This window comes from Pseudomonas sp., from assembly GCF_046581935.1.
GTDB lineage: Bacteria > Pseudomonadota > Gammaproteobacteria > Pseudomonadales > Pseudomonadaceae > Aquipseudomonas.
The window spans coordinates 1-56,528 of the sequence record NZ_JAYGFK010000017.1; the positions used below are offsets into that span (position 1 = coordinate 1).

The 56,528-nt window shown below is 59.6% G+C and carries 50 protein-coding genes and 1 other RNA gene (1 of these 51 running past the window's edge); 31 read left to right on the forward strand and 20 right to left on the reverse strand.

Translation table 11 applies throughout. The annotated features are described in order from the left end of the window. The first annotated feature begins 45 nt into the window (after positions 1-45). The gene (putA, locus tag VCA57_RS15240; RefSeq protein WP_411185922.1) at positions 46-3,987 is read left to right on the forward strand and encodes a trifunctional transcriptional regulator/proline dehydrogenase/L-glutamate gamma-semialdehyde dehydrogenase; all 3,942 of its coding nucleotides are present in this window, start codon (positions 46-48) and stop codon (positions 3,985-3,987) included. 30 nt (positions 3,988-4,017) lie between these two features. Beyond that, positions 4,018-4,179, forward strand: a complete 162-nt coding sequence (locus VCA57_RS15245) for a hypothetical protein (protein ID WP_411185923.1) — start codon at positions 4,018-4,020, stop codon at positions 4,177-4,179. Positions 4,180-4,296: 117 nt separating this feature from the next. On the opposite strand, the gene VCA57_RS15250 is transcribed toward VCA57_RS15245, so the two are convergent. The 3 genes from VCA57_RS15250 to VCA57_RS15260 form a co-directional block, all read right to left on the reverse strand. After that, complete coding sequence (locus VCA57_RS15250; RefSeq protein WP_411185924.1) at positions 4,297-4,686, reverse strand: hypothetical protein; 390 nt, start codon at positions 4,684-4,686, stop codon at positions 4,297-4,299. A 68-nt stretch (positions 4,687-4,754) separates the two neighbouring features. Beyond that, positions 4,755-5,489 (reverse strand): phosphatase PAP2 family protein, encoded by a 735-nt coding sequence (locus VCA57_RS15255; protein WP_411185925.1) that lies wholly within the window; start codon positions 5,487-5,489, stop codon positions 4,755-4,757. A 41-nt stretch (positions 5,490-5,530) separates the two neighbouring features. Then, positions 5,531-7,489 (reverse strand): LTA synthase family protein, encoded by a 1,959-nt coding sequence (locus VCA57_RS15260; RefSeq protein ID WP_411185926.1) that lies wholly within the window; start codon positions 7,487-7,489, stop codon positions 5,531-5,533. 109 nt (positions 7,490-7,598) lie between these two features. Here VCA57_RS15260 and VCA57_RS15265 point away from each other — a divergent pair, with 109 nt between their 5' ends. Both VCA57_RS15265 and VCA57_RS15270 read left to right on the forward strand, forming a co-directional pair. After that, positions 7,599-8,282, forward strand: a complete 684-nt coding sequence (locus VCA57_RS15265) for a response regulator transcription factor (protein ID WP_411185927.1) — start codon at positions 7,599-7,601, stop codon at positions 8,280-8,282. Beyond that, positions 8,272-9,561, forward strand: coding sequence for a sensor histidine kinase (locus VCA57_RS15270; RefSeq protein ID WP_411185928.1), 1,290 nt, complete (start codon positions 8,272-8,274; stop codon positions 9,559-9,561). Before VCA57_RS15265 ends, VCA57_RS15270 begins: the two co-directional genes overlap by 11 nt. 74 nt (positions 9,562-9,635) lie before the next feature. On the opposite strand, the gene VCA57_RS15275 is transcribed toward VCA57_RS15270, so the two are convergent. Further along, entirely contained in the window at positions 9,636-10,670 is a 1,035-nt protein-coding gene (locus tag VCA57_RS15275; RefSeq protein WP_411185929.1) for a zinc-dependent alcohol dehydrogenase, read from the reverse strand. Between the two features lie 37 nt (positions 10,671-10,707). Then, positions 10,708-12,090: an NAD-dependent succinate-semialdehyde dehydrogenase gene (locus VCA57_RS15280; RefSeq protein ID WP_411185930.1), complete on the reverse strand. Its 1,383-nt coding sequence runs from the start codon at positions 12,088-12,090 to the stop codon at positions 10,708-10,710. A gap of 687 nt (positions 12,091-12,777) precedes the next feature. On the opposite strand from VCA57_RS15280, the gene VCA57_RS15285 reads away from it, so the two are divergent. The 6 genes from VCA57_RS15285 (at position 12,778) to VCA57_RS15310 (ending at position 19,456) form a co-directional block, all read left to right on the forward strand. Continuing rightward, positions 12,778-13,251 (forward strand): helix-turn-helix domain-containing protein, encoded by a 474-nt coding sequence (locus VCA57_RS15285; protein ID WP_411185931.1) that lies wholly within the window; start codon positions 12,778-12,780, stop codon positions 13,249-13,251. Between the two features lie 741 nt (positions 13,252-13,992). Next, positions 13,993-15,318, forward strand: a complete 1,326-nt coding sequence (locus tag VCA57_RS15290) for a hypothetical protein (RefSeq protein WP_411185932.1) — start codon at positions 13,993-13,995, stop codon at positions 15,316-15,318. 61 nt (positions 15,319-15,379) lie between these two features. Further along, positions 15,380-16,465 (forward strand): TMAO reductase system periplasmic protein TorT, encoded by a 1,086-nt coding sequence (gene torT, locus VCA57_RS15295; protein ID WP_411185933.1) that lies wholly within the window; start codon positions 15,380-15,382, stop codon positions 16,463-16,465. Continuing rightward, a complete protein-coding gene (locus VCA57_RS15300) occupies positions 16,465-18,087 on the forward strand; it encodes a sugar ABC transporter ATP-binding protein (RefSeq protein ID WP_411185934.1) in 1,623 nt (540 codons plus the stop codon). Before torT ends, VCA57_RS15300 begins: the two co-directional genes overlap by 1 nt. Continuing rightward, positions 18,084-19,118 carry an ABC transporter permease gene (locus VCA57_RS15305; protein ID WP_411185935.1) on the forward strand — a complete coding sequence of 345 codons (1,035 nt, stop codon included), beginning with the start codon at positions 18,084-18,086 and terminating at the stop codon, positions 19,116-19,118. The genes VCA57_RS15300 and VCA57_RS15305 overlap by 4 nt, the downstream gene beginning before the upstream one ends. Before the next feature lie 59 nt (positions 19,119-19,177). Beyond that, entirely contained in the window at positions 19,178-19,456 is a 279-nt protein-coding gene (locus tag VCA57_RS15310) for a hypothetical protein (protein WP_411185936.1), read from the forward strand. A gap of 41 nt (positions 19,457-19,497) precedes the next feature. Here VCA57_RS15310 and VCA57_RS15315 read toward each other — a convergent pair whose 3' ends face one another. Together VCA57_RS15315 and VCA57_RS15320 are read right to left on the reverse strand one after the other, a co-directional pair. Then, positions 19,498-20,784 (reverse strand): NAD(P)/FAD-dependent oxidoreductase, encoded by a 1,287-nt coding sequence (locus VCA57_RS15315; protein ID WP_411185937.1) that lies wholly within the window; start codon positions 20,782-20,784, stop codon positions 19,498-19,500. Positions 20,785-20,847: 63 nt separating this feature from the next. Beyond that, entirely contained in the window at positions 20,848-21,990 is a 1,143-nt protein-coding gene (locus tag VCA57_RS15320; RefSeq protein ID WP_411185938.1) for an aromatic ring-hydroxylating oxygenase subunit alpha, read from the reverse strand. Positions 21,991-22,160: 170 nt separating this feature from the next. On the opposite strand from VCA57_RS15320, the gene VCA57_RS15325 reads away from it, so the two are divergent. The 6 genes from VCA57_RS15325 to VCA57_RS15350 all read left to right on the forward strand — a co-directional run bounded on the left by VCA57_RS15325 (position 22,161) and on the right by VCA57_RS15350 (position 28,379). After that, positions 22,161-23,525, forward strand: a complete 1,365-nt coding sequence (locus VCA57_RS15325) for an NAD(P)/FAD-dependent oxidoreductase (protein ID WP_411185939.1) — start codon at positions 22,161-22,163, stop codon at positions 23,523-23,525. A 56-nt stretch (positions 23,526-23,581) separates the two neighbouring features. Continuing rightward, a complete protein-coding gene (locus tag VCA57_RS15330; protein ID WP_411185940.1) occupies positions 23,582-24,745 on the forward strand; it encodes a hypothetical protein in 1,164 nt (387 codons plus the stop codon). Positions 24,746-24,895: 150 nt separating this feature from the next. Beyond that, complete coding sequence (locus tag VCA57_RS15335) at positions 24,896-26,392, forward strand: aldehyde dehydrogenase family protein (protein WP_411185941.1); 1,497 nt, start codon at positions 24,896-24,898, stop codon at positions 26,390-26,392. 3 nt (positions 26,393-26,395) lie between these two features. After that, positions 26,396-26,788, forward strand: a complete 393-nt coding sequence (locus tag VCA57_RS15340) for a 5-carboxymethyl-2-hydroxymuconate isomerase (RefSeq protein WP_411185942.1) — start codon at positions 26,396-26,398, stop codon at positions 26,786-26,788. Positions 26,789-26,804: 16 nt separating this feature from the next. Beyond that, positions 26,805-27,782: a fumarylacetoacetate hydrolase family protein gene (locus VCA57_RS15345; protein WP_411185943.1), complete on the forward strand. Its 978-nt coding sequence runs from the start codon at positions 26,805-26,807 to the stop codon at positions 27,780-27,782. A gap of 48 nt (positions 27,783-27,830) precedes the next feature. After that, positions 27,831-28,379 (forward strand): VOC family protein, encoded by a 549-nt coding sequence (locus tag VCA57_RS15350; RefSeq protein ID WP_411185944.1) that lies wholly within the window; start codon positions 27,831-27,833, stop codon positions 28,377-28,379. A 153-nt stretch (positions 28,380-28,532) separates the two neighbouring features. On the opposite strand, the gene VCA57_RS15355 is transcribed toward VCA57_RS15350, so the two are convergent. Beyond that, entirely contained in the window at positions 28,533-29,591 is a 1,059-nt protein-coding gene (locus VCA57_RS15355) for an extracellular solute-binding protein (RefSeq protein ID WP_411185945.1), read from the reverse strand. Between the two features lie 215 nt (positions 29,592-29,806). Between VCA57_RS15355 and VCA57_RS15360 the strand changes: the two genes are divergently transcribed. From VCA57_RS15360 to VCA57_RS15380, 5 genes are all read left to right on the forward strand, one after another. Beyond that, entirely contained in the window at positions 29,807-30,967 is a 1,161-nt protein-coding gene (locus tag VCA57_RS15360; RefSeq protein ID WP_411185946.1) for an aromatic ring-hydroxylating oxygenase subunit alpha, read from the forward strand. 157 nt (positions 30,968-31,124) lie between these two features. Beyond that, positions 31,125-32,489: an aminotransferase class III-fold pyridoxal phosphate-dependent enzyme gene (locus VCA57_RS15365; RefSeq protein ID WP_411185947.1), complete on the forward strand. Its 1,365-nt coding sequence runs from the start codon at positions 31,125-31,127 to the stop codon at positions 32,487-32,489. A 174-nt stretch (positions 32,490-32,663) separates the two neighbouring features. After that, positions 32,664-33,251 (forward strand): malonic semialdehyde reductase, encoded by a 588-nt coding sequence (locus VCA57_RS15370; RefSeq protein ID WP_411186103.1) that lies wholly within the window; start codon positions 32,664-32,666, stop codon positions 33,249-33,251. 16 nt (positions 33,252-33,267) lie between these two features. Further along, entirely contained in the window at positions 33,268-33,969 is a 702-nt protein-coding gene (locus VCA57_RS15375; protein WP_411185948.1) for a CoA transferase subunit A, read from the forward strand. Positions 33,970-33,971: 2 nt separating this feature from the next. Beyond that, positions 33,972-34,613 carry a 3-oxoacid CoA-transferase subunit B gene (locus VCA57_RS15380; RefSeq protein WP_411185949.1) on the forward strand — a complete coding sequence of 214 codons (642 nt, stop codon included), beginning with the start codon at positions 33,972-33,974 and terminating at the stop codon, positions 34,611-34,613. Positions 34,614-34,746: 133 nt separating this feature from the next. Here VCA57_RS15380 and VCA57_RS15385 read toward each other — a convergent pair whose 3' ends face one another. Then, entirely contained in the window at positions 34,747-35,913 is a 1,167-nt protein-coding gene (locus VCA57_RS15385) for an aromatic ring-hydroxylating oxygenase subunit alpha (RefSeq protein WP_411185950.1), read from the reverse strand. Positions 35,914-36,156: 243 nt separating this feature from the next. On the opposite strand from VCA57_RS15385, the gene VCA57_RS15390 reads away from it, so the two are divergent. From VCA57_RS15390 to VCA57_RS15400, 3 genes are all read left to right on the forward strand, one after another. Then, the gene (locus tag VCA57_RS15390) at positions 36,157-37,272 is read left to right on the forward strand and encodes a class II histone deacetylase (protein ID WP_411185951.1); all 1,116 of its coding nucleotides are present in this window, start codon (positions 36,157-36,159) and stop codon (positions 37,270-37,272) included. A 13-nt stretch (positions 37,273-37,285) separates the two neighbouring features. Beyond that, entirely contained in the window at positions 37,286-37,591 is a 306-nt protein-coding gene (locus VCA57_RS15395; protein WP_411185952.1) for a DUF2218 domain-containing protein, read from the forward strand. 294 nt (positions 37,592-37,885) lie between these two features. After that, entirely contained in the window at positions 37,886-38,164 is a 279-nt protein-coding gene (locus VCA57_RS15400) for a DUF2218 domain-containing protein (protein ID WP_411185953.1), read from the forward strand. A 48-nt stretch (positions 38,165-38,212) separates the two neighbouring features. Here VCA57_RS15400 and VCA57_RS15405 read toward each other — a convergent pair whose 3' ends face one another. From VCA57_RS15405 to VCA57_RS15415, 3 genes are all read right to left on the reverse strand, one after another. Then, positions 38,213-39,031 carry a helix-turn-helix transcriptional regulator gene (locus VCA57_RS15405; protein ID WP_411185954.1) on the reverse strand — a complete coding sequence of 273 codons (819 nt, stop codon included), beginning with the start codon at positions 39,029-39,031 and terminating at the stop codon, positions 38,213-38,215. 426 nt (positions 39,032-39,457) lie between these two features. Then, on the reverse strand, positions 39,458-39,838 hold the full coding sequence (locus VCA57_RS15410) for a RidA family protein (RefSeq protein ID WP_411185955.1): 381 nt from the start codon (positions 39,836-39,838) through the stop codon (positions 39,458-39,460). 681 nt (positions 39,839-40,519) lie between these two features. Then, positions 40,520-41,725, reverse strand: coding sequence for a tyrosine-type recombinase/integrase (locus VCA57_RS15415; RefSeq protein WP_411185956.1), 1,206 nt, complete (start codon positions 41,723-41,725; stop codon positions 40,520-40,522). A 348-nt stretch (positions 41,726-42,073) separates the two neighbouring features. Between VCA57_RS15415 and VCA57_RS15420 the strand changes: the two genes are divergently transcribed. After that, positions 42,074-42,763, forward strand: a complete 690-nt coding sequence (locus VCA57_RS15420; protein ID WP_411185957.1) for a hypothetical protein — start codon at positions 42,074-42,076, stop codon at positions 42,761-42,763. Positions 42,764-42,995: 232 nt separating this feature from the next. On the opposite strand, the gene VCA57_RS15425 is transcribed toward VCA57_RS15420, so the two are convergent. The 3 genes from VCA57_RS15425 to VCA57_RS15435 form a co-directional block, all read right to left on the reverse strand. Next, entirely contained in the window at positions 42,996-44,171 is a 1,176-nt protein-coding gene (locus VCA57_RS15425) for a tyrosine-type recombinase/integrase (RefSeq protein ID WP_411185958.1), read from the reverse strand. 161 nt (positions 44,172-44,332) lie between these two features. Then, positions 44,333-44,476 carry a hypothetical protein gene (locus VCA57_RS15430; RefSeq protein WP_411185959.1) on the reverse strand — a complete coding sequence of 48 codons (144 nt, stop codon included), beginning with the start codon at positions 44,474-44,476 and terminating at the stop codon, positions 44,333-44,335. A gap of 181 nt (positions 44,477-44,657) precedes the next feature. Next, entirely contained in the window at positions 44,658-45,023 is a 366-nt protein-coding gene (locus VCA57_RS15435; RefSeq protein WP_411185961.1) for a hypothetical protein, read from the reverse strand. Between the two features lie 142 nt (positions 45,024-45,165). Here VCA57_RS15435 and VCA57_RS15440 point away from each other — a divergent pair, with 142 nt between their 5' ends. Both VCA57_RS15440 and VCA57_RS15445 read left to right on the forward strand, forming a co-directional pair. Further along, positions 45,166-45,999, forward strand: coding sequence for a hypothetical protein (locus VCA57_RS15440; RefSeq protein WP_411185962.1), 834 nt, complete (start codon positions 45,166-45,168; stop codon positions 45,997-45,999). A gap of 168 nt (positions 46,000-46,167) precedes the next feature. Continuing rightward, entirely contained in the window at positions 46,168-46,782 is a 615-nt protein-coding gene (locus VCA57_RS15445; RefSeq protein ID WP_411185963.1) for a recombinase family protein, read from the forward strand. Positions 46,783-46,785: 3 nt separating this feature from the next. Here the strand turns inward: VCA57_RS15445 and VCA57_RS15450 are convergent, their stop codons facing one another. Beyond that, positions 46,786-47,763, reverse strand: a complete 978-nt coding sequence (locus VCA57_RS15450) for a hypothetical protein (RefSeq protein WP_411185964.1) — start codon at positions 47,761-47,763, stop codon at positions 46,786-46,788. A gap of 174 nt (positions 47,764-47,937) precedes the next feature. Further along, complete coding sequence (locus VCA57_RS15455) at positions 47,938-48,282, reverse strand: hypothetical protein (RefSeq protein ID WP_411185965.1); 345 nt, start codon at positions 48,280-48,282, stop codon at positions 47,938-47,940. A 1,000-nt stretch (positions 48,283-49,282) separates the two neighbouring features. Here VCA57_RS15455 and VCA57_RS15460 point away from each other — a divergent pair. The 3 genes from VCA57_RS15460 (at position 49,283) to VCA57_RS15470 (ending at position 51,560) form a co-directional block, all read left to right on the forward strand. Next, complete coding sequence (locus VCA57_RS15460) at positions 49,283-50,131, forward strand: hypothetical protein (protein WP_411185966.1); 849 nt, start codon at positions 49,283-49,285, stop codon at positions 50,129-50,131. 124 nt (positions 50,132-50,255) lie between these two features. Then, positions 50,256-51,191: a hypothetical protein gene (locus tag VCA57_RS15465; protein ID WP_411185967.1), complete on the forward strand. Its 936-nt coding sequence runs from the start codon at positions 50,256-50,258 to the stop codon at positions 51,189-51,191. Between the two features lie 57 nt (positions 51,192-51,248). Next, positions 51,249-51,560 carry a hypothetical protein gene (locus tag VCA57_RS15470; RefSeq protein ID WP_411185968.1) on the forward strand — a complete coding sequence of 104 codons (312 nt, stop codon included), beginning with the start codon at positions 51,249-51,251 and terminating at the stop codon, positions 51,558-51,560. Between the two features lie 213 nt (positions 51,561-51,773). Here VCA57_RS15470 and VCA57_RS15475 read toward each other — a convergent pair whose 3' ends face one another. From VCA57_RS15475 to ssrA, 3 genes are all read right to left on the reverse strand, one after another. Further along, positions 51,774-53,162, reverse strand: a complete 1,389-nt coding sequence (locus VCA57_RS15475) for a YfjI family protein (protein WP_411185969.1) — start codon at positions 53,160-53,162, stop codon at positions 51,774-51,776. Between the two features lie 113 nt (positions 53,163-53,275). Next, positions 53,276-53,524 (reverse strand): helix-turn-helix transcriptional regulator, encoded by a 249-nt coding sequence (locus tag VCA57_RS15480; protein WP_411185970.1) that lies wholly within the window; start codon positions 53,522-53,524, stop codon positions 53,276-53,278. A gap of 242 nt (positions 53,525-53,766) precedes the next feature. Then, positions 53,767-54,158, reverse strand: a transfer-messenger RNA (tmRNA) gene (gene ssrA / locus VCA57_RS15485). Positions 54,159-54,301: 143 nt separating this feature from the next. Between ssrA and VCA57_RS15490 the strand changes: the two genes are divergently transcribed. Next, on the forward strand, positions 54,302-56,528 hold the 5' portion of the coding sequence (locus tag VCA57_RS15490) for an ATP-binding protein (RefSeq protein WP_411185971.1). Its footprint extends 689 nt past the window's final position; the window shows 2,227 of its 2,916 coding nt (coding positions 1-2,227); the start codon lies at positions 54,302-54,304; the stop codon falls past the right edge of the window.

Sequence of the window (56,528 nt, forward strand, 5' to 3'; positions counted from 1 at the left end):
TCCCGGCGATTATTTGCCGTGCTCCAGCTCATACAGGACAAACCAATGGCTACCACTACCCTTGGCGTAAAGCTCGATGATGCAACCCGTGATCGCCTCAAGCAGGCTGCGCAGTCGATTGACCGCACGCCGCATTGGTTGATCAAGCAGGCAATCTTCAATTATCTGGAGCAGATCGAGGGTGGTTTGACCCCGGCTGAGCATTCCGGCCTGGCGGCTGTCGCCGGCGAAGAGTCGGTTGAAAGCCTGACCGAGCAAGGCCTGCAGGTGTTTCTCGATTTCGCCGAAAGCATCCTCCCGCAATCGGTGCTGCGTGCCGCGATTACCGCTGCCTACCGCCGCCCGGAAACCGAGGCCGTGCCAATGCTGCTGGAGCAGGCGCGCCTGCCCAAGGATATGGCCGAGGCCAGCAACAAACTGGCCATGCGCATTGCCGAGAAGCTGCGCAGCCAGAAGAACGCCGGCGGCCGTCAGGGCCTGGTGCAGGGGTTGCTGCAGGAGTTCTCGCTGTCGTCGCAGGAAGGTGTGGCGCTGATGTGCTTGGCCGAAGCGCTGCTGCGTATTCCGGACAAGGCCACGCGCGACGCACTGATCCGCGACAAGATCAGCAACGGTAACTGGAGCCAGCACCTGGGCAACAGCCCGTCGATGTTCGTCAACGCCGCCTCCTGGGGCCTGCTGATCACCGGCAAACTGGTCTCTACGCACAACGAAGCGGGCATGGTTACCTCGCTTAATCGCATCATCGGCAAAGGCGGTGAGCCGCTGATCCGTAAGGGGGTGGACATGTCCATGCGTCTGATGGGCGAGCAGTTTGTCACCGGTGAAACCATCGCCGAAGCCTTGGCCAATGCCACCAATATGGAAAGCAAAGGCTTCCGTTATTCCTACGACATGCTCGGTGAAGCCGCGCTGACCGACGAAGATGCCAAGCGCTACCTGGCGTCTTACGAGCAGGCCATCCATGCCATTGGCAAGGCCTCTCACGGCCGTGGCATCTACGAAGGTCCGGGTATCTCGATCAAACTGTCAGCGCTGCACCCGCGTTACAGTCGCGCGCAGTACGAGCGCGTGATGGACGAGCTGTACCCGATCCTGCTTGGCCTGACCAAGCTGGCCAAGCAGTACGACATCGGCCTGAACATCGACGCCGAAGAAGCCGACCGCCTGGAAATCTCCCTCGATCTGCTTGAGCGTCTGTGCTTCGATCCGGCCCTAACCGGCTGGAACGGCATCGGCTTTGTGATTCAGGCCTACCAGAAGCGCTGCCCTTATGTGATCGACTACGTGATCGACTTGGCTAAGCGCAGCCGTCACCGCCTGATGATTCGCCTGGTGAAAGGTGCGTACTGGGACAGCGAGATCAAGCGCGCCCAAGTCGAAGGCCTGGAAGGCTACCCGGTGTATACCCGCAAGACTTACACCGACGTTTCTTACATCGCCTGTGCGCGCAAGCTGCTGGCCGTGCCGGAAGCCATCTACCCGCAGTTCGCTACCCACAACGCCCACTCGTTGTCGGCGATCTACCAACTGGCTGGGCAGAACTACTACCCAGGCCAGTACGAATTCCAGTGCCTGCACGGCATGGGTGAGCCGCTGTATGAGCAAGTGGTGGGCAAGGTTGCCGATGGCAAGCTGAACCGTCCGTGCCGTATTTATGCGCCGGTGGGCAGCCATGAAACCCTGCTGGCTTACCTGGTGCGTCGTCTGTTGGAAAACGGCGCGAACACCTCGTTCGTTAACCGCATCGCCGACCACAGCATCTCGATCAAGGAGCTGGTGCTCGATCCGGTGCAGCAAATTGAGCAGATGGCTGCGCAGGAAGGTGGGATCGGCCTACCGCACCCGCGCATTGCCCTGCCGCGCGCCCTGTATGGCGATGCGCGCTTGAACTCCGAAGGCATCGACCTGGCCAACGAACACCGTCTGGGCTCGCTGTCCTCGGCGCTGCTGAGCACCGTCAATACCGCTTACAAGGCCATGCCACTGCTCGGCTGCGACACGCCTGAACTGGGTGAGGCGCAGCCGGTACGCAACCCGGCGGATCATCGTGACATCGTCGGCCACGTGCATGAGGCCAGCGAGCAGGATGTAAAAAACGCCGTGCTTTGTGCAGTGTCCAGCGGGCAAATCTGGCAGTCGACCCTGCCGGCCGAGCGCGCCGCTGTACTGGATCGCGCCGCAGACCAGATGGAAGCGGAAATCCAGCAACTGATGGGCCTGCTGGTGCGCGAGTCCGGTAAGACGTTTGCCAATGCCATCGCCGAAGTGCGCGAGGCGGTGGACTTCCTGCGCTACTACGCAGCGCAGGCGCGCAATCATTTCAGCAATGACAGCCATCGCCCGCTGGGCCCGGTGGTGTGCATCAGCCCGTGGAACTTCCCGCTGGCGATTTTCAGTGGTCAAGTGGCCGCTGCGCTGGCAGCCGGCAACACCGTGCTGGCAAAACCCGCTGAGCAAACCCCGCTAATCGCTGCACAAGCGGTACGTATTCTGCTGGAAGCCGGCGTGCCTGCCGGTGCTGTGCAGCTGCTACCGGGCCGTGGCGAAACCGTGGGTGCCGGCCTGATCGGCAGCGAGCGCGTGCGTGGGGTGATGTTTACCGGTTCCACCGAAGTGGCTGGAATCATCCAGCGCAACCTCGCTGGTCGCCTGGATGCCCAGGGTCGCACCATTCCGCTGATCGCCGAAACCGGCGGCCTCAATAGCATGATCGTAGACTCCTCGGCACTCACCGAGCAGGTGGTGGTTGATGTGGTGGCCTCGGCCTTCGACAGCGCGGGTCAGCGTTGCTCGGCCCTGCGCGTACTGTGTGTGCAGGAAGATGTAGCGGATCGGGTGATCAACATGCTCAAAGGCGCCATGGCTGAGTACAGCATGGGCAACCCGGAGCGCTTGAACACCGATATCGGCCCGGTGATTGATGCCGAAGCCAAGGACAATATCGACCAGCACATCGCAAAAATGCGCGAGAAGGGCCGCAAGATTTTCCAGGCGGCGCGCAGCAATGGTGATGACATCAAGCGCGGCACCTTTGTCACGCCGACGCTGATCGAGCTGGACAGTTTCGATGAAATGACTCGTGAGATCTTCGGCCCGGTACTGCACGTGGTGCGTTATGCCCGTGCGGACCTCGGCAAGCTGCTGCAGCAGATCAACGACAGCGGTTATGGCCTGACCCTGGGCGTGCACACACGCATCGACGAAACCATCGCCCAGGTGGTTAACAGCGCCAAAGTCGGCAACCTCTACGTCAACCGCAACATGGTTGGTGCCGTGGTGGGTGTGCAGCCGTTTGGTGGTGAAGGCCTCTCTGGTACCGGCCCGAAAGCCGGTGGGCCGCTGTACATGTACCGCCTGCTGGCAACCCGTCCGCAGGACGCAGTGGCCAAGCAGCTGCAGCAGGAAAACGGCGACATCACTCGTCCGGCTGCGCAGGCCAAGGTGACTCAGGCGCTGCAAGAGTGGGCAGCAGCGCACGAGCCAAGCCTGTCGGCGCTGAGCACGCAGTATGTCGAGCTGGCACAGAGCGGCACCGTGCAGCTACTGACCGGCCCGACCGGTGAGCGCAACAGCTACAGCCTGCTGCCGCGTGAGCACGTGCTGTGTCTGGCCGATGAGCGCAGCGATCTGTTGGCGCAACTGGCTGCCGTGCTGGCTGTGGGTTGCCAGGTATTGTGGCAGGAAAGCACGCTGACTCAGGAGCTGTTTGCCACGTTGCCCAAGGCTGTGCAGCAGCGGATTACCGTGCTCAACCAATGGAGCAGCAGCGAGAAGGTGTTCGACGCCATCCTGCACCACGGCGACTCCGACCAGCTGCGTGAAGTCTGCCAACTGGCCGCTCAGCGTCCTGGCGCAATCATCGGTGTGCATGGTTTGCACAAAGGCGAGACGGATATTCCGCTGGAGCGCCTGCTGATCGAACACGCCCTGAGCATCAACACCGCAGCGGCCGGCGGTAACGCCAGCCTGATGACCATCGGTTAAATCGCGGTTTGTGTGACTGCAGCGGCAGCGATGCTGTCTGGTAGTCGCAGTATTGAGCAATACACCCCGGCAAGCCTGCTTGCTGGGGTTATACGCAACAGCGGCTTACCGCCGCGACCAGGCATGTGGCTCAAGTGTCTGCAGCTGTACACGGCAATCACCGTGCTGCAGCGCACGTCGAACACCCGCTAAGAGGGCTATCCGCCCAGTTCGATGTATTTCTTCCTTTCTGGCATTTCGATGCACTGCGCCCGCCTACCCGGCGGGTGCTGGATCGGTGCTGCCCGCTGCCCGCCAGTTATCGCCTGCTTATGGCCGGTCTTGGTGCTCACGCAGGGCATTGGCCATGCTCTGGTTCACATGGCTTCGCCAGTCATCGTCGTGGTGGTCTTGTTCGTGCCATTGGCGTTGCAGGTCACTTTCCACTTCGGCTTTGCATTGGCGGAAACCATCGTCCCAGCCCGTGGCGTATTCCGGCTGCTGCAGGTAACGCGGCACATCCTTGCGGAACGTCTGCAAGGCGCCAGCAGCCTGTCGGCCACTGCTGCAACCGGCCTCGAAACCATCGATAAACGGTGCGGGATAGCCTTGCGCCGTTAGTTGTTCGCGGGTGCTCTGGCAGCCGAGTAACAGGCTGGCGAACAGGCTGACGAGCGATAGCCGCAGGATGATTCGTTCATGCTTCTGTGCAGGGTGCATGGCTTACCTCGCGGTCACGGGCGTGATCAGCAGCAGGTGTTGGCGCAGATAAAGCAGTGGCCGTTGCATCAAGGCTGGCCTTGGCTCAGCTGGGCGTTAAGTTCCGTGGTTTCTGCGAGCGGTTCTGGGCGGTACAGCAGCCAGCGATAACAGAGCGCGCAGATCATCCAGTCAAACAACAGCGTCCATATGTTGTGTGAGAGAAAGTGCGCGCCTTGCATCATGCGCCCGACGGAAAACACCGTGCCCAGCGCCAGCGCGAAAACCAGCGCCGCCCGGGCCAGGCGTGGGCGACGGTCACGCAGGGCAAAGAACAGCGCGATCAGGGCGAACCCGGAGGTGGCATGGCCGCCCGGCCAGCAGCGGCCTGGATGCTCGGTGGGTGCGCGTGCGCTGAGCAGCGGGGTAAAGGTTTCTGTGCCGCCGAATTCGCTCAGGCTCCACGGGCAATGCATGCCGGTTAGATCTTTCAGTGGTGTGACGATGCTGGTCGACAAGGCCAGGGCCAGCACCAAGTAGCCGAGCGTGGCTCGCCAGGCTTTCCATCTGGGAAGCAGGCTGAGCAGAAAACCGGCGATGGACAGGGCGCCCAAGACAATCACCGCCTGTTTGGCGCGGTCATGCAGGATGTCTTCCAGCCAGAAACTGTGGCGACCGATAAACCCCTCGCCCGGCACGTAAAACAGGTGCGCCAGGGCAAAGTCCACTCCGCTGGGGTCGACCAGCAGAAGCAATGCCATCAAGGCCAAGGGGATGCCCAAGGCCAGGCGAAAATTGAAATAGCGTGAACGAACTTGAGCCATCTCTGGACTCCTATAAAGGTACCGCCTGTGCGGCAGCTGATTTAGCGTTTGCTGAACTGCTCAGCGGGATGTATGGCCGGCTGCCAGGCAATCAGGCGCTGCTGAAAGGCATGGCTGGCGCCCTGGTAGTAGGCGATGTCGCGCCGGAGCAGGGGCGCTTCGATAGTGCTGGCCGACTCACGGCTCATACCGAGTGCGTCGTCGTGCAGGCGCATACCGCGACGCGGGCTGAGAATGGCCAAATCTTTGCCGTCGAACAGCCCCAGGTGCTGATAGTTGCCGATCAAGGCGCGGCCTGGTGCGTGGTCAGCGAGCAGCACGTTGCGGCCGAAGAAGGTCGAGGTGTAATCGATATTCAGCAACCCGAGCAGGGTGGGGGCGACGTCGATCTGGCTGGCCACTTCGCGGTATTCCTGAGGTTTGATCAGGTCCGGCGCGTAGATAAATAGCGGGATGTGGTAGTTGGCCACCGGTAGGTCTTCTTTGCCGGCACTGCCTGCGGTGTGGTCGGCGACAAAAACGAAGACCGTTTGCTTGAACCAGGGTTTGTCACGGGCCTGCTTGAGGAACTGGCCAATGGCGTAGTCGGTGTATTTCACCGCGCCTTCACGGCCTTGGCCCGAGGGCAGGTCGATGCGGCCTTCCGGGTAGCTGTAGGGCCGGTGGTTGGAAGTGGTCATCAGTTGCAGGAAGAACGGCTTGCCGGCGGCATAGTCGCTGTCGGCAACGTTGAGGGTCTGCGTATACAGGTCTTCATCGGACATGCCCCAGGCGTTCTGGAACACCATATCCGCTTCGGCCACGCTGCTCTGGTCAACAATGCGATAGCCATTGCCGCCAAAGAAGGCATTCATGTTGTCGAAGTAACCACGGCCGCCGTAAAGAAACACGCTGTCGTAACCGATGCTGCTGAACTGCTGGCCCAGGCTGGCGTAACCGCTTTCACGGCCGATGCGTTTAACGATGGAGCGCCCCGGAGTTGGCGGCATCGACAGGGTAATGGCCTCCAGGCCGCGATCAGTGCGGGTGCCCGTGGCGTAGAAATTAGTGAAGGCAAGGCTCTGTTGGCGCAGTTGATCAAGGTTGGGGGTTAAGCCACGGCTATCGCCGAAACTGCCCAGGTACTTTGCGCTCAGGCTTTCGATGGTCACTAGCACCACGTTCAGGTGCTTGGCCTGGCCGGGGTTATCGATCAGCCGGCGAATATCCTGCGGGTCGCTGCCGATAAAGCGTGCGTTTGGCTCGCTGACTTCGTCGCGCAGCAGGTTGGCGATGGTTGCGTCAGGCAGGGTGCGATAGAACTGCTGGTAGTCCAGCTCGTTGTTGCGAAAGGCCGCGAAGAACTGGAAGGGACCATTGCTGGCGAGTTCGCGTTGATAGGTGTTGCCGCCCATGCCGCGTGGCGCATCTTGGCTGATGCTCAGGCTGCTTAGGGTCACCATCAGCAGCAAGCCTGCCAGGCTGGCGAAGGCCTGCCGAGTTGGCAGCAAGGGTGCATCCAGTGCGGCTTGTACGGGTTTGCGCAAGGCGATGCTGACGGCTGTGGCGATCAGCGCGAGCAGGGCCAGCAGCGGGTAGATCGGGTAAGACTCAAGGATGTTGTTGATCACCTCTTCGGAATACACCAGGTAATCCACGGCGATAAAGTTGAAGCGCACGCCGAACTCATCCCAGAACAGCCATTCAGCGACGGCGGTAAACAGCATGACGAACAGGCTGAGCGCCACCAAGCCGCGCAACAGCCGTTGGTGCCAACGGCGTCGCCAGAGCTTGGCCGGGCAGAGGAGCAGGTACAGGGCCAGGGGCAAAGTGGCATAGAGTAGGAAGCCTAGGTCGTAGACCAGGCCAATGGCATACACTCCACCCAATTGCAGCAAGTTGCTTTGGGCATCACCCAGGTGGCTGACGAGCAGTACGCTACGGGTCAGAAAAAACACCAGCAGCCACGACAACACAATGATCGAGAGAAAGCGCAGCTGGGCGTAATGGAACTGAGGCATCGTATGACCCTGGTTGGATGTACGTGCCGAAGTCTGTTGCCGACGCTGTGAGGCGGGTGTCAACGCCGTGTGAAAAAAACGTTAAACCTTGATTTAAGAGAGCAAAACGATGCGAATTCTGGTCATCGAAGACAACCGCGACATCCTGGCTAATGTGCTCGATTACCTACAGCTCAAGGGCTTTACCGTCGATTGCGCGCAAGACGGTTTGGGTGGCCTGCATCTGGCGACCACTGGGCATTACGACTTGATTGTGCTCGACATCATGTTGCCCGGCATGGACGGCTACCAGGTCTGCCGACGCCTGCGCGAAGACGGCCACAACGATGTCCCGATCTTGATGCTGACCGCCCGTGATGCGCTGGATGACCGGCTCAAAGGCCTGCAGGTTGGTGCCGACGATTACCTGATCAAACCCTTTGCCTTGTCCGAACTGGTCGCGCGGATTGAAGCCATCCTGCGGCGCAGCCAGGGCAACCGTAAACGCCAGCTGCAAGTGGCGGATTTGCTCTATGACCTCGACACCCTGCATGTCAGCCGTGCCGGCCAGGCCCTCAAGTTAAACCCGTTGGCCCTCAAGTTATTGGCCGTGTTGATGCAGAAAAGCCCCGCCGTGGTACGCCGCGAAGTGCTTGAGGAAGCCCTGTGGGGCGACGACACCCCAGACAGCGACAGCCTGCGCAGCCATATTCATCAACTGCGCCAGGTGCTCGACAAACCCTTTGCCACGCAGCTTTTGCATACCCAGCACGGCGTTGGTTATCGTCTGGCAGGGCAGAACAATGGCCTCTAAACACCCCTTTGCCCGGCGCATCCTGATTGCATTCGTACTCATGACCACACTGGTCAGTGGGCTGTTTTCCATGAGTATCGTGGCGGTTGTGCACTTCATTGAAGAGCACTTGGTGTCGCAGGAGCTAAGCAACGAGTTAGATGAGGTGCTGCATGTCGACATTCGCAATGGCAAGCCGCCACGGCTGGATTCGAGCACGCGCTTCTTTGCCTCGGACATTGCCAAATATGCCATCCCTGAGCAGTTTGTCGGGCTGCCGCAAGGCTTCAGCGAGGCGACAGACGATGGCGAGGCCTTCTACGTCTATACCCATGAAATCAACGGCAATACCTATGTGCTGGTGCAACAGCAGCAAGAATTCGAGACGCGTGAGCAGGCCTTGTTTGATGTGGTGCTCGCCGGCTTTCTTCTCACGGTGATCATGGCCTGGGGCTTAGGCGTGATCATGGCGCGTAAGGTTATGGAGCCGATCTCACGTTTAGCACAGCAGGTGCGCCATCGTGATCAACTCAACCCCTTGGCACCGCCGTTGGCCCCGGAATATCCGGACGATGAAGTGGGCCAACTGGCCGATGCGTTCGATAGCACCCTGGGGCAGCTGCGCCAGTCGCTGGAGCGGGAGCGGTTATTTACCAGTGATGTCAGCCATGAGCTGCGCACCCCGTTGATGGTCATCGCCAGCTCCTGCGAGCTGCTCGAAGAAAGCCCTCTGCCGCCACGCGAGCGTGAGCAGCTGCAACGCATCAACCGCGCCAGTGAGGAGATGCGTGAGCTGGTACAGACCTTTCTGCAGCTGGCGCGCGACAAAGCCAATGAAGGCGCGCCTACGGTCAACATCAGCCTGGCGGCCGTCGCCAGCGACCAGTCCAGCCGCTGGGGGGCCTTGCTCAAGGAAAAGGGCCTGTATTTCCAGTGCCTTAGCGAAGCAGAAGATAGTGGGCTGTATAACCCCACGTTGCTCAGCGCGGTAATGGGCAACTTGCTGCGTAATGCCCTGCACTACACCGAACATGGCTTTGTGCGCCTGGTGCTTGAGGCTGGTGCTTTTCGCGTTGAGGACAGCGGTTCAGGGATTCCGCTGGAACAGCACGAAAGCATTTTCCAACCCTTTGTGCGCGGCACTCACGCCCGTGGCGAGGGGCTGGGGTTGGGGCTTTCTCTGGTCAAACGCATCTGCACCAAAAATGGTTGGAACATTACCCTTAGCAACCTGCCGACTGGCGGCACCTGTTTCCGGGTGGTTTTCCAGCCTGGTGTTGAGTCAGTGCAACTGTCTTAGCCATCGCCATGGCGTAACGTGCGGCTGGCCAAGCATTGCGCTGGCCAGCCGTGTCAGGGGTTTAACCCGCCGCGCTATTGCGCGGCAAAGTCGATGACCACACGCGAAGGCACCTCGCCGGCATTCAAGCGCCGGAATACCTCATTGATCGCCGACAGCGGCTGCAACTCGATGTCCGCCTTGACCTTGCCGTCGGCCGCAAAGGCCAGCGCTTCGGCCATATCGCGCCGGCTGCCGACGAAGGAGCCGCGAATGGTGATGCAGTTGGCCACCACATCAAACAGCGGCGTGGGGAATTCACCCGGCGGGATGCCCACCAGCACGCAGGTGCCGTGCTTGCGCGTCATGCCGATACCTTGTTTGAAGGCCGGCAGCGAGGGCGCGGTGATCAGCACGCCATGTGCGCCACCCCCTGTGGCCTCAATCACGGCCGCCACCGGATCATCCTGTTTGGCATTGACCACCGCATCGGCACCCAGGCGCGTGGCATGTGCCAGCTTGCCGTCGTCGATATCCACCGCGCATACATGCAAGCCCATGGCTTTGGCGTACTGCACGGCCAGGTGACCCAAGCCGCCGATGCCCGAGATCACCACCCATTCACCCGGCCGGGCTTGAGTTTCCTTGATGCCTTTGTACGACGTAACGCCGGCGCAGATCAGCGGTGCCGCATCGCACGCGGACAAACCAGCAGGGATGTGCGCGACATAGTTCGGGTCGGCCAGGATGTACTCGGCAAAGCCGCCGTTCTGCGTATAACCACCGAACTGCGCCTCCGCGCACACCGGCTCCTTGGCGGCCAGGCAAAACTCGCAATGCCCACACGCCGAATACAGCCACGGCACGCCGACGCGGTCGCCTTCCTTCACCGCCGTTACGCCGTCACCCAGGGCAACCACGATGCCAATGCCTTCGTGGCCCGGCGTGAACGGTAAGCCTGGTTTCAGTGGCCAATCGCCGTCGCGGGCGTGCAGATCGGTGTGGCAAACCCCACAGGCCTCGGTCTTGACCAGGATCTGTCCCGGCCCTGGCGTTGGAATCGGCAGCTTCTGGATAACCAGCGGCTGGCCGAATTGTTCGACTTGTGCGGCTTGCATGTAGGTGGTCATGACGTCCTCCTGAACAACGTAATTGCCAATGAGCGATTCACTGCGGTGCAGCCATATGCCCAGTACGTACCAGCTTCTTGTTGACGAATTCCTGAATGCCCAATTCGCCCAGCTCGCGACCGTAGCCCGAGTACTTTATGCCGCCAAAGGGCAGGCGTGGGTCGCTCCAGTCGATGTTGTTGACGAAGATCATGCCCGCGTCGATTTTGCTGGCCAGGTGCTCGCCACGCTTGACATCCTGGGTCCATATCGAGCAGCCCAGACCGAAGTCCGAATCGTTGGCCAGGGCGATTGCTGCGGCCTCGTCTTTGACGCTGAAGAAGCACGCCACCGGGCCAAAAAACTCATCACGGAACGCCGGGTTGTCGGGTGTGATGTCCGTCAGGATGGTGCTGTGCATAAACGCGCCGGGGCGATCAATCCGCGTGCCACCGATCAACAGCGTGGCACCGGCCTTAACGGCGCTATCCACCTGCGCCAGCAGTTTCACCAGGGCGGCTTCACTGGAGAGCGGCCCAAGCGTGGTGCTGCTGTCCATCGGGTCGCCGGGCTGCAAGGTTTGCAGCGCCTCCATAAACGCGGCCCAAAACGTGTCGGCAATAGCCTCCAGCACGATAAAACGCTTGGCTGCGCAGCAGGTCTGCCCGGCGTTGTACATACGCCCCCAGACGGCCCAGGCAATCGTGCTATCGATGTCGGCGTCGTCGAGCACAATAAACGCGTCACTGCCGCCGAGCTCCATGGAGGTCTTCTTCAGGCTCAGGCCCGCACGACCAGCTACGGCGTGCCCGGCCTCTACACTGCCGGTCAGCGCCACGCCCTTGATACGTGGATCATCGATGACCTGATTGCTCTGTGCATGGCTGATCATCAGGTTTGAATAAGCGCCAGGCGGTGCACCGGCATCCAGCAGCAATTGCTCGAACGCTTGCGCACACTGCGGCACGCAACTGGCGTGTTTCACCACCAGGGTATTGCCGGCCATCAGCTGTGGCCCCGCAACGCGAGCCAATTGGTAGTAGGGGAAGTTCCAGGGTTCCACGCAAAACAGCACACCCAGCGGGCTGCTCTCTATATGCGCTTTGCCGTGTTTGGGGTGCAGCTTGACCGGTGCGAGGAAGTCCTCGGCGTGCTTGGCGTAGTACGCCAGGATGTCCGCGCTGAACTCGACTTCACCACGCGCCTCGTCAAGGCGTTTGCCCATCTCAAGGGTAGCGAGGCGAGCGAAGTGGTCGACGTTTTCACGCAGTAGCTTGGCCGCCTTGTGCAGAATCTTCGCGCGCTTGGCGTAGTGCAAATGCCGCCAACTCTGGAAGCACTCGTCAGCACTGGCCAAGGTGTGTTCGAGCTGTTCATCGCTGATGCTGTCGAAACGCTTGAGCAGCTTGCCGGTAGTGGGGTCGACGCTTTGATAAGCCATGTGCTTCTCCGCTGGGTGCGTGAGTGAAGCGCGTCGAGCAGGCGGATGTCGCTCGCCTACCTGCGCCGCGCTGATCCAACAGCCTGCGGGGTATTACCAAGCCTGGTCTGTACGCTGGGACACGCAGGCCCGGCTACGCGATAGGTGAGTCAAGGTCGCGTAGAGCCGCTGCGTGCACCGTAGGATGGCGTTGAGCGCAGCGATACCCATCATCGGCCAGTAAGCCAAACAGGCGTATCGCCACTACTAAATGGCCTCTTCGGTTTAGGGCGTCGCCCAATGATTGGACGGTTACGTGGCGAGCATCGCTGCGCGCCGACCTGCGCGGCCCGACCTCATCCAGCGAGCCTATAAAGCTATCGCTACAGTCGCATTTGGAATTTTATAGTCGGTATTAAAATGCTGATTTTTACCCGTAAATGCGGTCTTTAAGATTTATATTGCTGGTTAGTCAGTCGTGGTCTAAATTGGTCGGCATCTTAATGCTGATTGAGATTGTCGCCATGTACGACGCGCTGACCATCCGAACCTATGTAAACGGCCAATGGCACGACGCTCTATCCGTGATGCTGGCCAAACGTTCAGAGCGCTGCCGGATTTACTCGTAGACATGCCGCTGGCTATCCGCCAATCAAAGGCGCTGCCAGTAAACGACTTGGACAGGCACCTTGGGTTTTGGGAGCAGCAATGAAGAACATGACCGGAGAACAGCGTAAGCAACTGATCGCAGAGATCATTCAGCAACACACGGATGGCGAACTAAGCCTCGGCATGGCTATCCGTAGGCTCCGCTTGGAGGTCACGGGGTTTGATCAGCAAACCTTTGCCCAGATGTGCGGCATGTCTACCAGAGCGCTGTATCAGCTAGAAACGGACAAAGGTAATCCAACCTTGAACACCGTCGACTCGATATTGCGCAAGTTTGGCCTGCGCATGGGGCTTATGACGGCGATGCCCGCAAACAGGCCGGGCGTTAGCGCGGTTAAACGCAATGGCATAACTGAAGTTGCTAAACAGAACGCCGTAAATTGCCAGGGCACCTACGCCACCTCAAGAGGGACCAAGCCTAAAGGGGCCGCTGGGAACAGGACGGCAACTGGCAAATCGCGCAACGTCGCACAAAAGGACAGCCCCGAGGGCGATGGGCACACCAGCTCGTAGGATGGCGTTGAGCGCAGCGATACCCACCATCGGCAGGTAAGCCGAGCAGAAATACCGCCAGTATTAAATGGCCTCTTCGGCTTAAGGGTGTCACCCAATGATCCGGACGATTACGTGATGGGTATCGCTGCGCTCAACCCATCCTACGTGCTGAAAAGATCTACGAGTGGCGTACCCAACAAGACAACATGACGGCTATTTGATGGCGTCGACCTATGTTCTCTGTGATCAAGGCGGTAGGCTTGGGCGTGCTTTGACTCGAAGTGCCCAATGAATGGATATTCCCTAGGGGTCAGGATGCCTTTTGTCGCAATACGCGGAGCTTCACGTTTAACCGACGAACTTGAGCTTCAGGCTCACCTGGCGTCTTTGCTTCGCTTAGAAAATGTTGGGCTTCTTTTGGGGACGGGGCCTCTGTCGATGCGGGTGGCCATATGTTGTAGCGATGCATCAGGTTGTAGCTGATGCTCTGTCGTACCTCGTGTGCTGTTAGGTCGTCCATTCGTAGTATCCGCCCCGACAGTAGGCTGCAGAAATGACAATAGGTGCATTTAGCGGCTACTGATCGAGCGCAATACCCTAGTTAAATTACCCCTGGCTTTGTATTCCCAATCACCCCCTGAGGGTACAGACGTACTCCCCTGATTCTTTCAGTTTTATTCCAGCCGCCGGCGCTAGAAAACGGCGGTGTCTTCAGTCGCCAAAAGGCTGCGGACATGAATAACTGAGGGGGAGGATACGATGAAGCAATCGAAGCACCGACTGTGCCTTGGCAAGCTCGCCTCGGCCGTGACCCTGGGCATTGTCGCCCAGGTCGGCAGCATGGCGGCCAGTGCCTACGAGCTGTACAACGAGGGCGATACCTCGCTCGATTTCAACTTCACGGCGATGTACGCCTGGCTCACCAGTCAGGAAAGCTACTTCGGCAAGGATGGTCGCAGCACCTGGCAGGAAGGCTTTGCCAAGTACGGTCTGAGCGGCGCCACCGGGTTTGCCGGCGGCAGCCTGTACGGCGGCGTCGCTGGTCTGAGCAGTGCCACCTGGGGCAACGGTGATGCGGGCGGCAACACCGATGGCAACGAAGACGACACCACTTGGGAAGAGGCCTACATCGGCTGGAAGTCCGCTGACCTGTTCCCCGTGCTGGGGCACAACGGTGTGGACGTTTCCCTCGGTCGCCAAGGCCTGATCATCGGCGATGGCTTCGTTATCAAGAACGATGGCTTGGCCTATGGCCAACCCTTCGGCGACAAGTACGACCGTGGCGGCGCCTACTACCTGGCGGCACGCCAGGCGTTCAACAAAACGGCGGTTGTCCGCCTCGGTGGCGACAAGGGCCTGCGCGCGGACCTGGCCTGGGTCGAGTCCGACAACCCCGGGCAGAGCGAGACCCGTTTCGCCCTGGCCAATATTGAACACGTCAGCGATGCCGGCACCCTGGCCTTCATGCACCTCAAGGGCCTGGGCGTGGATGACAACACTATGTTCGCCAACCACCTCGAGCGCGACGGCCTCAAGTTGTACAGCCTGCGCGGCACCACCAGCGCCGGTATCGACAACCTGTTCCTCTCCGGTGAGTACGTCATCGAAGACAAGAAAACCGCAGCCAATGCCGGTTATGCTGAGGTGGGTTACACCCTGGCCGACCTGCCCTGGAGCCCGACCCTGACTTACCGCTATGCCCGTTACTCCAAGGCCTACGACGGCATGTTCACCGGCTTCAAGCGCGGCTACGGCACCTGGATTCAAGGTGAGGTCGCGGGCAACTACTCCGGCCCGTTCAGCAGCAACACCCGCATCAATCACGTCGGCATCAAGGCCTCGCCGAGCGCGAGCCTGACCATCGGCGCGCTGTATTTCGACTTCGACACCATCGACAAGTCGCAGGGCGACAGCAGTGCTCGCGAGCTGGACTTCTACGCCGAGTGGATGCCGACGCCGAATTACTACATTAGCCCGACCATCGGTCTCTACGACCCCAAACGCAGCTTGGCGCAAGGGGGCACGCAGACAGCGGACAACAAGCTGAGCACCTATGCCCAGGTGACCTTCGGCGTCTTTTTCTGAGCTTTGCCAGCCGCTTATCAGGCGCCGCCATGCGCGGCGTCGAACCACGAGGACGTTTCCCATGAAGACATTCGCCCCGTTAGCCCTTGCCAGTCTGCTGCTGCCAGCTTTCGCCAACCCGGCCCTTGCCGAGGAACGCTGGCAGTTTCCGGTGCACGACATCCAGCCGGTGCGTGACAAGGGCACTGCCCACGTCACCCTGCCGGAGGAGAGCACCTTCACTTCCCTGGCGCCAAGCGAAGTGCAGAAGCACCGCATGTGCCTGCTGATGCCGCACACCCAGGACAGCATCATCATGGCCTACATCTACGCAGCGGTGGACGAGGCCAAGCGCCTCGGTCAGGCGCTGACTGTGTTCGATGCCGGCGGTTACGGCAACGACAGCACCCAGCGTGCGCAATTCGAGAACTGCCTGACCCTCGGGGTCGATGCCATCTTGCTGCAGCCGATCAACCCCGGCGGCTGGGAAACCGACGTGGCCAAGGCCCAGGCTCAGGGCGTGAAGGTGATCAACGTCACCGAAGGCCTCGATGCCAAGGTCGATGGTCGTTCGCTGGTGGACTTCCGCGTCAATGGCAAGATCCTTGGCGAGCACCTCAAGTCCAGTTATCCCGAAGGCAGCCCGGCGGCCAAGGTGGTCGTGCTGCCAGGCGGTGCCGGCCTGCCGTTCGTCGAGGACACCGTGGCCGGTCTGCGTGAAGGCCTGAAAGGTTCCAGCGTCGAAGTGGTCGATGTGGTCTACGGCGGTATGGATGCGGCGGCGCAACTCAAGCTGGTCGAGGACGTGCTGGTCGCCCACCCGGATCTGTCCTACATCGTCGGCAACGGTATCGCCATCGGCCAGGCGGTCAACGTCCTTGCCCAGCGCGGCCTGACCGAGCAGGTCAAGCTGCTGAGCACCTACCTCGATGCCGACCTGCTCAATCACATCCGTCGTGGCCGGGTGGTTGCAGGTGCCGCCGAGAGCAGTGTGATCCTCAAGCGTCTGGCGGTGAACCTGGCGGTGAGCGCCATCGAAGGCAAGGGGCCAGCGCATGATCTGGTACCGCATGTACAACTGGTAACCCCGGACAACGCCAGCGACCCACAGATCATCCAGGCCAACTTCCAGCCCGAAGGTTGGAAGCCGGTCTTCAAGGTGGACTGATGGCAAGCCTGGGAGAAACCACCATGACCATGGCCGCAGCGGAACTCAGGTTCCGCGACGGGGTGATGGACGTCAGTGCCGCGGATGCCGCGGCACTGGCCTCCGGCGAGCCCCTGTTGCGCATGCGCAATATCGGCAAATCCTTCCCTGGTGTACGCGCGCTCAACGGCGCTCGTCTCGACCTGTGGCCAGGCGAGGTACACGTGCTGTTCGGCGAGAACGGCGCAGGTAAATCGACCCTGATCAACGTGATCGCCGGCGTGCTGACGCCGGACGAAGGCGAGATGCACCTGTTCGGTGAGCCGCTGCGCCTGACCAGCGTGCAGAACGCACGCCGGCATGGCATCGCCGCGATGTTCCAGGAGTTCAGTCTGGCACCGCACCTAACCGTGGCGCAGAACCTGGTGCTCGGCAACGAGCCGGGGCGCTTCGGCCTGATCAACTCACGGCGCGCCCGGCAGATTGCCGAGCAGGCGCTGTCGCGCTATGGCTTCGAGCTGCCGCTTGATGAGGAGGTCGGTAACCTCGGTCGCGCCGAGCAGCAGATGGTGGAAATGGCCAAGGCCATGCTCACCGAGCCGCGCATTCTGATCCTCGATGAGCCCACCGCCTCACTCAGCGAGAAGGAAACCGAGGCGCTGTTCGACACCGTGCGTCAGCTCAAGGCACGCGGCGTGGCCATCGTCTACATCACCCACCGCATGCGCGAGATTCAGGCCATCGCCGACCGTATCACCATCATGCGCGACGGTAGCTATATCGACAGCCTGCTGGCGGCTGAGGCGGGCGAGGATCAACTGATTGAGCTGATGACCGGGCGCAAGCACGGCGACCTGTACCCGAGTATCAGCCATCATGCCGGACGTACGCTGTTGCGCCTGGAAAATGTCAGCAGCCGTGACGGCATGCTGCAGGACGTCAGCATCGAGTTGCGCGAGGGCGAGATCGTCGGTCTTGCAGGGTTGGTCGGTTGTGGCAAGTCGGAGATCGGCCGTGCCTGTTTCGGCCTGGTGCCGCTTGCCGCCGGTTCGCTGCAGTTCAACGGCGAGCACCTGACTCGCCTGACGCCGCGCGAGATGCTGGGGAGGGGGCTTGGTTACGTGACGTCCGACCGCCGCCACGAGGGTTTGCTGCTACAGCGCTCGACCCGCGAGAACATCGCTCTGGCCGCTCTGCCGCTACGCAGCTTTTCCTGGGCCGGCTTGCTACGTCTGGGGCGCGAGCGTCGCCAGGTGCAATCGCTGGCCGAACGCATGCACCTGCGGCCGCTGAACCTCAAGGCCGAGGCGGTGAATTACTCCGGTGGCAACCAGCAGAAGATCGTCATCGCCCGTGCCCTGGCTCGCGAAACCAAGGTGTTGATCGTCGATGAGCCAACCGTGGGCGTCGACGTCGGTGCCCGCGCGGAGATCTACAAGGCCCTGGCCAACCTGGTGCATCAGGGCTGCAGCATTGTGCTGATCAGCTCCGACATGCCGGAAATCCTTAACCTCTGCAACCGTGTCTATGTGGTCAAGGATGGCCGCGTGGTCGATCACCTCGAACACCACGAGATCGACGAAGAACGCATTCTCCACGGCTTCTTCCATGAAGCCTCCGATTCCCAGGAGCACAACCTATGAGCGCCTCCCTGAGCACGGCGTCCACTTTCGCCAGCCGTTTCCATCCATTGGAGATGTTGAAAAAACTCTTCCTGCATTTCGGCATCCTGCCGTTTCTGCTGTTGATCGTGATTGTCCTGTTCGGCTGGCAGGAGCCGCGCTTTCTCTCGGAAACCAACCTGAGCAACGTGGCCCGCCAGTCCACCTTCCTGATGATCGTGGCCATGGCGCAATTGCTGGTATTGGTCACTGCCGGTATGGACCTGTCGGTCGGCGCGCTGATCGGTCTGGTCAGCGTGATTACCGGCCTGCTGATGAAGTCGCTGCTCGGTGAAGGCTTCGAGCCGGCTCCGGCCATTGCCTGGGCCATGCTCGGCGGGCTGGGCGTGAGCCTGCTGGTCGGGTTGTTCAACGGCTTCAGTGTGGCGGTGTTGGGGCTTTCGCCCTTTATCGCGACCCTCGGCACCATGACCGGGCTGACCGGTATTGCTCTGACCCTGAGTGGCGGCGTACCGGTTGCTGGCCTGCCCATGGAGTACATGGAGGCTTTCAGCATCGACCGTTATCTGGGTGTTCAGGCACCGCTGTGGGTGACCTTCGGCGTATTCGTGTTCGGCTACCTGCTGCTGCAGCACAGCACCCTGGGACGCTACCTGTATGCCATCGGCAGCAACGCCAAGGCGGCGCGGCTGTCCGGTATCGGCACCAAGCGCATGGTGTTCGTCGCCTATGCGCTGTGCAGCCTGATCAGTGGCATCGCTGCCTTGCTGATCCTGGCGCGTACCGGCACCGGTGGCGCCAACATCGGCAGTGAATACGGCCTGCAGTCGGTCACCGCCTGCGTGATCGCCGGCGTGTCGTTGTTCGGCGGCACCGGGCGCATCGGCAGCGTTGTGCTGGGGGCGCTGTTCCTGGCGCTGCTGTCCAACGGTATGAACATCCTGCAGATCCAGTCCTATGTGCAGATGATCGTGCTCGGCGGCATCCTCATCCTCGCCCTGGTCGGCGACAAGCTGCGCATGCGCCTGCTCGGTCAGCGCAGCGGTCATTGAGCGTCTTGCTTGCGCCCGGCTGTGTTGGCCGGGCGTTTTCTTTTCTCTGGAGGTAATCCATGGCACTGGTCTTTGGTCGTATTCGTATCAACCGCCCATTCGAGCAATGGCAGCAGATCTTCCTGGAGCATCGCGCCGCGCGCGAAGCCGAAGGCATTTTCGATGTGATGCACGCACCGGTGATCGGCAGTCAGGAGGTGATCTACGTGGTGCGTACCGAGCATCCACGGCGGGTACATGACATGAGCTGGGCCAGCGAGGCCAAGGCGATCATCGAAGCGTCCGGGCATGTGCTGGGCAGCGAGGTGTACACGGTGTGCGAGGAAGTGGCGCAGTGAATCAGCTGGGCGGACATGCGCTGTACATGTCCGCCCTTGTGTCAGGCCAGGCGGCTGCGCACCTTGCCCACCAGGTTGCCGAGCTGGTGTAGTAGTAGGCTCAGGCGTTGCCCGCCAGGGCCGGGCGGGATGTCAATGCTGGCCAGGGTCTCGTAGCCCTGGCTGTCGCCACTGAGTGCGTCAGCCAGCAAGCGGCCATGCAGCACCGCCCAGACCACGGGAATCGCCTGGGCGTAATGCACCCGTGATGACAGGCGGCCGACATCCGGCGTATCGCCGAACAGGGTCATGCCGAACCAGCCGCCCCAGACGTGTTCGACCGGCACCTCGAGCAGTTGCGGGAACAGCTCTTTGAGCATGCGGCTGAGCAGCGGTTTGACCACATGGGCATCGCGCCCACTCATGACCCCGCCACCGCCGAACAGCATGCGCTGGTCACCACTGAGGCGGTAGTAGCGCATTTCCTGCTGGGTCTCCAGCACGGCCACGTCCTGCTTGAAGATCGTCTGAGCAAGCGCATCGGGCAGCGGTGCGGTGGCGATCATGCTGCTGTACAGCGCCACGAAGCGTTTCGACAACTGCGGTTGCAAGTCACCCAGGTAGGCGTTGCTGGCCAGCAGCAGATGACGCGCCTGCACCTGGCGACCATTGGCGCAGTACACCCGTGTGCCCAGGGCATCTTCCTGGTAGCGCAGCACCGGGCTGTGTTCGAACAGTCTGGCGCCGTTACGCGCTGCCGCTGCGGCCAGACCCCGGGTCAGTTTCAGTGGATGCACGGCGGGTAGCCGTGGCAGCAGCACCCCACCGGCGTAGATGTCGGTGCCGAGCTGCTCGCGCATTTCGCTGGCATTGAGCAGGCGCGCATCGCGCAGTGGATGCAGGCTGGTGAAGGCGGCCAGACGCTCGCTCAGTTTACGGAAGTGGCGCGGTGTATTGGCGGCGGTGAGGGCACCGGATTTCAGTTCGCAGTCGATGCTGTGGCGGGCCACCAGTTCGTGCAGGTTCTCCTGCGCGTGGTCGGCCAGTTGCCAGTAACGTGCGGCATGCTCGCTGCCGAGGGCCTTGTCCAGTGGTGCCGGATCGAGGTCGGCATAGGCGGTCATCATGCCTCCGTTGCGCCCGGAGGCGGCCCAGCCGATCTCGTTGGCCTCCAGCAGGACGACACGCAGGCCGCGTTCGGCCAGATGCAGGGCGGCGCTGACGCCGGTGACACCGCCGCCGACGATGCAGATATCGCAGTCGAGATCCTGGCTGAGTTCAGGGTAGGCAGTTGGCTGGCTGCTGGCGGCATACCAGCAATTGCTATCGCGGGGTTCGGGCAGGGGCATGGAGATGTCCTTTCGTACAAAGGAAAACGCCCCGACAGGGCGGGGCGTTGCTCATGTGATCAATCAGCGTTCGTACTGATCGATCAGCCAGTTATGCAGCTGGTACAGCGATTTCTCCTGCGGGCACAGCCGGCCCTGGGCGGTGAAGCGCGAGCTGGCCCCCTTGGCCACCCCGGCGCAGGCGAACACGTCCTCGTCCCAGACCTGTTTGACGTAGCCGTACAGCTCTTGCTTCTTGGCTTCGAAGTCAGGGATCTGCGTGCTTTGCGGCGGCACCAGCATGCGCCAGATCAGGTCGTGGTCGTTGACCCCGCGAATGTCCCAGTCCAGCCACATGATGGCGCTTGGGTCGATCAGCAGATGGAACAGTGGGAACACGTTGACCACCACCAGGCCATCGAAGATGGCGTTGTCCATTTCCGGCAACACCGGCTGGAAGCTGGCGCCGGGGGCGGCGGGAATCCAGAACAGGTTGTAGGGGCCATCGACGTCGTCGTACACCGCGGTGCGGCCGGGGACCAGTTGGTCGATGCCGGCATGGATGGTCGGTTGGTGATAGGCCTCGGTGAAGTTGTCGAGGGTCGCCTTCCAGTTCCATGGCGCCTGGTAACGGTCGAAATCCATGCAGGCCATCTCGGCCATCTTCAGTGGTTCGAGCACTTTGTCCAGGGTCTTGAGTTGCGGCGAGAGCAGCGGCGCGTCGACATCGAAATTGATGAACACGAAGCCCTGCCAGATATCCAGTCCCAGGCGCGGCAGGTGGTAGTCGAGCTTGTCGAAGTTCTCCGCCTGCTGCATGAACGGCGTGCCCTTGAGGCTGCCGTCGAGGCCATAGCTCCAGCCGTGATAAGGGCAGGTGAGGGTGCCCTTGCACACGCCACGGCCATCGACGATCACCCGGTTGCGATGGCGGCAGACGTTGCTGAAGGCGTGGATGCTGCCGTCCTTGTCGCAGGTCAACAGGATCGGTTCGCCGAACATCTCACGACTCAGGTAGCTGCCCGGCTCGGCCAGTTCGGATAAGTGGGCCACTGGCAGCCAGTGGCGCATGAACAGCTTTTCCACGTCGAAGGCGTGGCTGCGCGCGTCGGCATAGAAACTGGCCGGCAGCAGCGCAGCCTGGTTCAGCGGGCGGCGCACGGCGGCGATCTGTTCGCTGCTGGCGAAGTCATGGATGCCCGGCAGGGCGGGGTGAATCAGTTGCATGGAGGGCCTCTAGGGTCGGCAGCCTGTTGTGTGTGCATTAAGCGAACGAACGCGCAGTCAGGCCATACCCTGCCAGGGTGACGCAGGGTGAGGTCACCTTGGCAGGGTATGGCTGCCGATGACCGGGCGCGGTTGACTGATGCCATCGTCAAGCAGTTAGGAATCATGTTATGGGCGCCATTCATCCCATCCCGAGCAACTCTCCGCTGAGTGGCGGCAGGGCGCTTGCCGTTGCCCTTGATCAACAGTTGCCAGAAGCGTGCGATGTGGTGGTGGTCGGTGGCGGTATCGCTGGCCTGAGTACAGCCTATTATCTGGCTGGTGCGGGCTTGTCAGTGGTGCTCTGCGAGAAAGGCAGAGTTGCCGGTGAGCAGACCAGTCGAGCCTTCGGCTGGGTCAGCAACCTCGGTCTCGATCCGATCAAGATGGAGCTGACCCAGTTGTCCAAGCGCCTCTGGCGCGATCTGGCCGATCAGTTGGGCCATGAGCGCCTGGGTTATTGTCAGAGTGGCTTGATGCACCTGTGCCATGACGAAGCGCAACTGGCCGGTGAGCAAGCCTGGCTGGATGCGGTGCAGGGGCACGGCGTGGATGCGCAGATGCTCTCCAGTCGCGTACTGGCGGCGCACGTACCTGGGGCGAGCAAGCGTTTTGCCGGTGCGCTCTACCAACCCTCCGATGGTCGTGTGGAACCGGAGCAGGCCAGCGCGGCCCTGGCCGAGGCGGCGCGAGCACGTGGCGCGAAACTGTTTGCGCCCTGCGCCGTACGCGGTATCGAGCGCAGTGCCGGGGTAGTCAGTGCGGTGCTCACTGAGCACGGGCGTATTCGTTGCAGTCAGGTGGTGCTGGCCGGCGGTGCCTGGAGTCGGTTGTTCTGCGGTAATGCCGGAGTTTACCTACCACAGTTGTCGATTCATTCCTCGCTGGTTCGCATCGCACCGCTGGCCGGTGGCCCGACCGTCAATGCCTATGCGCCAGGTTATGCCTTTCGCCGGCATGCCGATGGTGGCTATGTATTCGGCCCTACCAGTGGGCACTCCGCCCCGATTACGCGCGACAGTTTTGAATTGCTGCTGACCTTTCTACCAGCGCTGCGTAACCAGTGGCGGCAGATGAAGGTGAAGTTTGGCAAGGCCTTCTTCGATGACCTGAAGGTGCCACGACGTTGGGCACTGGATGAGGTCTCGCCTTTCGAGCGGCAGCGCATGCTCGACCCGCAGCCGGACATGGCACTGAACCTGCAAACCATCGCCAACATGGCCGCCGAGTTTCCGGCCTTCCGCGAGGCGCGGGTGGTCGAGCACTGGGCCGGAATGATCGATGCTACGCCGGACTCCGTGCCGGTGATCTCTGCACTGGATGAGGTGCCGGGGCTGTACCTCAATACCGGTTATTCGGCCTACGGCCTGACCATGGCGCCGGCTGGCGCGCGGCTGCTCAGTGAGCTGATGACCGGTCGCCAGCCAAGCATCGACGGCCATGCCTATCGCTACTCACGTTTCATCGATGGCAGCAAACTACGGGTCGCGCCGTGAGGCGGCCGCCTTCCAGAACAACAACGAACGCCTGATAACGACACTGGAGTGCAACCATGCGTACAACGCACAACCGGCCTTTGGCCTTTACCTTGCTGGCCGTGATCTGGGTCTACTTTCTTGGCAACGTCGGCGGCTGGGTCGCGCCGGAGATTGTCTTTAGCCTGATGGGCGCGCGTGGCTATGGTGAAGGCCTGGCAGGTGGCGTGGCGGCGCTGGAGCTGCTGGGCGTGGCGCTCGGCTCGCTGGGCCTGGCCTTCTGCGCCGACCGTTTGCCGGTGCGGCGCATGGCGATCATCGCCGCGGTGGTGCTGGTGTTGACCGAATACCTGTCCAGCATTGTTCTGGAGGTAACCGGCTTGGCGCTGCTGCGCCTTCTTTGCGGCGCTGCCCAGGGTGTGCTGATGGGCCTGGCCAATGCCGTGTTGGCCAGCGGTTGCCGTCCGCATGTACGCCTGGCGACAGCGAATATCGTCAATGTGCTGCTTGGCTCGGCTTTGTTGTTCGTGCTGGCGCCGTTGCAGCAAGCTTTCACCGGGCTGGGCCTGTTCACCATCCTGGCGTTGGTCTGCCTAATGCTGACGCCGTTCTGCTTCGGCCTGCAGGCCCGCCTGGTGCAGCACAATCAGGCACCACGTGGTTTCGGTTTGCCCAATGCCGCGTCCTACTGGCTGGTGGCGGCGATGGCGGTGTTCGCCTGTGGCAGCGGAGCGGCCTTCACCTTCTCCTTCGTCATGGGCAGCCATGCCGGCTTGGCCGACAGCAGTATCAACAGCACCATTTCCCTGGCAGTGCTCGGTGCTATTCCCGGTAGCCTGCTGTGCGGCGTGCTCGGCGAGCGGGTCAAACCCCTGCTGCCGTTGTTGGCGGTGCTGTTGATCCATGCCTTGGCGACCTTCAGCGCTGCCAATGCAGGCGGCTTGTGGAGTTTCTCGCTAGGCATCGCCGGTATCCTGTTTGGCACCTACTTCATCCTTCCGTACCTGCAGGGGTTGAGCAGCCAGTACGACCCGCTGGGCGGTACCTCGGCGGCCATCGGTGGTGTTTTCTTTCTAACCATGGCTGGAGGTGCCTATGTCGGTGGGGCGCTGATTGAGGTATACGGCCAGCCAGCACTGGGCTGGCTGGTGGCTGGTGGCAACCTGATCGTAGGGCTGTTCATCGGCATCGCCCTGTATGGCCTGAGCGTCAAACGCACGGTGCTGCCTAGTTATGCCTGAGTGACTGGTCCGTATCCGATTACGGGGCCCGCGTGGCCCCGTTTGCGTTTCTGGCGGCGCTGTTCAGGTCACCCATGGCGGGTATGTAGCGATGGTGGGGCGGCCCCTAGCATGGCGCCATGTTCTCCATCCCTCAGGGAGCCAACTGCCATGGCTATCGCACGTAACGATCATTCCCGACTGGGCGCTGCTGCCCGTCAATTTCTCGACCAAAATCACGGTCATTTCATCGCCGGTGAGTGGCTGACTGCCGGTGCCAGTCTCGATGTGATCGACCCGGCCAACGCCGAGCGCGTTAGCGCCATTGCCGCTGGTGGTGCCGCCGAGATCGATGCCGCCGTACAGGCCGCTCACCAGGCGTTCCACAATCCGGCCTGGCGCAATCTGCCGCCGCTGGAGCGTGAGCGCCTGATGCTGCGTCTGGCCGCGCTGATCGAAGAGAACGCCGAGCTGCTGGCGCAGATCGAGTCGCTGGATAACGGCATGCCCGACTGGTTCGCCGGTATCAATGTCGGTGGCGCGGCCGGGGTACTGCGTTATATGGCCGGCTGGCCATCGAAGCTGGTCGGCGACACCCATGACGTGAAGATGCCGTTCCCCGGTCAGTTCTTCGCTTACACCAGCCGCGAGTCGGTCGGCGTGGTTGGCGCCATCGTGCCGTGGAACGTGCCGTTGATGATGGCCATCTGGAAGCTGGCGCCGGCCCTGGCTGCCGGTTGCACGCTGGTGCTCAAGCCGGCCGAGGACAGCTCGCTGAGCGCGCTGATTCTTGCCGAACTGGTGCGCCAGGCCGGTTTCCCCGCAGGTGTGGTCAACGTGGTCACCGGCCTGGGCCGCGAAGCCGGTGAGGCACTGGTGACTCATCCGCTGGTGAGCAAGATTTCCTTCACCGGCTCCACCGCCACCGGCAAGCACATCAATCGTCTGGCCATCGACACGCTGAAGAAGGTCACCCTGGAGCTGGGCGGCAAGTCGCCGACCATCGTCTTCGATGATGCCGATCTGGACGTCGCCATCAGTGGCGCGGCCAATGCCATCTTCACCAATGCCGGACAAATTTGCGTGGCCGGTGCGCGTCTGTATGTGCAGCGTGGTGTGTACGAACAGGTGCTCGAAGGTGTGGCGCGCCAGGCCGACGCCATTGCGCTCGGGGCCGGGCTCAATCCGGGCAGCCAGATGGGCCCGCTGATCAATGCCCGTCAGCGTGACCGCGTGCAGGGCTTCGTCGATGCTGCGGTGAACCGTGGTGGCGAGTTGATCAGCCAGCGCCGTATTCAGGGCGAGGCCGGCTATTACGTGGCGCCGGCGGTGGTCGCCGGCCTGCCGCAGGGCGATGCGCTGGTGCAGGAAGAAGTATTCGGCCCGGTGCTGGCGGTACTGCCGTTCGATGACCTCGACGAGGCCGCGCACCTGGCCAATGACACCGCCTACGGCCTGGCCGCCTGCGTGTTCAGCCAGAACGTCAATCGCATCCACCAACTGCTGCCGCGCCTGAAAAGCGGCAAGGTTTCGGTCAACCATGCCGGCTTCCCTTATCCGGCCTTGCCGGAGGGTGGCACCAAGCAGTCCGGCTACGGCCGCGACCTGGGCCGCGAGGGCCTGGATGGTTACCTGGAGAGTAAATCCGTGCTGATGCAGGTGGGTTGATCGATGCCCCACTTGATCGTCGACTACACCGCCAACCTCGACGGAGCATTGCAGCTGCAGCCGCTGTTCGAACAGGTGCACACGCTGCTGATCGGCCTGGGGATTTTCCCTACCGGCGGCATCCGCAGCCGTGCCCGGCGCATCGATGACTACCGCCACGCCGATGGCACGCTGGACTACGCCGGCATCCATGTCGAGCTCAAGCTCAGCGCCGCGCGCCCGGCCGGGCTACGCCAGGCGGTGGGGCAGCAAGTGTTCGAGCTGATCCGCGATTACTGCGCACCGCTGCGCCAGGTGCAGCCCTACCTGGCGCTGTCCATGGAGGTGTCGCTGCTGCAGCCTGAGGTTTTTTTCAACGACAACAATCTGCATGAGCGCTTCGCGCCCGTGCCTTGAAACTGGAGTACCCGTTATGAAACTCGCTTCGCGCAAATCCGGCCGTGACGGCGCACTGCTGGTGGTCAGCCGCGACCTTAGTTGCGCCGTCGAAGTTAGCGCCATCGCACCGACCATGCAGGCCGCGTTGGATAATTGGGAGCAGGTCGAGGGCCAATTGCAGGCGGTGTACGCGGCGCTCAATGCCGGCACGGCCGAGGGTGCTTTCGCCCTCGATCTGAACGGGCTGGCCGCGCCGCTGCCGCGCAGCTACCAGTACCTGGACGGTGCCTGCTACCTCAGCCATATCCGTCGCAACCGTCAGGCCCGTGGTGATTCCCTGCCGGATGACATCCTCGATGCGCCGCTGGTGTACCAGGGCATCTCCCACGGCTTCATGGCCTGGAACGACCCGATCCGCCTGCCTGACGACAACCTGGGTATCGACTTCGAGGCGGAGATCGCCGCAGTTACCGGTGACGTACCGCTGGGCGTGTCGGCCGAAGAGGCGACCGGTTACGTGCGCCTGTTCGTGTTGCTCAATGACGTCTCGTTGCGTGCGTTGATCCCGGCCGAACTCAAGCGCACCTTCGGCTTTCTCACTGGCAAGCCGGCTTCCAGCCTGGGTCCGATTGCCGTCACCCCGGACGAACTGGGCGAGCTGTGGGACGGCAAGCTGGTCTCCGGGAAAATGAAGTGCTGGGTGCGTGGTGAGCTGTTCGGCGACATCGAGACCGGCATCGACACGCCGTTCCATTACGGCCACATGATCGCGCACGTCGCCCAGACGCGGGCCTTCGAGCCGGGCACGCTGGTCGGTCTGGGCACCGTTTCCAACGAGGATGAAACGGTGGGGGCCGGTTGCATTGGCGAGTTTCGCGCCATGGAAACCATCAATACCGGCAAACCCAGCACGTCGCTGCTGAAGTTTGGCGAGCGTGTACGTATCGAGCACTTCGACCGTGCCGGCAATTCCGTTTTCGGTGCCATCGATCAGTTGGTGGCGCGCCTCTGAGGCTTGTCCCGTTTACCAATAACAATCGCCGTTCCAGGAGATGACTCCATGCTGTGTCAACGTCTTCACCACGCTGCCTATCGCTGCAAGGATGCCAAGGAAACCGTCGAGTTCTACACCAAGGCGCTGGGGCTGAAATTCATCCACGCCATGGGTGAGGATCACGTCCCTTCGACCGGTGCCTACAGCCCGCACATTCATATTTTCTTCCAGATGGAAGATGGCAGCTGCATTGCCTTCTTCGAGCTGCCGAAGGATGCCGGCGCGCCCTCGGGACGTGACCAGGAAACACCAGGCTGGGTTCAGCACTTCGCGTTCAAGGTCAAGGATGAAGAAACCCAGCTCAAGGCCAAGGCTCATCTGGAGTCGATGGGTATTGAGGTGCTGGGCCCGGTCAACCATGACGACTTTCTACAGTCGATCTACTTCTTCGACCCCTCGGGCCATCGTCTGGAACTCGGTGTGCATACAGCGACCCCGGAAATGGATGCCATGTTCGAGCGCGAGGCCATGGCCGTACTGGAACACTGGGACACCCGCCACAACTGGTCCGAGCGCGAGAAGATCTTTGGCTCCAGCCACGGCTACGTGCGCTGAGTAACCGCTACCGTCAACGCCCTCTGCTCCGGCTTGACCCTGGCCGCTTTGCCAAGTGCAGAGCGGTCTTTTTTGCTTGTGTTGCCCTTGCGCCAGGTCGTGCCCTTTGCGCTGAGTAGGGCGGACAGGCGTAAGGCTTGTCCGCCACCAGGCTCATGGTTTGCGCAGTTCTGACCAGGCCTGATTGATGGCTGCTCTCTGCTTGTCCGACAGGTTTTCCAGCAGATGCAACTGGCGGCGCTGGCGCGGTGATGGCACCAGGTTGGGCGCGGTGTTGGCCAGATCGTGTGCCGCTGGATGTTGCGCGTCCAGCGACGAATAGGCGCGCGCCGCGAGCGAGTTGCGCACGGCATTTGGCGGTGCAAGGAGAAAGTCGATGAAGCGATGGGCGAGGGCGGCGTTGGGCGCGTTGGCGGGGATGACCAGGCTGTCGATGTACATCAGGCTGCCTTCTTCGGGGATCACGTAGCGCAGTGCCGGGTTCGCGTCGAGCGCGCTCAGTGCGTGGCCGAGCCAGGCCATGCCGATGCATAGTCGGCCGGCGGCGATCTCCTGAAAGTACTGGCGGTCGTCGACCATACGTGCTTTGTCCAGCAGAGGTTGCAGGGCCTGGGCCTGGCGCTGGATCTGCCTGGGCGTGCTTTGCCCGAGGGGGCGGCCACGGTAGTTCATGGCCAGCGACACCACTTCGTCCGGGGTGTCCAACAGGCTGATACCGCAAGCTTGCAAACGCCCGCTCTGCTCGGGGTCGAACAGCAGCCGCCAGCTTGCGGCGGCGGGCTCGCCCAGTGCCTGCTCGGCCTGTTGTGGGTTGAGCAGCAGGCCGACGCTGCCCCACATATAGGGAATGGCGTAGTCGCTGCTCTGCTTGTCGAAGCCGGCAAGCATGGCGCTCAGTGCCGGGTCGACGAACTGCCGGTTGGGCAACTGCGCGAGGTTCAGCGGCTGCAGCTGCTGGCGCATCTGCATGGCCTTGAGCTGGTAGTGCAGCGGCACGATCACGTCCCAGGTTTCGCCACGGGCGAGGGCATCGTCCAGTTCCTGTGGGGTGGTGTAGGTCTGGTAGTCGACGCGCGCGCCGTACTGGCGCTCGAATTCGCGAATCACCTGCGGCTCGATGTACAGGTTCCAGTTGTAGACACGCAGCACGTCGCTGGCCTGTGCCTGGCAGGCAGCCTGCAGCAGTAAGCCGGCGAGCATCAGTCGCTTCATGGCATGGCGCTCCTTTGCGATGGGATCTGCTTTATGCCGGCTGTGGCCGGGGCACCGAATACCCTGAATGGGTGATGCTGACGCCGTGCTGCGACAGGCTGTCGTCACCCTGCCAGGGTATGCGCACGGCCGGGGCGGCGGCGCATCATCCGGGCAAAGCAACAACGAGCTTTGCCTTGCGTGCAGACCGCCCACTTTCCGGAGAGAAATGTCCGATGGCTCTGCACACATTTATCACCCAGCAACAGATCGACGACGTTCGCCGCCCGCTGGCGGAGGCCTCCTATTTGCCGCCCAGGCTCTACCACGACCCGGCGTTCTACGACTTCGAGGTCGAGCATGTGTTCATGCGTACCTGGCTGCCGGTGGCGCATGTCAGCGAATTGCCGGAAGCCAATTGCTACCTGGCGCGGGACATGTTCAACGAACCGATTCTGCTCACCCGCAATGAAGAGGGCGTGATCCAGGCCTTCTCCAACGTCTGCCGTCACCGCACCGCGCGTATCGCCGATGGCGCGGGCAAGTTCGACGAGCGCACCAACCTGGTCAGTTGCCCGTATCACGGCTGGGGCTACTCGCCCAACGGCGAGCTGGTGGCCACGCCGATGATGCACAAGACCGCCAATTTCGAGCGGCGCAAGTGTGGCCTGCCGAAGATCGCTACCGAGGTCTGGCAGGGCTTTATCTTCGTCAACTTCGCTGATGATGCCGAGCGGCTCGGCCCGCAGTTGGCCAGCCTGGATGAGCTGCTGGCTCCGTTCGACATGGCCAGCATGAAGTGCTTCGAACTCAAGCAGTACCCGGTCAACTGGAACTGGAAGGTCAGCCTGGAGAACTTCACCGAGGGCTATCACCAGACCGCCGTGCATGCCAACAGCATCGAGCCCTATATCCCGGCGCGCCTGCAGAAATACGACGACGTCGACGGCCCCTACAACCTGTTCTGGATGCCGACCATCACCGGCAAGCCGTTGCTAGATCTGTTCCCGCCGTGCCCGGGGATTCCCGCCGCATTCAACGAGACGATGATCGTGGTCAACGTGTTTCCGTTGTTCCACCTGCTGATCGATGCTGGGGTGATCGCCTGGTTGGACTGGGAGCCGCGTTCGGCGGATGACCATGACCTGCGCTGGCGCATCCTGGTGCCTGAGACCACCGCGCAGATGCCGGACTTCGCCGTGCGCAAGCTGGCGCTCGGCGAGCTGCTCAAGGAGGTCTGGGACGAAGACGTGGCCGCCTGCGCCGGGGTCAATGCGGGGGTGCGCTCGCGGCATGCTGCGATTGGCCGGCCGTGCTTCATGGAGAAGTCGGTGCACCAGTTGCAGAACTGGCTGCTCGATCAGTATCTGCAGCCTGTCGAGGCCGCGCAGGGCTGATGGCTTCAGGCCTCGCCCGGTATACCTGGCGAGGTCGCCGCTTCGGCAAATCTCACCCGTTGAGGGTAGATACGCTGCCGAGGGCAATCCCTAGAGTCTCGTCTTAAGGATGCGCCGAGCGCGTTCTGCCCCATCAGGAATGATTTTGGAGTCGACCATGAGCAGCAAGAACAGTGCTTGGCTGAAAGAGCACAACACCCGGCACATCATGCACCCGATGCAGGATCCGAAAGCGCTGCGTGACAACCTGCCGGTGATCATCGAGTCCGGCGACGGCGTGCACATCACCGACGTCGACGGTCGCCGTTTCATCGATTGCCAGGGCGGCCTGTGGTGCGTCAATGCCGGCTACGGTCGCAAGGAGATCGTCGAGGCGGTCACCAAGCAGATGGAAAAACTGGCCTACTACTCGCTGTTCCCCGGCAGCAGCAACGCGCCCTCCATCGAACTGTCGCAGAAGCTGATCGAGATCACTGCCGAAGAAGGCATGGCCAAGGTGTCGTTCGGCCTTGGTGGTTCCGACGCGGTAGAGAGCGCGCTGAAGATCGCTCGCCAGTACTGGAAGCTCGAAGGCCAGGGCGAGAAGTACAAGTTCATCTCGCTGTACAACGGCTACCACGGCCTCAACTTCGGCGGTATGTCGGCCTGTGGCGGCATCGCCTGGCGCAGCAGCTACGAGCCGCTGATGCCCGGCTTCATCCAGGTCGAAGGCCCGCACCTGTACCGCAACCCCTTCACCAATGACCCGGAAGAACTGGCGGAAATCTGCGCGCAGATCATGGAGCGGCAGATCGAAATCCAGGGCGCACACACCGTCGCGGCGATCATCGCCGAGCCGATTCAGGGCGCCGGTGGCGTGATCGTGCCGCCGGCCAGCTACTGGCCGCGTTTGCGCCAGATCGCCGACAAGTACAACGTGCTGCTGATCGCCGACGAAGTGATCACCGGCCTGGGCCGTAGCGGCAGCCTGTTCGGCTCGCGCGGTTGGGGCGTCAAGCCCGACATCATGTGCCTGGCCAAGGGTATCTCCAGTGGCTACGTGCCGCTCTCTGCGACTCTGGTTAATGCCCGCGTGGCCAAGGCCTGGGAAAACGATGCCGGCTTCACTTCTGTGTACATGCACGGCTACACCTACTCCGGTCACCCGGTGTCCTGCGCAGCTGGTCTGGCGGCCATCGACCTGGTGCTCAAGGAGAACCTGGCGGAGAACGCCCATGTGGTCGGCGACTACTTCAAACAGCGCCTATTGGAGCTCAAGGACAAGCACCGTGCCATCGGCGACGTGCGTGGCAAGGGCCTGATGATCGCCGTCGAACTGGTCAAGGATCGCACCACCAAGGAGCCGTTCGGCCCCGAGGATGCCTTCCCCAACGCCATCTCGGAAAGCTGCGTGAACAACGGCGTGATGGTGCGCACCATCGTCAACAAGCTGATCATTTCGCCACCACTGACCTTCACCAAAGATCACGTCGACGAAGTGGTTTCCGTGCTCGACCAGGCCTTCACCCTCAATCGCTGGTAAGTCAGCTGCGCCCAGCCCAGCAGGCTGTTGAGAACTACCTGGGTTACTGCTGCTTCGTTAGAAGCAGCAGCGGCCTCGCCTACGTCTTCAGCAGCCAGCGCACTGGCTGGGCGCTGTTCAGGAGAGCAAGCCTTGAATGCACATTCGCAACTGGCCACCGAGGTCGGCCAGCAACTGCAGCAGCTCGACGCCGCCGGGCTGGATCTACTGTTTCGAGAAGCGCGCAGCCATAACGGGTTCTTGCCCAAGGTTGTAGAGCCTCAGCAACTGCGCGAACTCTGGGAGTTGGTGCGCTATGCACCTACAGCGGTCAATGGCATGCCCATGCGGCTGATCTTCGTCATCAGCGCCGAAGGCAAACAACGCCTGAAGCCGGCCCTGCGCCCCGGCAATCTGGACAAGGTCATGGCCGCGCCCGTGACGGCCATCATCGGCTATGACCTCGCCTTCTGGGAGCAATTGCCCAGGCTGTTCCCGCATGCCGATGTGCGCGCGATGTTCAGCGACGACCCGGAAGGCTGCGCGCTCACCGCGTTTCGCAACAGCACCCTGCAGGCGGCCTGGTTGATGCTGGCCGCGCGGGCAACAGGGCTGGATTGCGGGCCGATGTCCGGATACGACGCCGACCTGCTCGATGAAGAGTTCTTCTCCGGCACCAGCATCCGCAGCAATTTCATCTGCAACTTGGGCTATGGCGATCCGTCGAAGTTGTTCCCCCGTTTGCCACGGTTGTCCTTCGAAGACGCTTGCACCTTCGTCTGAACACAGGAGTTCTGTCGTGGCCAACAAGCTCTATCCCAGCGCCGATGCTGCGCTGGCCGACATCGTCGTCGATGGCCAGACTATCGCGGTTGGCGGCTTTGGTTTATGCGGCATTCCTGAGGCCCTGCTCGCCGCGCTGCGCGACAGCGGGGTACGGCGTCTGACCTGTATTTCCAACAATGCCGGGGTCGATGGCTTTGGCCTAGGGCAACTGCTCGAGATGCGCCAGGTACGCAAGATGGTGGCGTCCTACGTCGGTGAGAACAAGGAGTTCGAGCGCCAGTACCTGGCCGGCGAACTGGAGCTGGAGTTCACCCCGCAAGGTACCCTGGCCGAGAAACTGCGCGCCGGTGGGGCCGGTATTCCGGCCTTCTTCACCCGCACCGGAGTCGGCACGCTGGTCGCCGAGGGCAAGGAACTGCGCGAGTTCGATGGCCACATCTACGTGATGGAGCGCGCCTTGCGCGCCGACGTTGCCCTGGTCAAGGCATGGAAGGCTGATACGGCCGGCAACCTGGTGTTTCGCAAGACCTCGCGCAACTTCAACCCGATGGTGGCCAGTGCCGGGCGTATCACCGTAGCCGAGGTCGAGGAGATCGTCGCACTGGGTGAGCTGGATGCGGATCAGATCCACACGCCGGGGATTTTCGTGCAGCGTCTGGTGCTCAACGCCAGCCCGCAGAAACGTATCGAGCAACGCACCACGAGGAGCGCCTGAGCATGGCCTGGACGCGTGATCAGATGGCGCAGCGTGCTGCCCAGGAATTGCAGGACGGTTTCTATGTCAATCTCGGCATCGGCCTGCCAACCCAGGTGGCCAACCATATTCCCGCCGGCATGGACGTCTGGCTGCAGAGCGAGAACGGCCTGCTCGGCATTGGCCCGTTCCCGCTGGACGAAGAGGTCGATGCCGACCTGATCAACGCCGGCAAGCAGACCGTCAGTGCGTTGCCCGGCGCTTCGTTCTTCAGTTCGGCCGACTCATTCGCGATGATCCGTGGCGGTCATATCGACCTGGCCATTCTTGGCGCCATGCAGGTGTCGGAGAAGGGCGACCTGGCCAACTGGATGATCCCCGGCAAGATGGTCAAGGGCATGGGCGGGGCGATGGATCTGGTCGTTGGGGTCAAGCGTGTGGTGGTGTTGATGGAGCACACCGCCAAGAGCGGCGAGCATAAGGTCGTCGCCGAGTGCACGTTGCCGCTGACGGGGCAGGGCGTGGTCAATCGCATCATCAGCGATTTGGGTGTGATCGATGTGACGCCGCATGGGCTGCAACTGATCGAACTGGCGGAGGGGGTTTCCCTCAGCGAGATCAGCGCCAAGACCGGTGTGGCACTGACCTTGTCGCTCGATGAGTGAGGCGTACCTGCTGCGTTGAGAAAGCCTCCAGGCGTTGTCGCCGGGGGCTTTTTGCATCAGGCAACCAGTGTCTGCGTAGCCAAACAAAAGCCCCGCTACGGCAAACCGTAACGGGGCTTTTTGTTGCACTCGATCAGCCCTTGGCGATCATCTTCGCCGTTGGCAGTGGCGCACTCTGGTACTGGTCGAGCAGCCAGTTATGGAACTGGTGCAGGGCTTTTTCCATGTATGACATGCGCCCCTGCTGGACGAAGCGCGAACGTACGCCACGGGCATGGCCGAGGCAGGCGAATTCGTCTTCGGCCCAGACCGGGCGCAGCGCCGAGTGGAGAATCTTTTTGCGTTCCTCGAAGTCCGCTGCATCCAGCGTGCTGCGTGGTGCGACCAAGCGCCAGACCAGGTCGTGGTCCTCGACGCCGCGCACGTCCCAGTCCAGCCACATGGCCGAGGAGGAATCGATCAGCAGGTGGAAGTGCGGGAACACGTTGATGACGATGGCGTTGGAGTAGTAACGCTCCGGTAGCCCTTCGATGGTCGGCAGTGGCGTAGGGAACGGCTGGTTGTTGCCGGTAGGCATCCAGAACAGGTTGTAGGGGCCGTCGACGTCGTCGTACACCGCCAGGTGAGCAGGGCACCAGGGTTCGAATGTTTCGGTGTGGATCGGCGGCTGGTGGTAGGCCTCACTGAAATTGTCGATGGTCGACTTCCAGTTCCAGGCACCTTGGTAACGCTCGAAGTCGACGCAGCCCATGTTGGCCATGTCGTAAGGTTCGAGAAGTTTGTCCAGGGTCTTGAGCTGTGGCGACAGCAGCTCTGCGTCACGGTCGAAGTTGACGAAGATGAAACCCTGCCAGATGTCCACGGCCAGACGTGGCAGCTTCCAGTCGGCGGTGGCGAAGTTGGCCGTCTTGTCCATGAACGGCACTTTGTCCAACTGGCCATCCAGGCCGTAGGCCCAGGCATGGTAGGGACAGACCATATGCTTGCGGCAACGCCCGGTGCCTTCCATGACCTGGCGGCCACGGTGGCGGCAGACGTTGGACAGGGCGTGAATGTCGCCATCTTCGCCACGCACGATCACGATTGGCTCGCCGAACAGTTCGCGAGTGAAGTACTGGCCTGGTTCGGCCACCTGATCGATACGGCCTACGGCCTGCCAGGTGCGCATGAAGACCTGCTCGACCTCGAAGGCGTGGAAGGCGGGATCGCTATAGCAGTTGAAGGGCAACAGGGACGCTTCCGGCAGCGGTTTACGAATAGCAGCGATCTGCTCCTCGCTGATGAAACGCGACAGGGACATCGGGTGATCCTCACGGTGCTGGTTCGTTATGGGCAGACGTAGCGCTGCCTTGCAGTATGCAAACTGCAAGCATTTCACCGAAAAAGCGCTACCCCGGTAGGGTGACCACCCAGAGCCTGTTGATGTATCCGGGCGAGCGAAGTGGCGATATACCGCACAGGTCACCCTGAGCGGGTATTTATTCGGGACGTGCAGGGCGGCACGCTTGCCAACAATCGAAACACTGATTGGAGAGCGTCAGCTATGAGTCGCAAAACCGGATTGGTCTGGAATGAACGTTTTATGTGGCACGACCAGGGTCGCTATGCGGGCATCCTGCCGGCCGATTTCCCGCTGCAGCAGGGCTATCACCACGAACACCCGGAAACCAAGCGGCGCCTAAAAAACCTGCTGGATGTGAGCGACATGACCGAGAAACTGGTGCCGATCAAGGCGCGGCCGATCAGTCGTGACGAGCTGCTGCGCGTGCACACGCCGGGCTACCTGGACAAACTGGAGGCCGACAATCTGCTGCCAGCCGCCAGTGCCGGCTTCGATGCGCCCTTCACCAAGGGCAGCGTGGACATTGCCAAGCTGGCCGCCGGTGGCTGCCTGGAAGCGGTGGATGCGATCTTCTCCGGCAAGGTGGACAACGCCTATGCGCTGGTGCGACCCATTGGCCACCATGCCGAGCCGGACGAGGGCAAGGGCTTCTGCCTGTACTCCAATGCGTCGCTGGCCGCGCGTCATGCCCAGCAAGTGTACGGCGTACGCCGCGTGGCGCTGATCGATCTGGATGTGCACCATGGCAACGGCGCCGAGCGTACCTTCTACAGTGACGCCAGTGTGCTGACCATTTCCCTGCACCAGGATCAGTGGTTCCCGCCGGACACCGGTTTTCTCGCCGATAACGGTGAAGGTGAGGGAAAGGGCTACAACATCAACATCCCGCTGCCGGCCGGTTGTGGTTTCGGTGCCTACAAGGATGCCTTCGAACGCGTGGTGCTGCCGGCGCTGGAGCGCTTTGAGCCGGAATTCGTGATCATCCCCTGCGGGTACGATGCCGGCGCGCAGGATCCGCTGGGGCGCATGATCCTGCATGGCGGGGCCTTCCGCTGGTTCACCGCGCGCCTGCGCGAAGTGGCCGAGCGCCATGCGCAAGGTCGTCTGTTGGTGACCCACGAGGGAGGTTACAACCCCTTCACGGTCGCCTTCATGGGGCTGGCGGTATTCGAGGAGTTATCGGGACTGGACAGTGGCGTAGTCGACCCGCACGAGGCGATCTTCGCCAATATGCAGGGCCACGATTTGCTCGAGCACCAGCGCCATCTGATCGATGCTGCTGCCGAACTGGTTGGCCGCGTTGGTCGTCCCGAATAGGTCGAGGTGCGCGATGCTGTACGTCTCTCAGGCGCAGATATCCAACCCGCAGGCGGCAGCCTACCTCGCGCGCCTCTGTCAGCATTGGGGGCGTGCCGCGCGCGTGCTCTATGACGGTCGCCAGGGCGTCGTGCTCGATGAGCGTTCCCGGCGCATCCTGCGTCTGCAGGGCGAGTGCCTGCAGATCACCCTGCAGTGCTATGACCTCGCTGCACTCGATGCGTTGGAGTGCAGCGTCGGCAGCCAGCTTGGCGGCTTATTGCTGGACCCTAAGCAGGCTCTCGACTGGCAGCGTTGTGCGAGGCAGCAGGTGGCCTAGGTTCTGTACGAAAAGTGCCTGCGCTCGGTGATGCTTCGTTAAAAACGAGTTCGGCAAGCCGCTTGCGGCTAACGCGCTTCAGCGCGACCCGAAGGGCGAGCGTAGTGAGTCATGCTCATTTACAGTTCGTAAACTCGAATGCGAGCCCAGTCCGTTCCTCACCCGTTTTTGTGGGGCCGCCATCGGTATCGCCTGACCTTCGCTCGACGACTTTGCGTACCGAACCTAAACAGCGCTGGGCTTGTGCGGCCGCCATGGGTGTCGTCACCCTTCAACTTTATCCGAGGGAACACCATGTTCAACTGCCATGCTGATATAGCCATGACGGCACCGAGTCGTTGCCTGAGGCGTCTGTGCCGGCACTGGAGTCACAAGTTCCAGGTTCGTTTCGATGAGACCAGTGCACATATCCCATTCGACCCAGCGGTGTGTGAGTTGCTGGTGATCGAAGGTGGTCTGCGCGCCACGCTGCAATCGCCGGATCGTGACGAGCTGGTCGAACTGCAGGCGGTGGTCGTCGATCACCTGCAGCGCATGGCCGGTGAGCCGTTGCAGGTCGAATGGCGCGAGTGAAGTGAAACGAAGACCGACAAGGGGAGCCAATGGCTCCCCTTGTCGTTTTCAGTGCAGGCTGTAACCCATGCTGTCGAAATAGCGGGCGAACAGTTCGTTCTGCGAGGAGATACCCAACTTGGCGTAAGCACGCTTGCGGTGAGTGGCCACGGTGTTGATCGAGATGCCCAGTTTCAGGCTGATCCCCAAGGTGGTGTAGCCGAGGGCGATCGAGGCGCAGATCTCCGCCTCGCGCTGGGTCAGGCCGCCCGGTGCCTTGAGCAGCGTGGCGCGCAGCTCCTGGTACATGCGCTCGCGGCGTTCCGGGCAGAGGGCCGCCGGCTCCGGGCGCTGGCTCTGCTGGCCCTGACGCATACCGACGATTTCGGCGTGCTTGCCCAAGGTCTGAATCAGGAAGCTGCCAAGCACCTGCAATTGCTGGGCATCCTCGCTGGCGAAGTCTTTCTGTTCTTCGCTACGGAAGAAGCTGCAGTAAAGGGTCTGGCCGTTGATCGAAGAAATCATCGCCAGCTCCTGGCGTACCAGTGCCTCATCGTAGAAGCGTTTGCGGAAGGCCACGTCGCGCACGTGACTGGGCGATACGCAACGCACGATCAGGCGATTGCCGGACGGGATCATCGACCCCGGGCCGTTGAGATTGGGGTCGCGCTGATAGCCCTCTCGGGCGAAGTCCTGGGCGATACCACGAATCAGGCTGCGGTACTGGCTGTGATTGGCCTCGGCCAACAGGCACTCCGGTTGTTCACCATTGCTGAAGCGAAACACTGTGCATTGGTTGACGTTGAGGATCTCACGGCTGAGTTCGTAAAACTGCTGATCGAAATCGTTGGTACCGATCTCACCAACCAGACGGGCCAGGGTGTTCATGTTGGATATCACGGATCGCGCTCCTCAAACGGTAGGCTTTTATTCTTGTGATTTAGCGAGCCCTGCAGGTTCAGGGACTGGTTGCCGTACGGGCCGCACGTAAGGTTGGCGACCGCAATCGAGTATGGTTTTACATATGCAGAAAGCAGGCCGCTTCCACTGATTTATGGATGATTTACGCTTGCTGGCGAAAATCGTGATTTTGTCTCGTAAAAGTACTGTTCGAATGGCTTTTGCGGCTGTTTTTGCCGTGGCTTTCGAGGGTTTTTATCGCGGCGGCACACTGAGTTGTCAGGCGTATGGAAACACCTGCGCATAGCTGTAACTTTGCGTAGCAGGAGGGGATTTTTCTGCACCAAAACTGGCGCTGATTGCCTTGTTACGGCGCGTCATCACGGGACCTGCAAGGCCCCCGTGAGGCTCGCTTCAGTCGAGTACCAGGATGGCGTCCATCTCGACCATTGCGCCCAGTGGCAGCGCGTTGATACCGATGGCCGCACGGGCTGGATAAGGCGCGCTGAAATAGCGGCCCATGATTTCGTTGACCTTGGCGAAGTGGCTGAGGTCGGTGAGGAAGATGTTCAGTTTGACGATGTTGGCCAGTGACCCGCCGACGGCGATGGCAACGGCCTCGAGGTTGTCGAAGACCTGCTGGGTCTGGGTTTCGAAGCCTTCCACCAGTTTCATTCTTTGCGGATCGAGGGGTATCTGCCCGGACAGGTAGACGGTGTTGCCGGCGCGAATGGCCTGGGAGTAGGTGCCGATAGCGGCCGGAGCCTGTTCGCTGCTGATGACGCTTTTGCTCATGTTGATTCCTGTTGAGTTGTATACACGGTGCCCGTGTAGGGTCTCAGGAATCCTCAGGCAGAACTGTACCCCTTTCAGGGGACGCAGCCCGCCGTGATGGCGGGCTGGTTAGCCGTATAAACCAGCATGTCACTCAGTGAGGTAGATATGTGACAGATGAACCTATTGCGTAGCTACGTAGTGTTGGCCTCTACAGCACATCCGGCATGTCTTTCGATGCGACATATGGTGTTCAGGCGGTGGCGTTGTAGCGCTCCTCAAGTACTGCAATACGCATATGTGTTGGGAGTGGCGCTCGGATTTTCCTACTGCAAAGCAGGGATGTTTGTCGGGCCTCGTGTTACGGGCCTCCGAGGTTTATTGCCGGCTTCAGCTGTGCGCATGACAGTTGAAGCTGTGTCTTTGGCGTTGGGGGAGAGGAAAGACCCTGCTGGTACGGAATAGGAGTCCATACGTTTCTTTAGCAGCCTTGTTGCAGGCGAGCAGGCGCAAAAGGCCTGCGAGATGCTGGCGATACCCCGATGAGGCGGCCAGAAAGTCCATTTGCTAACAGCGGATGGACTTCGGATTCTTAACGCCGTAACCGGGGCAGCGTGACGATCCCACGGAGTCCTATGAACGCCCGAGGGATGCCAGTTTTTTACCAAGCGGAGATCGGTATTGCAAGCCCAAGCCTTGAGATCAGGCTTTGATGGCATCTAGGTAATCTGACCAACGCTGCATCATTTCGCGCCGCTCTGGCAGAAATGAGGTTCGGTCGTATGCACGTCCCAGCGGATTTTTTACCGTGTGAGCAAGCTGATGCTCCAGGAGGTCTGGGCGAAACCCCAGGACTTCGGCACCTACGGTTCTCGCTGTGGCACGAAAGCCGTGCCCCGTCATCTCGTCGCCGCTGATGTCCATGCGGCGTAACGCGCTGAGAACGGCATTGTTGGACATCGGTCGGTCGCCTCCTCGGGCCGAGGGGAAGGTATACCGATGCCTGCCGGTGAGCGGTTTCAGTTCGCGTAGAACAGCGACTGCTTGTTGGCTGAGGGGAACCAGGTGATCTGGGCGATCCTGTTTGGTAGCAGTTAGCCCTTTCATCTTGTGACCAGGAATCAACCACTCGCCAGCATCCAGATTGACCTCCGACCATTCCATGTGTCGAAGGTCTCCAGGTCGGCAGAACAGCAACGGAGCCAGTTTTAAGGCACAACAGACAGGCATCGTTCCGCTATAGCTATCCAGTGCTTTGAGCAGTGCGCCGAGTTTTTCAGGGTCGGTCACGGCAGCAAAGTGTTTCACCCGCTTGGCTGGGAGAGTGCGCGAGAGATTCCCGATCTGGTTGGGTGGGGTGATGCCGGCAGCTTCGGCGAACTCGAAAATCTGTTTGTAGATCTGGGCAACACGACGCGCCGTCTCGCGAGCGCCGCGCTTGATAATGCGCTGGAGGTTTTCGACCAGCATCGGCGTGCTGATGCTGCTGATCGGGAGTTTTCCCAGCCAGGGGTAGGCATTGAGCTCAAGGCGCTGCCGCACTGTGCGGGTGTACTCCGGGTCCCAGGAGGACTCGCGAATACTCAGCCACTGCGTGGCAACTGACTCAAAGGTGTGCTGGTGATCAAGCTGGCTGACCACCTTGGCCATACGCCGTTGCAGCGAAGGGTCTTGGCCGCCGGCAAGCTGAACACGAGCGTCATCACGCTTGCGCCGGGCCTCCTGCAGGCCGACCTCAGGATAAACACCAAGCGCCAGGCGCTTTTCCTTTCCCAGAAAACGGTACTTCAAGCGCCAGTAACGGCCTCCGTTGGGCTGCACTTCCAGGTACAGACCTTGTTCGTCGTACAGGCGGTATGGCTTGTCCTGAGGCTTGGCGTTGCGGCAGTTGGTGTCTTTCAATGGCATTGGGGGCACATCCTCTCCGAGCGAGCTGATGAGCGTTTTATGCCCCCATATATGCCCCCGTCAACCGTGGGATGCCCTGGGATTAGGTGGGAAAACGCGGGCAAGAAAAAAGCCGTAAAGCTTTGATTTCTCTAGGCTTTACGGCTTTTCTGGGTCTTCCTGGGAAGACTAAATGGTGGAGCCGGGGGGATTTGAACCCGCAGCTAGTCCAGGAGTTTCGCGGCCTCCAAGGCAGAGGCTGGCGAAAAGCTGTCATTCAGGCAGCAAGTATATGCTTCATTAGTCTGTGAGAAAGCGACTAACGGCACCGTTTCACTGGACATAATTTCGTTATTAGTTGATGGCACTTTGGACCATCTATACAATCTCGCCTCCATTTTGACGCCGGTTGGAAAAGCATTGGACGCTCAAGCAGAACCCAAAACTGCCGACAACGTAGGGCTAGCCGGCATACCGGAAAGGCTGGAGCTATTTCTCCCTGACGAGATTTCAGTCGCCAACGTTGCGCCGATCCTGAATGCGCTTGCAACGGCACCTGCTGGGCAGAAAATTGAGCTACATTTACGGCACAACGGTGGTGGCGACGTCGATCAAATGATCGAGCTGATCAAAAATCTTCACGAGACAAAAGCTATCGTAGAGATTACCTTCAGCAGATACGTTATGAGTGCCGCCGCTACCATATGGTTGTGGTTCCGTGTTTGGCCGACTGAGCGTGTCCAATCGTTGCCACCCAGAAAGCCTGGCGTCGTCATGTACCATCGACCTCGGCTAGGCGACGGAATGTACGTGTGCTTCACTGATGAAATGGACGATGGGCACTTGCTCAAAGGCCATTTTGAAAAGAAATTTAAGCTCTTTGATCTTCTTTTCGAAGAGATGTATCTAAGGATGCTAGCGTCTGGGAACGAAGGCCAGCCTGCGCCAGTCCCAGAAGAATCCAAGCTCAATGAGCTGAATGGGCTTTCTTATCGCCATGCGATCTACAGGATGCGTGATTCGTATTACGGGAACCAAGACTGCTTGATCCCCGTCTAAGAAATACAATGGAGTGGAGAGATGAAAATGCTGGGGAATTCGTTGCGTAATCTCAGGCCCGCTACAGCCGAGGAGCGGAAGGCGAATCAAGAGAAGGCTGCTCAAGTCCTTGCAAGCTACAAGCAAGCATCCCGAGAGATCCATGAGATCTGTACGGCTAAAGGCTTGGTTGAGCCTGCCGTTATCGCGTGAGCAGCACTCCATAAAAAAACCCCTCTCAAGAGGGGTTTTTTTATGGAGTGCTGCGCTTGACTGCAACGTCTACCGGCATCCACATCTCCTCCGCTTTGAACCCCGCAATTGCGTCAGCACTTGGCATCCAGCGCCCATACACCCTGGCGATCATAGTCCAGTCGGTATGTCCAAGCTGCCCCGCAACCCACATCGGATGCTCACCAGCGGATAGCATCATCGAGGCGTAGGTGTGCCGGGTCTGGTACGGGCGGCGGTACCGGACGCCGGCTTTCTTGACGGCCTTGGCCCACATGGTTTTCCTGATCGGCTGATCCCCTGTCCAGCGCTCCAGTGTGCGCGGGTTCTGGAATACTTCACGATCTGCGAGGAAAGTGTGAGTCTTCTGCGCGACCAGAGCTTCCATGGCTGGCGCCAGGAGTTTGATGCGGCGCTTGCCCGATAGCGTCTTGGTCACCTCGGCTTTACCTGCTGCGGCCTGGGTCATCGCCCGGGTGACGTAGACCTCGCCCTTCAGCCAGTCGATATCGCCCCAGTCCAGCGCGACTAGCTCGCTGGTGCGCATGCCCGTCCAGAGGGCGAACTGCACGAGGTTCTTCGCCTGGCCATCGAGGGTGGCCAGGATGGCGCGTTGTTCCTCAGGGCTGAACGGATCAACGTCGTCTTCCTTTACCCGATCCTTGCGCGAGAACGTCCAGCCGGCAATGGGGTTGGTCTCGAGCAGCTCTTCATGATCTACGGCATCGTTCAGCGCTGAGCGAAGGCAGCTCTGAATGTTGCTCAGCGTCTTGTTGGACACCTCCAAGGTGTTCAGCCAGTCTCTGATCGTTTTGCGCTTCAGGTCGACCAGCAGGATGGTGCCCAGCGCTGGCGCAAGCCGCAGCTCCATAATCTTCCGGTACCCATCAAAGGTGCTGCTGGATACGTGCTGCTTCTTGCTGGCCAGCCACTTGGTCAGATACCCGGCAACCGTCTCCTGGCTGACTTCAGGCGCGAACTTGGCAGCCCGAGGCGAGCCGGGGAAGGTCACCGCGTAATCAAAGGTTCCGTTGGCTATCGCGTGTTCGACCGCTGCCTTGTGCTGCTCGGCACGCTTTAGATTAGTGGCGGTGGGCTTGAGCGAGAGGCGCTCACGGCACCTAACCCCACGGTACATGAACGTGATTTCGATACTCGAGTCCGAGACTGCCCGAACTCCCCGCCCACTTCTACCCATGATTCATATCCCTCTACATCGATTAAAACCCGGCCATCTGGGGCCTTGATCCATATTTCACCGAGCCGCCAAATTCCGTCGCGAAGCTTCGAGCGGATAGCGTCTTCGGAGTAGCCAGACGCGCTGGCAAACTTTCTGATGGTTACGTAGCGCATATGTCGTTATTCCTGACTGATCAGGATTTGTGATCGCGCGCAGGGTGGCGTATCTGCCCGTTGGCTCCGGCTTGCTGGAAAAGTGTTGGCTTCCGGCTTTTTCTCGAGTTCCTGCTTGTGCAGGCAGCGGTTAACTTTGGTTTTGGTCATTTCCGAGTCCCCTTCAACTACACGGCTAGCCTACGGGTGGCTGCCCCGCGTGTGTTTCGCTTTCAAGCAACAAAAGCGCCGGAAATTAAAAGTCTGGTAATTCCCTGCCAGGGGGATGGACGAGGCCGCGCGGGCTGACGCAGTCAGATTGCTGCTTGCTCTCTGAAACCCAAGGACAATCTCAGGTTTGATGCAGCCTTTTCTGCTCGTAGGCGATGCGGTTCATTACGCAAACTGGAATTGCGAACCCTTGGATACTGGTTTTGAGGGTTTCGCAGCCGTCTTCGACGATTCCGCAGGGCACACCCCGACGGAAACGCATTCCCCTCCCGATGTAATTCCGCAGGATGATTTCCCAGGACTCGTCGTCGTAATAGAAGCCAGTGATCTCAGCCCAGTTGGCCGTAACGCCGCCTCCAACGATTCCTTCAGGTGTCAGGCAGAAAATTTCTACTTGGTTTTCCTGTGTGACAGGTACGGCGTAAATCCGGCCATTCGGTGCTACAGGTGGGAACGTAAGTCCGTTTCCGAGGTGACGAAATTCCATGGTGGTGCTCCGCATGCATGGGGTTGCATGACACGCTATGCCAGGGGCTGGAAATCCCAAGCCGGCACAGCTCGCAGGCTTATGCCATTGGGTTTCCTGAAAGCCTTCGTAAGCTGTGGCAATCAGAACAGGGAGTGGCGCCATGGGTAATAGATCAAAAACGATCCGAGTCGGTTTGCTGGCAGCAGCAGTGGCTCTTCTGGTTGGGTGCTCCAGCACGCCGGAGGCTACGGGCGTGCTTCTTGAGCCGAAAGATGTGCCGAAGGATAAGTGGTCGGATGCTATGCACGTTCTGACCGCCATGGGCATTTCTGGTCAGCGTGACGTTCCGCTCGAGTTGTCAGGGGCAGCCAGCGGGGTGAGCTCTGCTGGCAGTTCCGGGGCTGTACTTGGGGATGCAGGATTAAGCGCGGTTGGCTTTGTGTCACCACCTACAGGCCTGAGTGGCGGCGCAGCAGCGGGAGTTGGCTTGGGTTTAATGTTATTGGGCGGTTCAAGCGATCCGGCGCGGGCGACTCAGGTTGTCGCGTGGGTGCCTTCCGATCAGGCCGGTTCGCCAGACGAGGCATCTGCCCTGGCACTACGTAAGGTCGAGGAAGTTCGCAAGAAGATTTTTTCAGGCGGGCTATCGAAGCTGCGCATACAAACAGGCAAATACCCCGACAGTCATTCGCGCGCTTACGCGTCTCTGGCAGACATCTATGCGGAACGGCCGATTCCGTTCAGTGATGAAGCCGCTACATCACCAAGCTTCTTGCAGTCGCCGCTCAGCTACGGGCCGATCTTCATCCGCCACAACCAATTCACGCTTGATGCTTACAAGAACGACATGACAACTTCGGAAGTGATGCTGCTTGCATCGCAGTCCCTACCTGCGTGGATCTACATCTACCACCCTGGCCAACGGCTGAGGAAAAACTCGATTCCTGCGGCAATCTTCAACCAAGGCCGGGCGCTCTACTTTGTCGGGAAGTAATTCTGGTGGACTGTATCGTCGTGGGTTTCTGCAAACCTGCGGCGATCTTTTTGGGTATGCCTATCCAGATACAGGCTTATTTTGTCTTTTTCGAGCTTTCCGCTTGATAAGTAACACCCAAAGTGAAACATTATTAGTGGAACGCCCTAAATGATACAGGTGTCCGTCATGTTCATCCGCGCATACCTCCGAGCCTCCACCGAAGAACAAGACGCCGGCCGCGCGCGGGCCGCGCTCGAGCAGTTCGCCAGCGACCATAGCAAGGCGATTGCGAGCGTGTACCTGGAGAACGCCAGCGGCACCACCGCAGATCGGCCTGAGCTGTTGCGCCTGCTTAAGGATGCCCGCAAGGGTGACGTGCTGCTGGTGGAATCTATAGACCGTCTTTCGCGCCTCCCGGTTGATGACTGGCAAAAGCTCAAGGTTGCCATCGACTCCAAGGGCTTACGCATCGTCGCGCTTGACCTGCCTACCAGCCACCAAGGAATGCAGGACACCAAGGGCGACGAGTTCACCGGCCGGATGCTGGGGGCCATCAACTCAATGCTCGTGGAAATGATGGCAGCTATTGCCCGCAAGGATTATGAGCAGCGGCGAGAGCGTCAGGCCCAAGGTATTGAAAAGGCCAGAGCGGCCGGTAAATACCAAGGACGTCCGGTTGATGCCGATTTACACAAGCGAGTGAAAGAGCTATTGGAGGCCGGCCTAGGCATACGCGCGACGGCCAGGCACGCCAATTGCTCTACTACGACAGTCCTCCGAATCAAAGCGATAGACGAATAGTAACTATCTGGCCCTAGGGATCTCTTTGAATACTTTCCTCAAGTCAAACCCCCGTATCCGACCTTCCTCAAGCAGCTCCGTAAATTGCTTTATGTAGAGATGAGAGTCGGCTTCTGAAGGCTTTTCTGCGTCTATGAGAAATATTGGGAGCATCTTCTGAATCACATCCTTGCCATGAGCAATTAGTCTCTCTTCGCTCCATTCGCTCATATACCTGCATGCCCGGTACTGTGCCTCTACCAATTCCTGTAAAGACTGAGGGCCAGGCCGAGTACCGTGGTTGTGCTCAAATTGGAGGCCAGAGGTTTCGCTCGTACTTTCAAAGTTGTGACCCTGCGAGCGCGCCCAAGCTTGCAGAAATAACTGAATTTCGTGCTCAATTTTATGATGGCGATGAGCATTGAAAGGATTGCTTATAATAAAGGTCGGCAGGCGCGTTGTTCTGTCACCACCTTGCTGTAGCCGGTAGGTAGTCTGGATCAAAACTATAAAATCAATCTCCGAGAACCGGCCCGGATCTTTGCCATCACCGGTGAGCCGGGAGCTGAACCTGTCAGCGAGCCGAGAGGCAGGAATGCTTTCAACGGTGTCATTCAATATGAGCGCGATCCCTGGAATGTCGGGATCAAGGTTCAATAGCCTTTTGGATGAGGCAATCTGTTGTTTGGCATTTCTAAGCACTCCCTCAACCATCCTGGTTGCCTGAGAAAAAATTTTGTCCAGATGCTCTTGCCCTCCCGGCGTGTTCTTCATCGCGGTTTCAAGGTCATAGTCGCCAAAAATCAGCGGAAAATCGTCAGACTCCATTAGCGATTTGGCACCATCCAAAATCTTATCTTTCGGATCAATCTTCAGTGTTTTGAGTTCGACAACCGCTTGCCTGTTGAAAAACAGATAATCGGCGATCTTGACGCCATCAGGCTGAGGAAAATTACCGTCGAGAGGCGTCACGTGGTCTTGGCTTTGGAGGAAGCTAATCATGCGCTCCTCGATATTCCGTACACTGTCCATTCGATACCTATCCATTGATATACGGGTTAGCCAGACAGTCTAGACGCAGCTAGCGAAGCAGTTCTACGTGCAGTCGAGCAGCAGTGGCATCGGTACGAATTCTACCCAGGCGGTATTCAGGTCGCCTGGATTGCACTGGTTCGTTTAACGTCCCTGGCGACGACGTAGTGCTCGTATCATTTTGGCGCGCATGAAAACGGTTGTGACTGACATCGCAAGCGCTAAACCACCCGCCAGTTCGCCGAAACGGAGGAACGCAACGATGTTCACTAGGGCGAGAACCATAAGGCCGTAGAACTCGGCATTGGCCTTGCCGGCAGCCAGGGCCTGACGTTCGGTGAGCATCCACTTCGGCGACAGGCAGAATGGGCATACGGACGACTCCGGGTCACGACCGCCCACAGGTACTCCGCTGATGTAGAACGGCGCGCTGGTGACCACCTTTGGGACCATCATCTTCTTGCAGCACTGGCACTCAACTTTGCTCATAACGTGAACCTGCTGGACTTGGCACATGACTGAACATTACCCGAGCGCTGGTGAATCCCAAGCCACCGCCATGCGGGCCTGCAGGTGCCTGCAAGGTCAGTCGGTGTGATGTTTTTTATCGAGATGATCAGCGACCGTGTAACCAATCACCGCCGCCAAACCCAACGTGCCGATTACTCCAATGACCGCGTAAACCAGTAGCTCAATCGCGTCCATGTCTTGCTCCTTCTGGGCTGAAAATTTGCACAGAATCCAGCTTCTCACCTGTTGTGCCAATCCCAAGGATTTCTTCCTCCTGAAATCCCTTTCCGCCGGTACTTGGCTGATTAAATTCCAGGGCAATCAGCTCCGCTGCGCGACACATGTTCAAAAAACATGCTCACACTACCTCTCTTGCTTATGGGAGTCTGACGGTTCACCTCACATAGAGAGAATCTGCCAATTTGGCCGAAGGGGTGTCGTGAAGGGGTGATGTCGCTGTAGCCCTCATGATTACTGGGTTTCAGGTTTTTCAGTGCGTCTCGTACAGATTAAGGGGTGTCGTAAAGGGGTGTTGTTGTCGAGTTAAGGGGTGTCGTCAAGAGGTGTTGTCGCTGCAGCCCGCATGTTTGCTGGCGTTCAGGTTGTTAGGCGTGTCTTGTACAAGCCAAGGGGTGTTGTAAAGGGGTGTTGCTGTCCAGGTAAGGGGGGCGCTAAAAAATGTCATCGCCGCAGCTCCGTGGCTACAGGGGGTCCACAATTTGCAATTTGCATGTGGCGTCGTCAGACCGACGACAGATGACGACTGACCATCAGGAACGCATTCGTCAGACGCATACTGCGAAAACAGCTGGTCGATAGATGACGACCTACACGCTGAACGAAAGGGAATGTCAACGAATGCACAAAAGATGACGACTGAGAAATTCTGTGATGGCCGACCTAGAGGCTGCTTCGGCCTACCAATGAATGAAGCGAACAGAGTTCAGCAAGTAAAGAATTTGAATTGACGAGAGAGAGCATGGCCATTCACCACTACACCAAGGCGAGGATCCTGCCACTTATGCTTGAGAGCGGAAAAATCCGTTTTACGCGGGCTGATTGTCTTGATGATAAAAGCGAGATGCCATTCAGATCAGTGCATGTCGACCCAAAAAATTTCTTCATCAGTTCTTGGACTCGATCAGCTGACGAACAATCCGGCCAGTGGTATCGATATGCCAATGCACACACTGGCGTAAGAATCACAATGCCAGATATGCCGTTTGATTTGCAGAAAGCAACAATAGATCTTTCACGAGAAAGTAGGAAGCCTGAGCTCGCTGGCAAGCCAATGGGCATTCAGATCCGCGATGTAGCGCTCCCATATCCAATTTCATGCATGTTCGGTAACGGCTATGTCATATATCCAGCCAGCGCTAACCCACAAGATGACTTTGGTGGGGAGGTTTGCTATGTCAACGACCATGCTGAGCATGTCAAAAAATTCATATCTAGTGATTCAGGCAGCACGACAATATTGGGGGGTACAAGGCTGGCTCGGGTTAAGTCCCTGCCATGGAAGGACCAGGCTGAGTATCGCTTCGTCCTGATGGCCATTGCTGGTCCCGACCTCAGCTACTCGGAATCACCTAGTGGCTATCTGGCAGCTCTATACGATCTGCTTGAGACTAATGCCATAGCAGATCGACCGCTATCGCCCCCGACGGTAGCTTCCATCGATTTGCCATTTTCTGCGCAAGCTCTCGACAGTCTCGTTGTCACCCTCGGTTCAAGCATAACCATTGAAGACCGTGATGCAGTAAATCAAGCGGTTCAACGATTTGCACCCAATGCCACAGTCTTAGATAGCGAGATGTTAGTCCGATGAGCGGCTGCAAACGCCCCCCTAAAGCATGAAGCTGACATCGCCACGGGCGCAGTTCCGATGACAGTACCATGATGGTAGATTGCCACTTTTGCCAGCGGAGGGCTGATAGCCCAAGGAGCGAGTTGTGAGGCGTGATTTGATGATGGCCTGCTTGGCTATATTGCTTGCGGGATGTGGAGACGGTGGCGAGGTGTACAAGAAAGAGGCCGAGAGCCTTCGGTCTGACATCGAATCTCTTCGCACAGAGATTACTGCTGCCCAGGGCAAGATTTCTCAGCTTGAGCATGAGAATAAAATTCTGAAAGAAACTCCACATGTCTTCCTGGCGCAGGTCAGCAAAGCTGTCGACGGCGGAGACGAAGATGCGGCCAAGCGGGCTCTTGAGTCGCTAACTGCACGCTATGCAGATTCACCTGAAGCTGCTACTGGACGTGGTCTTTTTCAGAAAATGGTTGAAGATCGAGAGGCCAGAGAAAAAGAGGAGCGCCGACTGGCGACCCTTGGAATGAAAGCAATTTCGGTCAAAGGGACATTTACCGGAGACGATAGCACCGTCACTCTGCAATCTGCGCAAATAACCGGCCAGTGGAGCTTCAACGACCACGGTGATGAATATGAGTACCGATCGGCCGAACGCGATTCTCGGTACATCACGGCAAAGGTTACCTATTCGTCCAAGAGCAAGGATCCCAGGCTGGTCCCGCTGATCGTTTATGCATCAAATGGTGGCGAGCTCAAACGTCTAGGGGTAATGGGTTTTGAATTCGTTCGATGGAAGAATTACGCGACCTTCCTCGGTAACTATCACGACAACGGAAATGATTTTGCTCACACGGCGAGCATTAGATTTTCCATGGGGCTTCAAGTCCAGAGCGAAGATATATCTAAGCCGTTGTATATCGTTGCTTCCTCCGTAGGTTGCGCCGCGCGTAGCTCGGATCGATTCGGCAGACCTCCAGTGCGCTACATGACGTACAGCTGTGATAAGGCTGCTCCAAACACTCTTCGTGCAAGCGACTTCAAGGATGGCCTGTTCGGGGTTGTAAAGCGCATAGATTGAACTGCGAGATAGGCTCATCAACCAATGCGCCGACCGCGATCGCTCAGGATGGATAGTATGAAAAAAGCACTAACTGCAGCAGGCATCGCACTGCTTTGTTTGGCCATCTATACCCAGATTACGATATTCGCAGTGCCGCCAATCGGTGCAGTGCCTGATGGAAGAACGGTAATCATGCTCCGCCTCAACAAAACGAATTTTATCGATAGCGCTGATGCCATGTGCGTGCGAATCCAGGGCTACGTCAGCCTTCTATGCCGAGGGGTGACCATGGCGGGCGTTGTAAACGCCACAACCATACTGGCGCGTCTACCTTACTCCGAAACCATCTATCTCATCAGTACGAATGGGGAAACCTACAGTCATTAGTCTGCTCCAATCCCTTGAAACCCGCCTAATTTTGGCCTTTTGAATCGTGCCTATTTTTGTATATGTCAAATGACTGCTATCTAGGCCGATTCTATTTGAGCGTAAAATTTCTCCCACCAGGGATGAGGGCTACCTACGAAACCTACAGAACTAGGTTTCGTAGGTTTTGTAGGTAGCTCTGCTGGCCTTTTGAGTGAACAGACTGAGTCGAGGCTACGTTTTTCGCCAGGCATAGCGTGTCGATGGGCGGCCACCTTTCTCACCGGCAACCTCGTAGCCAACGATGAAGTCGTGTTCAACCAGAATTGCGAGCGCATTATTCACGGCGTCCTGCGAGCCCAATCCCGTCCAGTCCTTCTGGCGCACCTCTCGTGCGGTAAACGGCTCGGGTAATTTCTGCTGACGTTCCAGAAGCAACCGGGCCCCCAGTAGTGGGGCGTTAATTGCAGCACCGTACAACCGCTGTGCATGGCTCATCAGGTAAGCCGCCCAGCCAATTGCTCGGGTAGCAGCCTCTGCACTGACCACTTGCTGTCCTCCGCCGATAAGCTCGAATAGAAGTGCTAATCCAGCAATGGTCTGCGGCATTTTTAGGAAGTGGGATTGTAATGCTGGATGTAATTCTTCCCTCCGGCTTTCCCGCATGTGACGCGTATACCAAACGTTAAATATCTCCTGTGCATCCGGGCTGAATCTGAGTGCAGAACGAGGCTCATCGGGTAATTGGTCGAGCTGCTCGATAACCCAATCCACGCGCTCAGTGGCGGCTTTGTTCGGCCAGCGGTCCACCAGACGCCATTCGCGGACATCGTCGGGATAAACGGCGAGTTGCAGGCGCTGAATCAGGCCATCATCCAATTCACCGCTGATCGCGGCGCGCACCAGCGATGCGATTCGTGACGGCTGAATGCCGCCGATCAAGGATAAACAGCACGACTCGATGAAAATGGTGCCGCGTCCAATGCGGTCGTAGGTGAATGAGCCGTTGCCATCGAAACATTCCAGGTAGAACGCTCGCGCAACAGAACCGTCCTCGCTCTGTATCGTCGCCAGCCAGCCTCCCAGCTCGTCACGCACAAGCAGTAGGCCGTTGGGATTTTCGTTGAGCAGCTCGCCGAGTTTCTCGACAGTTGAGTCGTTGACTATGTACCGGCGCAGGACTGGAGCCTGCATGTCGCTGGAAAGTCTGTTCAGTTCCGCCAAAGCTGCGTTCTTGTCGCCGCTACTGAGTAGTTTTTTTGCCTTGACCTTGTCGGCGTTGCGCTCCATTTCGAGCAGCTCGCTGCTTGCCTTATGCTCGGCCTCAGCCAGGCCGTACTGTTTTCGCTCCCTGGACTCCAGGGCATGCAGTGGGCGCAGTGCCTGTTTGAGTGCAGGCGATTTCATCGCGGATGGCCGACCGATGACAACGCCCCACTGGTTGGGAACGACCATCCAATCATCGTGCTGTTTCGGGTGGATGGTAAATTTGCGCCCGACCACGGCGCTGACAGCGACCACGAGCGCGACTCCAATAAAATCTGGTGGGCACTGGGTGCGTTCAGCGACATCACGTACATATTCCCGCAGATCGGCTGGCAGTAGCTCGTCATGCCAGGGCATGACCCTCGTTAACTCACACGGGAGCGGCTTTGGCGCAATTCCTGGGCTCAGATATGAGGCACGTGCCGATTCGGGCATCTCTGCCAAGAACGGCGGGATCTGCTCGTGTGTGGTCATTGCTCATCTCTCTTGGAGATATCCTGAGTGACGCCATCACGTTCGCTGATCTTGCTCTCCAGCCAGGCCTCCACCTCCGCGACGACGAAGTAAACGCCAGCCTGTTTGCTCGAGCCAAATTTGATGGGGCGAGGGAAGCTGGGATCGGTTTCGCGCAGCTTTTCGAGACCGGAGCGGCTCTTGTCAAAGCAGTGCTGCAGAGAGGTGTGACTGATCAGGTATTTCTTGGGGGCATGTGTCGGCATGTGTGGGTCTCTGTGTGTAAGCCGACACTGATTTAATACCCCTGACAGACCGCTGTGGCGCGTTTTCAAACCGGAAAAGCGACGGAAAACGTTTTGTCTGTTGTTGAGGTAAAGGCGACAGCCGAGGATGGGCTTCGCGGGCAGGCTGTCATAAAGCTGGCATTACCCAGCCAAAACGGCCCAAAAAGACACAAAAAAGGCACTGTAGCTATTCGCTAAGTGCCTGATTTATAAAGCTAAAATGGTGGAGCCGGGGGGATTTGAACCCCCGTCCGCCAGTTCTCCACTTTCGGTACTACATGCTTAGCCGTGTCTATTAAGTTAATCCGCAGCCGCCCGACGGGCAGGGTGCTTTGGACGAGTTGTGTAAGTTTTAGCCACTTCGTCCACAACGTACTACGCGGCGATCCTGTTCTGCATGACAATCACTTCAGGTTTACAGGCATCCCCTAGTGATCGCTGGAGCCGAAGCTACCAGAAGGACTAGTCGCGCCGCTTACGCAGCGAGAGCGTAGCCCTCGTAGTTTTCGTCATTGGCAACTATAGAAAGTTGCAACAGTGGATTTACGACTTCTGTTACCAAGTCGGCATGCACCTAGAGCTTCGCTACCGGCGTCGAATCCTAATCGGCCCCAAAACTTTTGTAGCTGTTACTGGGATGCGAGTCTACGCCAAAGGTTCCTTAGCGTCGACCCGGGATTTGTCCGCGCCACTCTAGGGCGTTGCCGGCTATGATTGCCATCCCGTATTGCTGAACGTTTTTGGTGAGACTGTCGTATGCCGCGCGCACCTCGTTATCCTTTGCGCCAGTGGATTTGGCGCGCTTTTGTGCAGAGCGCCCTGATCCCGCTGATTCTGGTTGAGTCGGTGTTGATCAGCGTGTACTTGCTGAGCAACGCGGCAATCCGTGATGCGCAGATTGAGCACCTGCAACAGAGTGCGCTGGGTGATCTAGAAACGGCGGTGACGCGTGAAGGGCAGGTGGTTGATGGCCGTTTGCTTTCGGTGGAGGTCCAGGTACAGATTCTCCGTGATGCAGCGCTCAACGCCTTGCTCAACCTGCGTTTCCAGCCTGATGCGGTGGAGCGCCAGCGGCATGCGCTAACGGATAGCGGGGTGTTCTATAGCCGCAGTGATGATGGTCGCGCCGCATCCTTCTATGCCAACAGTACGCCACTCGCGCAGCAGGACCACGCCAAGGCTCTGCGCCTGGCGCAGCTTGATCCGCTGATGCGTTCGATCCAGTCTGCCAACCCGCGCGTAGCGGCGGCTTATTTCAATAGCTGGGACAACTACAACCGCATCTATCCGTTTTTTATGACGCCCGAGCAGTATCCCCATGACATGGTGATGAGTGCTTACAACTTCTATTACCTGGCCGACGCTAAGCACAACCCAGAGCGCAAGGTGGTTTGGACGGATGTCTACCTCGACCCAGCCGGCAGGGGTTGGATGATGTCGGCGGTGGCGCCGGTTTATCGCGGTGATTTTCTTGAAGGTGTGGTCGGGCTGGATATCACCATCGGGCAAATGCTCGGTGACATCGGCGAGCTGGATGTGCCCTGGCAGGGATACGCCATGCTGGTGAGCCGCGATCACAACATCATGGCTTTGCCGAGTGCCGGCGAAGCGGATTTTGGCGTGCGTGAATTGACCGACTATTCCTATGCCGAAGCGGTGCAGCGCGAGGTACTCAAGCCTGGGGATTTCAACCTGGCCAAGCGCACGGAGATGCAGCCGCTGCTGCAGGCCATGGCTGCCGGGAACGCTGGTGTGCAAGAGGTCATGCTGGGTGGACGCAAGCAGTTGATTGCCTGGAGCGAGGTGCCGCAGACCGGCTGGCAGCTGTTGTTGGTGGTGGATGAGGCGCACATTTTTAGTGAGACCAACCGCCTGGCTGAGCGCTACTTGCATATTGGCTATCTGCTGATTGCCGGGCTGGTGGTGTTCTATCTGCTGTTCTTCGCGCTGATGTGGTTTCGCGCGCGACGCTTGAACGCGCAACTGATGAAGCCGATTACGGGCATTGTCGGCATGATGCGTGAACTGGGGCAGGGCAACTATCAGCCTGTGGCCCCCAGCAGCCGGATCGACGAACTGGTGAGTATGGCCACGGCGGTACAGCAAACCGGCGAGCAGCTGCAGGCAAGTGAGGTGCAGCGTGTTGAGGCGCAGCGGATTCTCCAGTTGGTGCTGGAAAGCACCACGGAAAGTCTCTGGGAGGTTGAGGCGCAAAGCGTCAGCATTCTTCTCAGCGAACGCTTCCTCAAGCGCTTTGGTCTGCGCCAGGCGCGCATCAGCTTTAGTGACTTTAACCAGCGTGTGCATCCCGATGATGTGGAGCGTATTCGCCATTTGCGGCAACTGTTTGCGAGCAGTGGTGAGGAGCATTTCGAGGCCGAATATCGTTATGCCGATGCGCGTGGTGAATACGTTTGGTTGCTCAGCCGCGGCAAGGTCCTGGAGCGTGACAGTGATGGCCGCGCCCTGCGTGTGGCCGGTACGCATGTCGATATCACCCGGCTCAAGCAGGTGCAGGAAGAATTACGCTGCGCCAGTCTGGATGCCCAGGCCGCGAGTCAGGCCAAAAGTCGTTTTCTCTCCAGCATGAGTCATGAGCTGCGCACGCCGCTCAATGCGATTTATGGTTTTGGCCAGTTGATCGAGTTAGAGGCGCAGGACAAGCCCGATGCCAAGCAAGAGGCCGATTATGCCCGTGAGATTGTTAAAGCCAGTCGCCATCTGACCTCGCTGGTGGATGACATTCTCGACCTGTCGAGTATCGAGAGCCGCCGACAGCAGCTCAAGTTGCAGCCCGTTGAGGTCGGCGCGTTGCTGCATGGTTGTGCCGAGTTGGTGCTACCCGATGTGCAACAACGGCAATTGCAGCTGCAGGTACTGGCTGAAGGCGATGCCGGGTTGTTTGTGCAGGCGGATTTGCGCCGGGTGCGCCAGGTACTGCTCAACCTGCTGTCCAACGCGATCAAATACAGCAGCCCGCAAG

Excerpts from the sequence above, each read along its gene's own strand:
- putA (WP_411185922.1), top strand. The coding sequence starts at position 46 with ATGGCTACCACTACCCTTGGCGTAAAGCTCGATGATGCAACCCGTGAT.
- VCA57_RS15245 (WP_411185923.1), top strand. The coding sequence starts at position 4,018 with ATGCTGTCTGGTAGTCGCAGTATTGAGCAATACACCCCGGCAAGCCTG.
- VCA57_RS15250 (WP_411185924.1), bottom strand. The coding sequence starts at position 4,686 with ATGCACCCTGCACAGAAGCATGAACGAATCATCCTGCGGCTATCGCTC.
- VCA57_RS15255 (WP_411185925.1), bottom strand. The coding sequence starts at position 5,489 with ATGGCTCAAGTTCGTTCACGCTATTTCAATTTTCGCCTGGCCTTGGGC.
- VCA57_RS15260 (WP_411185926.1), bottom strand. The coding sequence starts at position 7,489 with ATGCCTCAGTTCCATTACGCCCAGCTGCGCTTTCTCTCGATCATTGTG.
- VCA57_RS15265 (WP_411185927.1), top strand. The coding sequence starts at position 7,599 with ATGCGAATTCTGGTCATCGAAGACAACCGCGACATCCTGGCTAATGTG.
- VCA57_RS15270 (WP_411185928.1), top strand. The coding sequence starts at position 8,272 with ATGGCCTCTAAACACCCCTTTGCCCGGCGCATCCTGATTGCATTCGTA.
- VCA57_RS15275 (WP_411185929.1), bottom strand. The coding sequence starts at position 10,670 with ATGACCACCTACATGCAAGCCGCACAAGTCGAACAATTCGGCCAGCCG.
- VCA57_RS15280 (WP_411185930.1), bottom strand. The coding sequence starts at position 12,090 with ATGGCTTATCAAAGCGTCGACCCCACTACCGGCAAGCTGCTCAAGCGT.
- VCA57_RS15285 (WP_411185931.1), top strand. The coding sequence starts at position 12,778 with ATGAAGAACATGACCGGAGAACAGCGTAAGCAACTGATCGCAGAGATC.
- VCA57_RS15290 (WP_411185932.1), top strand. The coding sequence starts at position 13,993 with ATGAAGCAATCGAAGCACCGACTGTGCCTTGGCAAGCTCGCCTCGGCC.
- torT (WP_411185933.1), top strand. The coding sequence starts at position 15,380 with ATGAAGACATTCGCCCCGTTAGCCCTTGCCAGTCTGCTGCTGCCAGCT.
- VCA57_RS15300 (WP_411185934.1), top strand. The coding sequence starts at position 16,465 with ATGGCAAGCCTGGGAGAAACCACCATGACCATGGCCGCAGCGGAACTC.
- VCA57_RS15305 (WP_411185935.1), top strand. The coding sequence starts at position 18,084 with ATGAGCGCCTCCCTGAGCACGGCGTCCACTTTCGCCAGCCGTTTCCAT.
- VCA57_RS15310 (WP_411185936.1), top strand. The coding sequence starts at position 19,178 with ATGGCACTGGTCTTTGGTCGTATTCGTATCAACCGCCCATTCGAGCAA.
- VCA57_RS15315 (WP_411185937.1), bottom strand. The coding sequence starts at position 20,784 with ATGCCCCTGCCCGAACCCCGCGATAGCAATTGCTGGTATGCCGCCAGC.
- VCA57_RS15320 (WP_411185938.1), bottom strand. The coding sequence starts at position 21,990 with ATGCAACTGATTCACCCCGCCCTGCCGGGCATCCATGACTTCGCCAGC.
- VCA57_RS15325 (WP_411185939.1), top strand. The coding sequence starts at position 22,161 with ATGGGCGCCATTCATCCCATCCCGAGCAACTCTCCGCTGAGTGGCGGC.
- VCA57_RS15330 (WP_411185940.1), top strand. The coding sequence starts at position 23,582 with ATGCGTACAACGCACAACCGGCCTTTGGCCTTTACCTTGCTGGCCGTG.
- VCA57_RS15335 (WP_411185941.1), top strand. The coding sequence starts at position 24,896 with ATGGCTATCGCACGTAACGATCATTCCCGACTGGGCGCTGCTGCCCGT.
- VCA57_RS15340 (WP_411185942.1), top strand. The coding sequence starts at position 26,396 with ATGCCCCACTTGATCGTCGACTACACCGCCAACCTCGACGGAGCATTG.
- VCA57_RS15345 (WP_411185943.1), top strand. The coding sequence starts at position 26,805 with ATGAAACTCGCTTCGCGCAAATCCGGCCGTGACGGCGCACTGCTGGTG.
- VCA57_RS15350 (WP_411185944.1), top strand. The coding sequence starts at position 27,831 with ATGCTGTGTCAACGTCTTCACCACGCTGCCTATCGCTGCAAGGATGCC.
- VCA57_RS15355 (WP_411185945.1), bottom strand. The coding sequence starts at position 29,591 with ATGAAGCGACTGATGCTCGCCGGCTTACTGCTGCAGGCTGCCTGCCAG.
- VCA57_RS15360 (WP_411185946.1), top strand. The coding sequence starts at position 29,807 with ATGGCTCTGCACACATTTATCACCCAGCAACAGATCGACGACGTTCGC.
- VCA57_RS15365 (WP_411185947.1), top strand. The coding sequence starts at position 31,125 with ATGAGCAGCAAGAACAGTGCTTGGCTGAAAGAGCACAACACCCGGCAC.
- VCA57_RS15380 (WP_411185949.1), top strand. The coding sequence starts at position 33,972 with ATGGCCTGGACGCGTGATCAGATGGCGCAGCGTGCTGCCCAGGAATTG.
- VCA57_RS15385 (WP_411185950.1), bottom strand. The coding sequence starts at position 35,913 with ATGTCCCTGTCGCGTTTCATCAGCGAGGAGCAGATCGCTGCTATTCGT.
- VCA57_RS15390 (WP_411185951.1), top strand. The coding sequence starts at position 36,157 with ATGAGTCGCAAAACCGGATTGGTCTGGAATGAACGTTTTATGTGGCAC.
- VCA57_RS15395 (WP_411185952.1), top strand. The coding sequence starts at position 37,286 with ATGCTGTACGTCTCTCAGGCGCAGATATCCAACCCGCAGGCGGCAGCC.
- VCA57_RS15400 (WP_411185953.1), top strand. The coding sequence starts at position 37,886 with ATGTTCAACTGCCATGCTGATATAGCCATGACGGCACCGAGTCGTTGC.
- VCA57_RS15405 (WP_411185954.1), bottom strand. The coding sequence starts at position 39,031 with ATGAACACCCTGGCCCGTCTGGTTGGTGAGATCGGTACCAACGATTTC.
- VCA57_RS15410 (WP_411185955.1), bottom strand. The coding sequence starts at position 39,838 with ATGAGCAAAAGCGTCATCAGCAGCGAACAGGCTCCGGCCGCTATCGGC.
- VCA57_RS15415 (WP_411185956.1), bottom strand. The coding sequence starts at position 41,725 with ATGCCATTGAAAGACACCAACTGCCGCAACGCCAAGCCTCAGGACAAG.
- VCA57_RS15425 (WP_411185958.1), bottom strand. The coding sequence starts at position 44,171 with ATGGGTAGAAGTGGGCGGGGAGTTCGGGCAGTCTCGGACTCGAGTATC.
- VCA57_RS15430 (WP_411185959.1), bottom strand. The coding sequence starts at position 44,476 with ATGACCAAAACCAAAGTTAACCGCTGCCTGCACAAGCAGGAACTCGAG.
- VCA57_RS15435 (WP_411185961.1), bottom strand. The coding sequence starts at position 45,023 with ATGGAATTTCGTCACCTCGGAAACGGACTTACGTTCCCACCTGTAGCA.
- VCA57_RS15440 (WP_411185962.1), top strand. The coding sequence starts at position 45,166 with ATGGGTAATAGATCAAAAACGATCCGAGTCGGTTTGCTGGCAGCAGCA.
- VCA57_RS15445 (WP_411185963.1), top strand. The coding sequence starts at position 46,168 with ATGTTCATCCGCGCATACCTCCGAGCCTCCACCGAAGAACAAGACGCC.
- VCA57_RS15450 (WP_411185964.1), bottom strand. The coding sequence starts at position 47,763 with ATGATTAGCTTCCTCCAAAGCCAAGACCACGTGACGCCTCTCGACGGT.
- VCA57_RS15455 (WP_411185965.1), bottom strand. The coding sequence starts at position 48,282 with ATGAGCAAAGTTGAGTGCCAGTGCTGCAAGAAGATGATGGTCCCAAAG.
- VCA57_RS15460 (WP_411185966.1), top strand. The coding sequence starts at position 49,283 with ATGGCCATTCACCACTACACCAAGGCGAGGATCCTGCCACTTATGCTT.
- VCA57_RS15470 (WP_411185968.1), top strand. The coding sequence starts at position 51,249 with ATGAAAAAAGCACTAACTGCAGCAGGCATCGCACTGCTTTGTTTGGCC.
- VCA57_RS15475 (WP_411185969.1), bottom strand. The coding sequence starts at position 53,162 with ATGCCCTGGCATGACGAGCTACTGCCAGCCGATCTGCGGGAATATGTA.
- VCA57_RS15480 (WP_411185970.1), bottom strand. The coding sequence starts at position 53,524 with ATGCCGACACATGCCCCCAAGAAATACCTGATCAGTCACACCTCTCTG.